54 protein-coding genes are annotated in these 56,469 nt (G+C 73.8%); 27 read left to right on the top strand and 27 right to left on the bottom strand.

The window, feature by feature from the left end; all coding sequences use genetic code 11:
- Positions 1 to 17: 17 nt before the first annotated feature.
- Positions 18 to 245, top strand: coding sequence for a hypothetical protein (locus tag V6U77_RS11055; RefSeq protein WP_334606165.1), 228 nt, complete (start codon positions 18 to 20; stop codon positions 243 to 245).
- A gap of 50 nt (positions 246 to 295) precedes the next feature.
- Positions 296 to 1,216 (top strand): 5'-3' exonuclease, encoded by a 921-nt coding sequence (locus V6U77_RS11050; RefSeq protein ID WP_334606164.1) that lies wholly within the window; start codon positions 296 to 298, stop codon positions 1,214 to 1,216.
- Between the two features lie 51 nt (positions 1,217 to 1,267).
- Here the strand turns inward: V6U77_RS11050 and V6U77_RS11045 are convergent, their stop codons facing one another.
- Complete coding sequence (locus V6U77_RS11045) at positions 1,268 to 2,149, bottom strand: MHYT domain-containing protein (RefSeq protein ID WP_334606163.1); 882 nt, start codon at positions 2,147 to 2,149, stop codon at positions 1,268 to 1,270.
- Positions 2,150 to 2,313: 164 nt separating this feature from the next.
- Entirely contained in the window at positions 2,314 to 5,172 is a 2,859-nt protein-coding gene (locus V6U77_RS11040) for a DEAD/DEAH box helicase (protein WP_334606162.1), read from the bottom strand.
- A gap of 86 nt (positions 5,173 to 5,258) precedes the next feature.
- Between V6U77_RS11040 and V6U77_RS11035 the strand changes: the two genes are divergently transcribed.
- On the top strand, positions 5,259 to 6,032 hold the full coding sequence (locus V6U77_RS11035; RefSeq protein ID WP_442934412.1) for an HAD family hydrolase: 774 nt from the start codon (positions 5,259 to 5,261) through the stop codon (positions 6,030 to 6,032).
- A 60-nt stretch (positions 6,033 to 6,092) separates the two neighbouring features.
- Positions 6,093 to 6,803, top strand: coding sequence for a TetR/AcrR family transcriptional regulator (locus V6U77_RS11030; RefSeq protein ID WP_334606161.1), 711 nt, complete (start codon positions 6,093 to 6,095; stop codon positions 6,801 to 6,803).
- A gap of 108 nt (positions 6,804 to 6,911) precedes the next feature.
- Here the strand turns inward: V6U77_RS11030 and V6U77_RS11025 are convergent, their stop codons facing one another.
- Positions 6,912 to 7,847, bottom strand: a complete 936-nt coding sequence (locus V6U77_RS11025) for a diacylglycerol kinase (protein ID WP_334606217.1) — start codon at positions 7,845 to 7,847, stop codon at positions 6,912 to 6,914.
- Between the two features lie 224 nt (positions 7,848 to 8,071).
- Here V6U77_RS11025 and lanKC point away from each other — a divergent pair, with 224 nt between their 5' ends.
- From lanKC to V6U77_RS11000, 5 genes are all read left to right on the top strand, one after another.
- The gene (gene lanKC, locus V6U77_RS11020; protein ID WP_334606160.1) at positions 8,072 to 10,672 is read left to right on the top strand and encodes a class III lanthionine synthetase LanKC; all 2,601 of its coding nucleotides are present in this window, start codon (positions 8,072 to 8,074) and stop codon (positions 10,670 to 10,672) included.
- 6 nt (positions 10,673 to 10,678) lie between these two features.
- Positions 10,679 to 10,798, top strand: a complete 120-nt coding sequence (locus V6U77_RS11015; protein WP_089003486.1) for a SapB/AmfS family lanthipeptide — start codon at positions 10,679 to 10,681, stop codon at positions 10,796 to 10,798.
- 71 nt (positions 10,799 to 10,869) lie between these two features.
- The gene (locus tag V6U77_RS11010) at positions 10,870 to 10,989 is read left to right on the top strand and encodes a SapB/AmfS family lanthipeptide (protein ID WP_089003486.1); all 120 of its coding nucleotides are present in this window, start codon (positions 10,870 to 10,872) and stop codon (positions 10,987 to 10,989) included.
- Between the two features lie 73 nt (positions 10,990 to 11,062).
- Positions 11,063 to 12,793 carry an ABC transporter ATP-binding protein gene (locus tag V6U77_RS11005; protein ID WP_334606159.1) on the top strand — a complete coding sequence of 577 codons (1,731 nt, stop codon included), beginning with the start codon at positions 11,063 to 11,065 and terminating at the stop codon, positions 12,791 to 12,793.
- Positions 12,790 to 14,631, top strand: a complete 1,842-nt coding sequence (locus V6U77_RS11000; RefSeq protein WP_334606158.1) for an ATP-binding cassette domain-containing protein — start codon at positions 12,790 to 12,792, stop codon at positions 14,629 to 14,631. The genes V6U77_RS11005 and V6U77_RS11000 overlap by 4 nt, the downstream gene beginning before the upstream one ends.
- A gap of 24 nt (positions 14,632 to 14,655) precedes the next feature.
- Here the strand turns inward: V6U77_RS11000 and V6U77_RS10995 are convergent, their stop codons facing one another.
- The 7 genes from V6U77_RS10995 to V6U77_RS10965 all read right to left on the bottom strand — a co-directional run bounded on the left by V6U77_RS10995 (position 14,656) and on the right by V6U77_RS10965 (position 20,501).
- Positions 14,656 to 15,237 carry a response regulator transcription factor gene (locus V6U77_RS10995; RefSeq protein WP_334606157.1) on the bottom strand — a complete coding sequence of 194 codons (582 nt, stop codon included), beginning with the start codon at positions 15,235 to 15,237 and terminating at the stop codon, positions 14,656 to 14,658.
- Positions 15,238 to 15,370: 133 nt separating this feature from the next.
- Positions 15,371 to 15,964: a response regulator transcription factor gene (locus V6U77_RS10990; protein WP_334606156.1), complete on the bottom strand. Its 594-nt coding sequence runs from the start codon at positions 15,962 to 15,964 to the stop codon at positions 15,371 to 15,373.
- A 723-nt stretch (positions 15,965 to 16,687) separates the two neighbouring features.
- A complete protein-coding gene (tatC, locus tag V6U77_RS10985) occupies positions 16,688 to 17,641 on the bottom strand; it encodes a twin-arginine translocase subunit TatC (protein ID WP_334606155.1) in 954 nt (317 codons plus the stop codon).
- An 18-nt stretch (positions 17,642 to 17,659) separates the two neighbouring features.
- On the bottom strand, positions 17,660 to 17,986 hold the full coding sequence (gene tatA, locus V6U77_RS10980) for a Sec-independent protein translocase subunit TatA (protein ID WP_334606154.1): 327 nt from the start codon (positions 17,984 to 17,986) through the stop codon (positions 17,660 to 17,662).
- A gap of 208 nt (positions 17,987 to 18,194) precedes the next feature.
- Positions 18,195 to 18,443 (bottom strand): hypothetical protein, encoded by a 249-nt coding sequence (locus V6U77_RS10975; RefSeq protein WP_334606153.1) that lies wholly within the window; start codon positions 18,441 to 18,443, stop codon positions 18,195 to 18,197.
- A gap of 10 nt (positions 18,444 to 18,453) precedes the next feature.
- Entirely contained in the window at positions 18,454 to 19,506 is a 1,053-nt protein-coding gene (locus tag V6U77_RS10970; RefSeq protein WP_334606152.1) for a helix-turn-helix transcriptional regulator, read from the bottom strand.
- Positions 19,503 to 20,501, bottom strand: a complete 999-nt coding sequence (locus V6U77_RS10965; RefSeq protein ID WP_334606151.1) for a helix-turn-helix transcriptional regulator — start codon at positions 20,499 to 20,501, stop codon at positions 19,503 to 19,505. The genes V6U77_RS10970 and V6U77_RS10965 overlap by 4 nt, the downstream gene beginning before the upstream one ends.
- Before the next feature lie 109 nt (positions 20,502 to 20,610).
- On the opposite strand from V6U77_RS10965, the gene V6U77_RS10960 reads away from it, so the two are divergent.
- Together V6U77_RS10960 and V6U77_RS10955 are read left to right on the top strand one after the other, a co-directional pair.
- Entirely contained in the window at positions 20,611 to 20,799 is a 189-nt protein-coding gene (locus V6U77_RS10960) for a hypothetical protein (RefSeq protein WP_334606150.1), read from the top strand.
- Positions 20,800 to 20,809: 10 nt separating this feature from the next.
- Positions 20,810 to 21,907: a DUF3866 family protein gene (locus V6U77_RS10955; RefSeq protein ID WP_334606149.1), complete on the top strand. Its 1,098-nt coding sequence runs from the start codon at positions 20,810 to 20,812 to the stop codon at positions 21,905 to 21,907.
- A 7-nt stretch (positions 21,908 to 21,914) separates the two neighbouring features.
- Here V6U77_RS10955 and V6U77_RS10950 read toward each other — a convergent pair whose 3' ends face one another.
- From V6U77_RS10950 to arc, 8 genes are all read right to left on the bottom strand, one after another.
- Positions 21,915 to 22,100: a hypothetical protein gene (locus V6U77_RS10950; protein WP_089000436.1), complete on the bottom strand. Its 186-nt coding sequence runs from the start codon at positions 22,098 to 22,100 to the stop codon at positions 21,915 to 21,917.
- Between the two features lie 68 nt (positions 22,101 to 22,168).
- On the bottom strand, positions 22,169 to 23,527 hold the full coding sequence (pafA, locus tag V6U77_RS10945) for a Pup--protein ligase (protein WP_334606148.1): 1,359 nt from the start codon (positions 23,525 to 23,527) through the stop codon (positions 22,169 to 22,171).
- A gap of 383 nt (positions 23,528 to 23,910) precedes the next feature.
- Positions 23,911 to 24,732 (bottom strand): proteasome subunit alpha, encoded by an 822-nt coding sequence (gene prcA / locus V6U77_RS10940; protein ID WP_334606147.1) that lies wholly within the window; start codon positions 24,730 to 24,732, stop codon positions 23,911 to 23,913.
- A gap of 61 nt (positions 24,733 to 24,793) precedes the next feature.
- Positions 24,794 to 25,633, bottom strand: a complete 840-nt coding sequence (gene prcB / locus V6U77_RS10935; protein WP_192581475.1) for a proteasome subunit beta — start codon at positions 25,631 to 25,633, stop codon at positions 24,794 to 24,796.
- The gene (locus V6U77_RS10930) at positions 25,552 to 26,223 is read right to left on the bottom strand and encodes an endonuclease VII domain-containing protein (RefSeq protein ID WP_334606146.1); all 672 of its coding nucleotides are present in this window, start codon (positions 26,221 to 26,223) and stop codon (positions 25,552 to 25,554) included. Before V6U77_RS10930 ends, prcB begins: the two co-directional genes overlap by 82 nt.
- Before the next feature lie 37 nt (positions 26,224 to 26,260).
- The gene (locus V6U77_RS10925) at positions 26,261 to 26,476 is read right to left on the bottom strand and encodes a ubiquitin-like protein Pup (protein WP_067366797.1); all 216 of its coding nucleotides are present in this window, start codon (positions 26,474 to 26,476) and stop codon (positions 26,261 to 26,263) included.
- A gap of 106 nt (positions 26,477 to 26,582) precedes the next feature.
- Positions 26,583 to 28,100: a depupylase/deamidase Dop gene (gene dop / locus V6U77_RS10920; RefSeq protein WP_442934411.1), complete on the bottom strand. Its 1,518-nt coding sequence runs from the start codon at positions 28,098 to 28,100 to the stop codon at positions 26,583 to 26,585.
- Between the two features lie 165 nt (positions 28,101 to 28,265).
- Entirely contained in the window at positions 28,266 to 30,047 is a 1,782-nt protein-coding gene (gene arc, locus V6U77_RS10915) for a proteasome ATPase (protein WP_334606145.1), read from the bottom strand.
- A 177-nt stretch (positions 30,048 to 30,224) separates the two neighbouring features.
- Here arc and V6U77_RS10910 point away from each other — a divergent pair, with 177 nt between their 5' ends.
- Positions 30,225 to 30,521 carry a ferredoxin gene (locus V6U77_RS10910; RefSeq protein WP_334606144.1) on the top strand — a complete coding sequence of 99 codons (297 nt, stop codon included), beginning with the start codon at positions 30,225 to 30,227 and terminating at the stop codon, positions 30,519 to 30,521.
- A gap of 84 nt (positions 30,522 to 30,605) precedes the next feature.
- Here the strand turns inward: V6U77_RS10910 and V6U77_RS10905 are convergent, their stop codons facing one another.
- The 3 genes from V6U77_RS10905 to V6U77_RS10895 form a co-directional block, all read right to left on the bottom strand.
- On the bottom strand, positions 30,606 to 31,178 hold the full coding sequence (locus V6U77_RS10905) for a hypothetical protein (protein WP_334606143.1): 573 nt from the start codon (positions 31,176 to 31,178) through the stop codon (positions 30,606 to 30,608).
- Positions 31,179 to 31,259: 81 nt separating this feature from the next.
- Positions 31,260 to 32,273: a tRNA (adenine-N1)-methyltransferase gene (locus tag V6U77_RS10900; protein ID WP_442934410.1), complete on the bottom strand. Its 1,014-nt coding sequence runs from the start codon at positions 32,271 to 32,273 to the stop codon at positions 31,260 to 31,262.
- Entirely contained in the window at positions 32,270 to 33,367 is a 1,098-nt protein-coding gene (locus tag V6U77_RS10895; RefSeq protein WP_334606214.1) for a site-2 protease family protein, read from the bottom strand. The genes V6U77_RS10900 and V6U77_RS10895 overlap by 4 nt, the downstream gene beginning before the upstream one ends.
- Before the next feature lie 212 nt (positions 33,368 to 33,579).
- Between V6U77_RS10895 and V6U77_RS10890 the strand changes: the two genes are divergently transcribed.
- From V6U77_RS10890 to V6U77_RS10870, 5 genes are all read left to right on the top strand, one after another.
- On the top strand, positions 33,580 to 34,491 hold the full coding sequence (locus V6U77_RS10890; protein WP_334606141.1) for a RecB family exonuclease: 912 nt from the start codon (positions 33,580 to 33,582) through the stop codon (positions 34,489 to 34,491).
- A 134-nt stretch (positions 34,492 to 34,625) separates the two neighbouring features.
- Positions 34,626 to 35,822, top strand: coding sequence for a sensor histidine kinase (locus V6U77_RS10885; RefSeq protein WP_334606140.1), 1,197 nt, complete (start codon positions 34,626 to 34,628; stop codon positions 35,820 to 35,822).
- A 25-nt stretch (positions 35,823 to 35,847) separates the two neighbouring features.
- On the top strand, positions 35,848 to 36,534 hold the full coding sequence (locus tag V6U77_RS10880; RefSeq protein ID WP_334606139.1) for a response regulator transcription factor: 687 nt from the start codon (positions 35,848 to 35,850) through the stop codon (positions 36,532 to 36,534).
- Positions 36,535 to 36,874: 340 nt separating this feature from the next.
- Positions 36,875 to 37,642 carry an ABC transporter ATP-binding protein gene (locus V6U77_RS10875; protein WP_334606138.1) on the top strand — a complete coding sequence of 256 codons (768 nt, stop codon included), beginning with the start codon at positions 36,875 to 36,877 and terminating at the stop codon, positions 37,640 to 37,642.
- Positions 37,642 to 40,191: an ABC transporter permease gene (locus V6U77_RS10870; protein ID WP_334606137.1), complete on the top strand. Its 2,550-nt coding sequence runs from the start codon at positions 37,642 to 37,644 to the stop codon at positions 40,189 to 40,191. Before V6U77_RS10875 ends, V6U77_RS10870 begins: the two co-directional genes overlap by 1 nt.
- Before the next feature lie 50 nt (positions 40,192 to 40,241).
- Here V6U77_RS10870 and V6U77_RS10865 read toward each other — a convergent pair whose 3' ends face one another.
- Complete coding sequence (locus V6U77_RS10865; RefSeq protein WP_334606136.1) at positions 40,242 to 40,895, bottom strand: HAD family hydrolase; 654 nt, start codon at positions 40,893 to 40,895, stop codon at positions 40,242 to 40,244.
- 183 nt (positions 40,896 to 41,078) lie between these two features.
- Between V6U77_RS10865 and V6U77_RS10860 the strand changes: the two genes are divergently transcribed.
- Positions 41,079 to 41,627 (top strand): hypothetical protein, encoded by a 549-nt coding sequence (locus tag V6U77_RS10860; RefSeq protein WP_334606135.1) that lies wholly within the window; start codon positions 41,079 to 41,081, stop codon positions 41,625 to 41,627.
- A gap of 15 nt (positions 41,628 to 41,642) precedes the next feature.
- On the opposite strand, the gene V6U77_RS10855 is transcribed toward V6U77_RS10860, so the two are convergent.
- The 3 genes from V6U77_RS10855 to V6U77_RS10845 all read right to left on the bottom strand — a co-directional run bounded on the left by V6U77_RS10855 (position 41,643) and on the right by V6U77_RS10845 (position 43,943).
- Positions 41,643 to 42,527, bottom strand: a complete 885-nt coding sequence (locus V6U77_RS10855; RefSeq protein ID WP_334606213.1) for a neutral zinc metallopeptidase — start codon at positions 42,525 to 42,527, stop codon at positions 41,643 to 41,645.
- A 62-nt stretch (positions 42,528 to 42,589) separates the two neighbouring features.
- Positions 42,590 to 43,690 carry a calcium:proton antiporter gene (locus tag V6U77_RS10850; protein WP_334606134.1) on the bottom strand — a complete coding sequence of 367 codons (1,101 nt, stop codon included), beginning with the start codon at positions 43,688 to 43,690 and terminating at the stop codon, positions 42,590 to 42,592.
- Between the two features lie 25 nt (positions 43,691 to 43,715).
- Positions 43,716 to 43,943 (bottom strand): hypothetical protein, encoded by a 228-nt coding sequence (locus V6U77_RS10845; RefSeq protein ID WP_334606133.1) that lies wholly within the window; start codon positions 43,941 to 43,943, stop codon positions 43,716 to 43,718.
- 494 nt (positions 43,944 to 44,437) lie between these two features.
- On the opposite strand from V6U77_RS10845, the gene V6U77_RS10840 reads away from it, so the two are divergent.
- The 5 genes from V6U77_RS10840 (at position 44,438) to V6U77_RS10820 (ending at position 50,117) form a co-directional block, all read left to right on the top strand.
- Positions 44,438 to 45,250: a DUF5994 family protein gene (locus V6U77_RS10840; RefSeq protein WP_334606132.1), complete on the top strand. Its 813-nt coding sequence runs from the start codon at positions 44,438 to 44,440 to the stop codon at positions 45,248 to 45,250.
- The gene (locus V6U77_RS10835) at positions 45,247 to 46,260 is read left to right on the top strand and encodes a glycosyltransferase family 4 protein (protein ID WP_334606131.1); all 1,014 of its coding nucleotides are present in this window, start codon (positions 45,247 to 45,249) and stop codon (positions 46,258 to 46,260) included. The genes V6U77_RS10840 and V6U77_RS10835 overlap by 4 nt, the downstream gene beginning before the upstream one ends.
- Before the next feature lie 196 nt (positions 46,261 to 46,456).
- Positions 46,457 to 47,596, top strand: coding sequence for a glycosyltransferase (locus V6U77_RS10830; protein WP_334606130.1), 1,140 nt, complete (start codon positions 46,457 to 46,459; stop codon positions 47,594 to 47,596).
- Positions 47,593 to 48,642: a glycosyltransferase gene (locus V6U77_RS10825; RefSeq protein ID WP_442934409.1), complete on the top strand. Its 1,050-nt coding sequence runs from the start codon at positions 47,593 to 47,595 to the stop codon at positions 48,640 to 48,642. The genes V6U77_RS10830 and V6U77_RS10825 overlap by 4 nt, the downstream gene beginning before the upstream one ends.
- A complete protein-coding gene (locus V6U77_RS10820) occupies positions 48,633 to 50,117 on the top strand; it encodes a glycosylase (RefSeq protein WP_334606129.1) in 1,485 nt (494 codons plus the stop codon). Before V6U77_RS10825 ends, V6U77_RS10820 begins: the two co-directional genes overlap by 10 nt.
- 55 nt (positions 50,118 to 50,172) lie before the next feature.
- On the opposite strand, the gene V6U77_RS10815 is transcribed toward V6U77_RS10820, so the two are convergent.
- Positions 50,173 to 51,264, bottom strand: coding sequence for an ice-binding family protein (locus tag V6U77_RS10815; RefSeq protein WP_334606128.1), 1,092 nt, complete (start codon positions 51,262 to 51,264; stop codon positions 50,173 to 50,175).
- A 292-nt stretch (positions 51,265 to 51,556) separates the two neighbouring features.
- Between V6U77_RS10815 and V6U77_RS10810 the strand changes: the two genes are divergently transcribed.
- The 4 genes from V6U77_RS10810 to V6U77_RS10795 all read left to right on the top strand — a co-directional run bounded on the left by V6U77_RS10810 (position 51,557) and on the right by V6U77_RS10795 (position 55,967).
- Entirely contained in the window at positions 51,557 to 51,805 is a 249-nt protein-coding gene (locus V6U77_RS10810; RefSeq protein ID WP_334606127.1) for a hypothetical protein, read from the top strand.
- A gap of 149 nt (positions 51,806 to 51,954) precedes the next feature.
- A complete protein-coding gene (locus tag V6U77_RS10805) occupies positions 51,955 to 52,998 on the top strand; it encodes a fatty acid desaturase family protein (RefSeq protein WP_334606126.1) in 1,044 nt (347 codons plus the stop codon).
- A gap of 139 nt (positions 52,999 to 53,137) precedes the next feature.
- Complete coding sequence (locus V6U77_RS10800; RefSeq protein ID WP_334606125.1) at positions 53,138 to 54,598, top strand: SDR family NAD(P)-dependent oxidoreductase; 1,461 nt, start codon at positions 53,138 to 53,140, stop codon at positions 54,596 to 54,598.
- A gap of 103 nt (positions 54,599 to 54,701) precedes the next feature.
- A complete protein-coding gene (locus V6U77_RS10795; RefSeq protein WP_334606124.1) occupies positions 54,702 to 55,967 on the top strand; it encodes a glycoside hydrolase domain-containing protein in 1,266 nt (421 codons plus the stop codon).
- Positions 55,968 to 55,982: 15 nt separating this feature from the next.
- Here V6U77_RS10795 and V6U77_RS10790 read toward each other — a convergent pair whose 3' ends face one another.
- Positions 55,983 to 56,261, bottom strand: a complete 279-nt coding sequence (locus tag V6U77_RS10790) for a hypothetical protein (protein ID WP_334606123.1) — start codon at positions 56,259 to 56,261, stop codon at positions 55,983 to 55,985.
- Positions 56,262 to 56,469 lie beyond the last annotated feature (208 nt).

Here is a 56,469-nt window from a genome sequence, read left to right as displayed (position 1 = left end):
GGAGAGGACACACCGCCGTGGCACCGACGGACCGGGAGCGCGCCGCGACCCGACGCCGGCGGCTGCTCTGGGCGGGCGTCCTCGCGGTGGCGGGCCTGGCGCTGCTGGTGGTCGGCCTGACGCTCGCCGACGGCGCGACGGCCTGGATCGAGGTGGCGGTCGCGATCGTGCTGCTGTTCATCAGCTACGGCGTGCAGTACGTGGTGCGGCGTGAGACGTTGCACGCCGACGACGAGCGGCCCTGAGCGCCGCGCCGTACCGCCGATCGTCGGTGGGGTGTGCCAGGCTGTCGGGCGTGGCACAGCGACCCCCCATCCTGCTCATCGACGCGCCCAGCCTCTACTTCCGGGCCTACTTCGGCATCCCCGAGTCGGCCGCCCGGGCCGCCGACGGCAGCCCCGTCAACGCGGTGCGCGGCTTCCTCGACATGCTGGCGAGCCTGATCCGCACCCGCCGGCCCGACCGGATGGTCTGCGCGATGGACCACGACTGGCGGCCCGACTGGCGGGTGGCCCTGCTGCCGTCCTACAAGGCGCACCGGGTGGCCCCCGAGGGCGGCGAGGTGGTGCCCGACACGCTCAGCCCGCAGGTCCCGCTGATCCTGGAGGTGCTCGACGCCGTCGGGATCACCCACGTCGGCGCGACCGGCTACGAGGCCGACGACGTGCTCGGCACCCTCTCGGTGACCCAGCCGGCGCCGGTCGAGGTGGTCTCCGGTGACCGGGACCTGTTCCAGCTCGTCGACGACACCCGCCCCGTGCGCCTGCTCTACGTCGGGCGGGGCGTGGCCAAGCTCGACGACTGCGACGACGCCGCCGTGCGCGCCCGCTACGGCGTGCCGGCGGACCGGTACGCCGACTTCGCCGCCCTGCGGGGCGACCCCAGTGACGGGCTGCCCGGCGTGGCGGGTGTGGGCGAGAAGACGGCCGCCCGGCTGGTCGAGCGCTACGGCGACATCCCCGCCATCCTGGCCGCCCTGGACGAGCCGGGCTCCGGCTTCGCCCCCGGGCTGCGCACCAGGCTCGCCGCCGCGCGGGACTACCTCGCCGTCGCGCCCAAGGTGGTCCGGGTCGCCCTCGACGTGCCGCTGCCCGCGCTGGCCACCGAGCTGCCGAGCGCCCCCGCCGATCCGGACCGGCTGCTGGAACTGGCCGGCGAGTGGAACCTGGCCGGCTCCGCACGTCGCCTGGTCGACGCCCTCGCCCAGCGGTCCTGACACCGTCCGCCGGGCCGGGGTTCGACGGACGGCGCCGACCCGCTGGACGCCTCAGCGCGGCGGGGCGTTCCGGCGGGTCGGGAACGGGGTGCCCGGCCGGCCGAGCGTGGACCGGGCCCGCAGGCCCACCGGGTCCGGCTCCGCCGCAGGCACCGCCGCCGGCTCCTGGTTGCGCAGCGTGTCGACGTACGCCGCAGCGGCCCGGTCCTCGTCGGTGGGGGCGGCGAGCAGCGCGTAGACCAGCCCGACCACCCCGAACACCACCGCGAGGATGATCGGCACCAGCAGGGTGCTGACGCCGGCACCGGTCACCTCGCCCTGCCGGGCGTGCGCGTGCACCGACATGGCGCTCATCCCGGTGAAGTGCATGCCGTTGACCGCGACGCCCATCAGCAGGGCCGCGCCGACGATCGCCAGCCCCCGCCGGACGGTCACCGCGAGCCAGAGCGCCACGGTGGCCGCGACCACCGCGATCACGATCGACAGCACCACGCGGGTCATGTCGTACTCGATGCGGCCGTTGAGCCGCATGGCGGCCATGCCGGTGTAGTGCATCGCGGCGACGCCGGCACCGGTGAACAGGCCCCCGGCGAGCAGTCGCACGGCGGAGAACCGGCCGGTTCCGACGATGGCGAGGCCGATGCCGACCGCGATCACGGCGATCAGCGCGCTGGCCACGGTGATCGGCACGTCGTAGCGGATCCGGGTGCCCTCGACGGCGAAGCCGAGCATCGCCATGAAGTGCATGGTCCAGATGGCGGTGCCGCCGATGGCCCAGGCCGCCAGGGTCCCCCACCAGGCACGCTGGCCCGCGCTACCCGCCGTACGGATGCGGCTGGCGCAGATCAGGCCGAGGGCCGAGCCCAGCACCGACAGCGCGTAGCTGAGCGCGGGGGTGATCCACCCGTACTCAAAGTGATTGATTTCCGCCATGGCGGGCTTCCCCCAGATCGACTACCGGCGCGTAGCGTCGCGCCGCAGCAATGATCAGGGATGCCCTCAGCAGGCACAACGGCACCCCCCGGCCAATTCAGGGGGTGCCGTCGCAGTGACTGTGCGATGCGTCGATCTCGATGCATGACTACGTTCAGTGACGGTCAGGCCGGGGTGTGGTAGGCCAGCACGCCGCGGTTCACGGCGCCGATCGCCTGCCGGGCCGTGGACCTGAGCTCCGTCGACGCGCCGCCGGAGTCGGCGAGCTGGCCGAGCAGGTCGACGACCTGCCGGGCCCACCGGACGAAGTCGCCGGCCGGCATCTCGCCGTCGATCTCGTGGCCGCTGCCGAGGACCTTCGCCAGCGCCTCCCCCCGCGCCCAGCGGTAGACCGGCCAGGCGAAGCCGAGGTCGGGCTCGCGGGTGACGGTGAGGCCGCGGGCCGCCTCGTCGGCCTCGATCTCGCTCCACAGCTTGAGCGTCTCGTCGACGGCGTCCGCCACGGGCCCGCGCGGCAGCGACGCCCGCTCGTCGACGTCGCGGCGGGCCTCGAAGACCACCACGGAAACCGCCGCGGCCAGCTCGGCCGGGGAGAGCCCGTCCCAGACCCCGCGTCGCAGGCACTCGGCGACCAGCAGGTCCGCCTCGGTCCAGATCCGGCCGAGCATCCGGCCGGCGTCGGTCACCGTGCCGTCGGGCGTCAGGTAGCCCCGGCCCGTCAGCAGCGCCACGATCCGGTCGAACGTGCGGGCCAGCGAGCCGGTCCGGCCGGCCACCCGCTGCCGCAGCTCCTCGGTGTCCTTCTCCAGGCGGCGGCGCCGCTCCGCCCAGCGGGCGTGCTCCTCCCGGTCGGGGCAGGCGTGGCAGGGGTGCCGCCGCAGCTCGGTGCGGAGCTGGCTGAGCTGGTGATCGTCGCCCGCCGCCTGCCGGGACCGCCCGCCGCGACGGCCGCCGTGCCGGTCCAGCCCCGTGCCGCTGACCTCGGCGGCCAGGTCGCGCCGGGCCGCCGGGGAGCGGTGGTTGAAGTGCTTCGGCACCCGGATGCGCGCCAGCACCTCGGCCGGGGCAGTGAAGTCGCCGGGGCTGACCCGGCCCGCCCAGCGATCCTGGGTGAGCACCAGCGGTCGGGGCTCGGCGAAGCCGCCGGTGGCCGGGTCGAGCACGACGGCCAGGCCGGCTCGCCGGCCCGACGGCACCCGGATCACGTCGCCGATCCGCAGCCGCTCCAGCGAGGCCACCGCGGCGGCCTTGCGCTGGCTCTGCCCCTGCCGGGCGATGGCCCGCTCCCGGTCGGCGATCGCCACTCGCAGCGCGAAGTACTCCTCGAAGTCGCCGTGGTGGCAGGCCGCCTCCGCGCCGTACGCCTCGATGGTCTCGGTGTTGCGCTGCACCTGGCGCGCGAGGCCGACCACCGAACGGTCCGCCTGGAACTGGGCGAACGAGGACTCCAGCAGCGCGCGGGCCGGCTCCGCACCGACGGTGCCGACCAGGTTGACCGCCATGTTGTACGACGGCCGGAAGCTGGAGCGCAGCGGGTAGGTGCGGGTGGAGGCGAGACCGGCCACGTGCCGGGGGTCGGTCTCCGGGGACCAGACGACGACGGCGTGGCCCTCGACGTCGATGCCGCGCCGGCCGGCGCGGCCGGTGAGCTGGGTGTATTCCCCCGGCGTCAGGTCGACGTGCGCCTCGCCGTTGTACTTGACCAGGCGCTCCAGCACGACGCAACGGGCCGGCATGTTGATGCCCAGGGCGAGCGTCTCGGTGGCGAAGACCGCCTTGACCAGGCCCCGGACGAAGAGCTCCTCGACGACCTCCTTGAACACCGGCAGCATGCCGGCGTGGTGGGCGGCGAGGCCGCGCTCCAGCCCGTCGAGCCACTCCCAGTAGCCGAGGACGGTCAGGTCCTCACCGGGGATGGCGGTGACCCGCGACTCGACGACCCGGCGGATCTCCGCCCGCTCCTCGGCCGAGGTCAGCCGCAGGCCCGCGGCCAGGCACTGCTGCACGGCGGCGGCGCAGCCGGCGCGGCTGAAGATGAAGAGGATGGCCGGCAGCAGCCCCTCCCGGTCGAGCCGGTCGACGATGTCGGGGCGCATCGGGCCACGCCAGCGCGGCCCGCGTCGGCCGGCGCCGGGGCCGGCGCTGCGGCCCTCGCCCAGCTCCAGCCGGCGCATCGTGTCGCGGGTGTAGCGCAGCAGCTCGGGGTGCACGTCGTGCTTGCGGGCGGCGTCGGCGTCGTGGAACAGGTCGAACATCCGCTTGCCGACCAGCATGTGCTGCCACAGCGGCACCGGACGGTGCTCGCTGACCACCACGGTCGTCTCGCCGCGCACGGTGACCAGCCAGTCGGCGAACTCCTCGGCGTTGGACACGGTGGCCGACAGGGAGACCAGGGTGACCGAGGCGGGCAGGTGGATGATCACCTCTTCCCACACCCCGCCGCGGAACCGGTCGGCGAGGTAGTGCACCTCGTCCATCACCACGTACGCCAGGCCGTCGAGGGTGGCCGAGCCGGCGTAGAGCATGTTGCGCAGCACCTCGGTGGTCATCACCACCACCGGTGCGTCTCCGTTGATGGCGTTGTCGCCGGTGAGCAGCCCGACCTGCTCGGCGCCGTAGCGGTCGACCAGGTCGTGGTACTTCTGGTTCGACAGAGCCTTGATCGGGGTGGTGTAGAAGCACTTGCGCCTGCGGGGCGCGGGCTCCGCGTCGCCCGTCGCGGGAGCGTCGCCGGTGGGCGCGTCGCCGCTGACGGTGGCGGTGACGGTGGCGGTGACGGTGGCGGGCGTCGGCGTGCCGCGCAGCGCCAGGTGCACGGCGAACTCGCCGACCACCGTCTTGCCGGCGCCGGTCGGGGCGCAGACCAGCACGCCGCTGCCCCGTTCCAACGCCTGGCAGGCCTCGCGTTGGAAGTCGTCGAGGTCGAACCCCAGATCGAGGGCGAACTCGTTGAGTGCCGGAAACTGTGAGGCCTGCGCGGCCCGGCGGCGGGACGCCGCGTACCGCTCGGCGGGGCTCGACATGCCTCCAAGATTAATGCGTGCCGCCGACAGCCACCGGACAAGACCGACCGGCGAGGGCGTCCCAGGCGGTCGGTAGGGTGCACGACGTGCCGGATCATGCCGAACCGCCCCACGTCTCGCGCGGTGCCGACGACGCCGTCGACCCGGGCCCGTCCCGTCGGCCGGTGGAGGCGGTCCTGCTCGACTTCCACGGCACCCTCGCCCAGGTGGAGGAGCCCCGGGAGTGGGTGCTCGCCGCCGCGGCCGCCTGCGGGGTGTCCCTCGAGCGGATGCGGGCCACCGCGCTGGCCGACCGGCTGCTGACCGCCGGTCGCGCCGGCGGGCCGCTGCCGGCCCGGGTGCCGCCCCGGCTGAGCGAGCTGTGGGCCGACCGGGACCTCTACCCGCACGCCCACCGGGGCGCCTACACGGGGCTCGCCGAGACCGTGGACGCGGGCATCGAGGGCTTCGCCGAGGCGCTCTACGAACGGGTGCTGGTGCCCGAGGGATGGGTGCCCTACCCCGACACCGCCCCGACCCTGGCCGCGCTGCGGGCGGGAGGCGTCCGGGTGGCCGTGGTCAGCAACATCGGCTTCGACATCCGGCCGCACTTCGAGGCCTGGGGGCTGGCCGGCCTGGTCGACGCGTTCGTGCTGTCGTACGAGGTGGGGCGCTGCAAGCCGGACCCGGGGATCTTCCTGCGCGCCTGCGGGATGCTCGGCGTCGACCCGGAGCGGACCCTGATGGTGGGCGACACCCCGGCCGACGCCGGGGCCGTCGCGGCCGGGTGCGCGGTGCTGGTGCTGCCGGCCGCCGAGGCGGGTCGGGCCAACGGTTTGGGTGCCGTGCTGGACCTGGCCGGGGTCGAGAATCAGAGCTAACCACCGCCCGACAGCGCCGTTAACACCACACGCTAACGCGAAGACGTTATCGTCGCTGCCATGATCACCGAGACGTCACCCCGGGACCGTATCGTCCGGGCCGCCGCCGCGCTGCTCGCCGAGGGCGGCCGGGAGGCGGTCTCCACCCGCGCGGTCAGCCGGGCGGCCGGGGTGCAGGCACCCACGATCTACCGCCAGTTCGGCGACATGCGGGGCCTGCTGGACGCGGCCGCCAGCTACGGTTTCGCCGCCTTCCTGCACGGGCAGGCGACGGCCGACCCCGCCGGCGACCCGGTCGACGACCTGCGCCGGGGCTGGGACCTGCACGTCGGCTTCGGCGTGGCCAACCCGGCGTTCCACGCCCTCATGTACGCCGACCCGCATCCCGGCGAGACCCCGACCGCGGCCCGGGTCGCGGCCGACATCCTGCGTCAGCTCGTGCACCGGGTGGCCGAGGCGGGCCGGCTGCGTACGGGCGTCGACGAGGCGACAGAGATGCTGCACGCCAGCTCCTGCGGGGTCACCCTCACCCTGATCCGGACCCCACCGCCGCGACGCGACCCGGCCCTGTCGACCCGCACCCGCGAGGCGATGCTCGCCGCCCTGGTCACCGACTCCGCCGCCGCCCGGGCCACCTCCCGCACCGACCGCCCGGTCCGGCACGCGGTGGCGCTGCGCGCCGCCCTCGACACCCTCGCCACCGACCTCACCACCGCCGAACGCACCCTGCTCGCCGAATGGCTCGACCGCATAACCCGCACCCCCTCCTGACCCACCCCACCCCCGTGGCGTCGATCATGGACTTCTGGTGCCGGTTCTGCCCGCTTACACGACTTGTGCGGGGCACCACAACTGCATGATCGACGCCGAGGGCGGGGGTCAGCGGAGGAGGTGCAGGGCGGCGGGGGCGGCGGTTGCGGTCAGCGGGAGGGGCAGGGAGCGCTCGCCGTCGGCGTACGTGGTGATGCCCTCGGCGCCCAGCTCGACGGTGCGGGCCCGGTAGCTGCGCACCAGCGGGTGGGTCACGTGGGTACCCCGGTAGATGCGCGGCTTGACCCGCATCAGGGTGCGCCGGTCGAACCGGCCGCCCACCACCACGTCGAGCAGGCCGTCGGTCGGGTCCGCGTCCGGGCAGATCCGCATGCCGCCGCCGTAGCTGGCGCAGTTGCCCACCGCCACCAGCACGGCGTCGACCTCGTGCGACACCCCGTCGAGGCGCAGCGTGTAGCGGCGCGGGCGCAGCCGGGCCAGCTCCACCAGGATCGCCAGGTCGTAGCGGCGCGGACCGCTCGGCCAGCGCATCCGGTTGGCACGCTCGTTCACGATCGCGTCGAAGCCGGCGGCGAGCACCGCCCCGTACCAACGCTGTGTGCCGTCGGCCCCCGTCATCCGGGCCAGGTCCACGCGGCGGGTGCGGCCGTCGCGCAGCGCCGCCGCGATGACGTCGGCGGCGGCCAGCGGGTCCACCGGGAAGCCGGTGTCGGCGGCGAAGTCGTTGCCGGTGCCTGCGGGCACCGGGCCGAACGGGACGGAGGTGCCGGCGACTGCCTGCAGCGCGCGGTGCACGGTGCCGTCGCCCCCGACCGCGACCAGGGCCGACGCGCCGTCGTCGACCGCGGCGCGGCAGGCCACCTCGGCCTCGTCGGCGGTACGCGCACGCAACAGCCGTACCGGCCGGCCGGCGGCCGCGAGCCGGTGCAGCACCTGCGGCAGCAGTCCTCGGTGCCGGCCCCGACCGGCGACCGGGTTGGCCAGCACGGCGACGGGCCCGTCACCGGTGACGGAGGGGTGATCGTCTGCGGTCACGGCGAGCACCGTACCGCCCCCGGCCGGGGTGGGCGCACCGCCCGCCCCGCGACGGTGGGGCACACATGGCGCACCGCACACCTCGGGCGCAACTGACTTTTGTCATGGCCGACCGTGCGGCACGCATCCGTCGTCATGACTGAACGCACTGGAACCGCCATGGCCCGAACGGACAGACTCATATCCGTCAGCAGGTCGAAGGCATCGACCGAACAGCGGAGGGAGTGGTCACGGTGGACGAGCGCTACGACAGCTACTGCGCCGCCGACCGGCTCTTCTACGACTCCCTCGGCAGCGCGGTCGAGCAGCCGACGTTCGCGGCGGCGCAGCGACCCGTCCCCGACGGCTGGCGCTCCGAGCCGCTGGACGACTGGCTGATCTACGCCCCCGAGGGCGGCACGCTGCCCCAGCAGGGCTGGAAGATCCACGTGTCGGCGACGCTCGACAACGCGGAGCGGGTGCTGGACACCGTCTGGGACTACTGCGTCCCGCGTGGACTGTCCTTCAAGTTCCTCCGCGGCCCGCGCACCCTGCTGATGCGCAACTCCAAGTACGCCTCCCGGGCGGCCAGCGGCAAGTTCGTCACCGTCTACCCCCGCGACGACGCGGAGCTCGAGCTGGTCTGCAAGGAGCTCGACGAGCTGCTCGCCGGCGAGCCCGGCCCGTACATCCTCAGCGACCTGCGCCACGGCGCCGGCCCGGTGCACGTGCGCTACGGCGGCTTCGCCGCCCGCTACTGCCACTCCCCCGACGGCCAGGTGGTCCCGGCGATCGAGGACGACACGGGCACGCTCGTGCCCGACCGTCGCGACCCGGTGTTCCACGTCCCGTCCTGGGTGACGCTGCCCGACTTCCTCGGCCCGCACCTGGCCGCCCGCAACGCCACCAGCACCGACGAGGTGCCGTACCGCGTCGAGAAGGTCATCCACTTCTCCAACGGCGGCGGCCTCTACGTCGGCCGGGACGTGCGCACCGACACCCAGGTCGTGCTGAAGGAGGCCCGGCCGCACGCCGGCCTCGACGCCGACGGCAACGACGCCGTCGCCCGGCTGGCCCGGGAGGCCGACGCGCTGCGCCGGCTCGCCGACCTGCCGCAGGTGCCCCGGGTGCACGACGAGTTCGCCCTCGGCGAGCACCGGTTCCTCGCGCTGGAGTTCATCGAGGGCCGCTCGCTCAACAAGGTCCTGGTCGACCGGTACCCGCTGATCGACGCCGACGCCACGGACGCCGACCGCGCCGACTACACCCGGTGGGCGCTGGACGTGCACCGGCAGGTCGAGCAGGTCGTCACGGCGATCCACGACCGCGGCCTGGTCTACGGCGACCTGCACCTGTTCAACGTCATGGTCCGCCCGGACGACCGGATCGCGCTGGTCGACTTCGAGGTCGCCGCGCCGATCGACGGCCACCGCCGGCCAGGTCTGCGCAACCAGGGCTTCGCCGCCCCCCGGGACCGCACCGGGCCCGCCGTCGACCGGTACGCCCTGGCCTGCCTGCGGCTGGCGCTGTTCCTGCCGCTGACCCAGCTCGTCCGGCTCGGACCGGACAAGGCCGCGCACCTCGCCGACGTGATCGCCGACCACTTCCCGGTGCCGAGGGAACTGCTCGACGACGCCGTACGGGAGATCACCGGCGCGCCCCCGACCGACGCCGAGCCGGCGCGCGACCTCACCGTCGACGTCGGACCGGCCCACCGCGACCGGCTCGCCCGGGCGATCCTCGCCAGCGCGACACCCGAGCGGGACGACCGGCTCTTCCCCGGCGACATCGAGCAGTTCCGCAGCGGCGGGCTCAACCTCGCCCACGGCGCCGCCGGCGTCCTGTACGCCCTGCACGTCAGCGGCGCCGGGCGGTGGCCGGAACACGAGCAGTGGCTGGTCCGCCATGCCACGACACCCGCCTCCGGCACCCGGTTGGGCTTCTACGACGGCCTGCACGGCGTCGCGTACGCCCTGGAGGCGCTCGGCCGCCGGCAGGACGCCCTCGACGTGCTCGACATCTGCCTGCGCCAGCCGCTGGACGGCCTCGACCACAGCCTCTCGGGCGGCCTGTCCGGCATCGCGCTCAACCTGGCCGAGCTGGCCGGGCGCACCGGCGAGACGGCCCTGCGCGACGCGGCCTGGCGGGCCGCCGAGCGGGTGGTCGACCAGCTCGCCGACGACCCCGGGCCGGACATCAGCGGCGGACGCAACCCGTACGCCGGACTGCTGCGCGGCCGGACCGGACCCGCGCTGCTGATGGTGCGGCTGCACGAGCTGACCGGCGAGCAGGCGCTGCTGGGGCACGCCGCCACGGCCCTGCGTCAGGACCTGCGCCGCTGCGTGGTACGCCCCGACGGCGCGCTGGAGGTCAACGAGGGCTGGCGCACCATGCCCTACCTCGGCCAGGGCAGCGTCGGCATCGGGCTGGTGCTCGACGAGTACCTGCGCCACCGCGCCGACGAGCGGTTCGCCGAGGCCAGCGCCGGCGTACGCCGTGCCGCCCGGTCCCCGTTCTACGCGCAGTCCGGCCTCTTCGCAGGGCGGGCCGGGATCGTGGCCTACCTGGCGGCGTACCCCGACGATCCGCAGCGGTGCCGCGAACGCGACGCCCAGGTGGCCCGGCTGGCCTGGCACGCCCTGCCCTACCGCGACGGCACCGCCTTCCCGGGCGAGCAGCTGCTGCGGCTGTCCATGGACCTCGGCACCGGCACCGCCGGCGTGCTGCTGGTGCTGGCCGCCGCGCGGCCCGACGCCCCGGTGAGCCTGCCGTTCCTCGCGCCCCTGGCGGGCGCCCCCGACTCCCTCGCCTCGGCGAGGGCGACCGATCCGACCGACCAGCACGGAAGGAGGTGACACGACATGGCGCTTCTCGACCTCCAGGGCATGGAGATGGCCCCCGCCGACCGTACCGGCGGTGGCAGCCGGGCGAGCCTGCTGCTCTGCGGCGACAGCTCGCTGTCCGTCACGACCTGCAACTGATCCGTTCGCCTTCACCGGCGACTTCAGGGCAAGACCACCTGACCGACCAGCACAGAAGGAGATGACTCGACATGGCGCTTCTCGACCTCCAGGGCATGGAGATGGCCCCCGCCGACCGTACCGGCGGTGGCAGCCGGGCGAGCCTGCTGCTCTGCGGCGACAGCTCGCTGTCCGTCACGACCTGCAACTGATCGGATCGTCACGCGAGGCCCTGGGCGGATGGACGTGTCCGCCCAGGGCCGCACGTCTTCTGCGGGAGGGCCAATGCGGACGCCGACCGGCTCCGACCAGCTGCTGCGGCGGGTGGTCCGCGACGGCGGCGGCTGGACGGTCCTGCTCGGCACGGTGGCGCTCACCGGCGCCGCCGCCGAACTCGCCCTGCCGGCCGCGCTCGGGCTCGCGGTCGACGCCGCCGTCACCGGCGACGGCGGCACCTGGTGGCCGGCCGCCGCCTGCGGCCTGATCGCCGTTCTCATGGCCACCGACATCCTCGGCGACGTGGCCAGCGGATACGGCGCGGCCCGGGCCACCGCACGGCTGCGCCGGCGCCTGCTGCGTCACCTGTTCGCCTGCGACGTGCGCACCGTCCGCCGCCATCCGGTGGGCGACCTGGTCGGCCGGCTCGTCGGGCAGGCCGCCGACGCCGGGCAGGCCGGCACCGCCGTGGTGCTGGGCGTCGTCGCGCTGCTGCCCCCGGCCGGCAGCGTCGTGGCGCTCACCCTGCTGGAACCGCTGCTCGGCGTCACCCTTCTCGCCGGTCTGGTCCTGCTCACCCTGCTCATGCGCGCCTTCGTCGCCGACGCCTCCGCCGCCGTCGCCGGCTACCAGCGGGTGCTGGGCGACATCGCCGGCCGACTGCTCGAGGCGCTGGGCGGGGCCCGCACCATCGCCGCCGCGGCGACCGCCGACCGGGAACGCGACCGGGTGCTGGCGGCCCTGCCGGAGCTGCGTGGGTACGGCCTGCTGAGCTGGCGGCTGCTGGCCAGGGCCAGCGCCCGCACCGCCGCCGTCGGACCGCTGCTCCAGGTGGCCGTCGTGGCCGTCGGCGGGTACGCGCTGACCGTCGGCTGGCTCACCCCCGGCCAGCTCGTCGCCGCCGTGCAGTACGCGGCCCTCGGCGCCGGGCTCGGCGCGGTGCTGGCCACGCTGAACCGGCTGGTGCGCAGCCGCGCGGCGGCCAGCCGGATCGCCGAACCGCTGGCCCACCCGGTACGCCCCGAGGGCTCCGAGCCGCTGCCGCCCGGTCAGGGCGAACTGCGGCTGCGTGGGGTCGGCGTGCGCGCCGAGGACGGGCGGATGGTCCTCGACGGAATAGACCTGACCGTCCCGGCGGGCGCCACGGTGGCCGTCGTCGGGCGCTCCGGCTCCGGCAAGTCGACCCTCGCCGCGGTGGCCGGCCGGCTGCACGACCCGGACGCCGGCGAGGTGCTGCTGGACGGGGTGCCGCTGCGCCGGCTCGGCCCGCCGGCGCTGCGCCGGGCCGTCGGCCACGCCTTCGACCGGCCCGTCCTGGTCGGCGAGACGGTGCACGACGCGATCGGGCTCGGGCTGCCCGCCGGATCGGCGCGACCGCCCGCCGACGCCGCCCCGGCCACCCCCGCGGTGCTGGCCGCCACGCGGGCCGCGCAGGTCGCCGACGTCGTCGCCCGGCTGCCCGAGGGCTTCCGCACCCCGCTGACGGACGCGCCGTTCTCCGGCGGCGAGACACAGCGCCTCGGGCTGGCCCGCGCGTTCCCCGCCGAGCGGCTGCTCGTCCTCGACGACGCCACCTCCAGCCTGGACACCGCCACCGAACACCGGATCGCCCGGGCGGTCACGGCCGGCGCCGGCGGGCGTACCCGGCTCGTGGTGACCCACCGGGTGACGACGGCGGCCGCGGCGGACCTGGTGGCGTGGCTCGACGACGGGCGGCTGCGGGCCGTGGCGCCGCACCGGCGGCTCTGGGCCGACCCGGCCTACCGGGCGGTCTTCGCGCCCGGCGGGGACGCCCGATGAGCGGCCCGGGCGTACGCCGGACCACCTGGGCGGCGCTGCGGGCCCGCCGTCGGGCGCTGGGCCGGCTGGCCGCCTGGTCGGCGGTCGAGGCCCTGCCGGCGCTGCTCGGCGGGGTGTTCGTGGCGCGTGCCGTGGACCGGGGCTTCCTGGCCGGCCAGTTCGGCACCGGCCTGGCCTGGCTGGCCGGGCTCGCGGCGGCCGTGCTGGTGGGCGCGGCGGCCGCCGGCCAGGTGTACCGCAGCCTGGGGGCCGTGGTGGAGCCGTTCCGCGACGAGCTGGCCACCCGGGTGGTGTGGGGGGCGCTTCGCGACGCCACCCGGGCTGGCGGCCGGGCGGACAGCGCCACCGTCGCCCGGCTGACCCACCAGGTCGAGGTGGTCCGGGACACCTTCGGCGGGCTGGTGCTGGTGGTCCGCGGGTTCCTGTTCACCGCCGGGGCGGCGCTGCTCGGCCTGCTCGCCCTGGCCCCGCCGCTGGCGGGCGCGGTGGCCGCCCCGCTGGTGGTCGGCCTGGTCGTGTTCGGGGCGTCGTTGCCGGCGATGGTGGCGCACCAGCGGGCGCAGGTGACCGCCGGCGAGCGGCTCGGCCGGGCGGCCGCGGCGGCGCTGGCCGGGCATCGCGACGTCGTCGCCTGCGGCGCACAGGAGCGCGTCGTGTCCGACGTGGACCGCCGGGTCACGGCGCAGGCGGACGCGGAGCGGACGCTGGCCCGCATGGCGGCGCTGCGCAGCCTCAGCCTCGGGGTGGGCGGCTGGCTGCCCGTGGCGGTGCTGCTGCTGGCCGCGCCGTGGCTCGTCCGGCAGGGGCTGAGCGCCGGGGCCGTGCTGGGCGCGCTGGTCTACGTCACCACCGGCCTGCAACCCGCCCTGCACGCGGTGGTGCAGGGCGTCGGCGGCGGCGGCCTGCGCTACGCCGTCACCCTGGGCCGGATCCTGCGCACCAGCCCGCCCCCGGCTCCCGGCCCCCGCCCGAGCACCACCGAGGCCGCGGCCTGCGACGTCGCCCCCCTGCCGACCCAGGTCCCCGCCACGCCGCCACGCCGCGCCGCAGCCCCGGCGGGCGGCACCCGCCCGGCGCCGGACGCCGCCGGCCCGCCGGCGGTCGCCCTGCGCGGACTGACCTTCCGGTACGGTCCGCACGCCCGCCCCGTCCTGGCGGACCTCACCCTGACGGTGACGGCCGGCGAACACGTGGCGGTGGTGGGGCCGAGCGGCGCCGGCAAGTCCACCCTGGCCGCGCTTGTCGCCGGGCTGGTACCGCCGGAGTCGGGCACGGTGCACCTGGCCGGCGTGCCGGTCGCCGGCACGGCCCCGGAGGCGCTGGCCCGGCTGCGGGTGCTGGTGCCGCAGGAGGCGTACGTGCGCAGCGGCACCGTCGGCGACAACCTGCGCTACCTGTACCCCGACGTCGACGACGCGACGGTCCTGGCCGCGGTGCGCGCCCTCGGCGCCGATCCCCTGGTGTCCCGCCTCGGCGGCCTCGACGCCGAGGTCGACCCCACCGCCCTCTCCGCCGGGGAGCGCCAGCTCGTCGCCGCGGTCCGGGCCTACCTGGCTCCCGCGCCGCTGGTGATCCTCGACGAGGCGACCTGTCACCTCGACCCGACCCTGGAGGCGACCGTCGAGCACGCCTTCGCCCGCCGACCGGGCACCCTGGTGGTGATCGCGCACCGGATCAGCTCGGCGACCCGGGCGCGCCGGGTGCTGGTGTTCGACGGCGACCGACCGCTCGTGGGCACCCACGACGACCTGCTGACCCGCTCGCCCATCTACCGCGAGCTGGTCGGGCACTGGGAGGACCCGGTGCCCGCGGCCCGCGTGCCGCTCGGTCGGCCCTGACCATCGGCCGCCAATGGGCGGCCGTCAGATCCAGCCGGCCTCGCGGGCGACGCGCACCGCCTCCACCCTGGTGCGCGCGCCCGCCTTGCGGGCGATCCTGCCGAGGTGGTTGCGCACGGTCCCGGGTGCCAGACCGAGCGCCCGGGCGACCTCCACGACCGGCGCGCCGGCCGCGGTCAGGTCGAGGATCTCCGTCTCCCGCGAGGTGAGTGGGCTGTCCCGGCTCAGCGCCGCCATCACCAGGTCGGCGTCGACCACCGACTCGCGCCGCGCCAACCGCCGGATGCCGTCCAGCACCCGGTGCGGGGAGACGTCGCTGCCGAGGATCCCGACGGTGCGCCCCGGCGCGAAGACCCGGTGCAGGCTGCAGGCCCGACGGCGGTCGGCCAGCACCAGCAACGGGCACTGCCCCGGCACGCCCGTGTCGCCGATGAGATCGAGGTCCACGACCGCGACATCGGGACGCCGCGTCCGGACCGCGGGCGGCAGGGCGTCGCCCCGGTCCAGTTCCGCCACCACGCTGATGTCCGCCTCGGCGGCGAGGACGAGCGACAGAGCGCCACGGACCAGGGCACCGTCGAGAGCGAGCAACGTGCGGATCACCATTGACCCTCCGGAGCATCGTCAGGTAGATCACGGACCGTCAGAATTCAAACACGCAGTGATGGATTTCGCTCGGCGAGCGGCCGCCTCCGTCCGGCGTGGACACGCGGGCAGGCGATGGCGGCACCCGGACGCGCTACATCCAGCCGGCGCGGCGGGCGCGCCACACCGCCTCCATCCGGTTGCGAGCGCCGGTCTTGCGCATGATGGCCGACAGGTGGTTGCGCACCGTCCCGTGCGCCAGATAGAGCCGGTGGGCGATCTCCTTGAGCGGCACGCCCTCCGCGGCCACGCGCAGCACCTCCACCTCCCGACGCGTCAACGGGCTCGACGCGGGGCGCAGCGCCGTCACGGCGGCGTCGGCGTCGATGACCTTTCCCCCGGCTGCCACTTCGCGTACGGCGTCGACCAGCGCCTCCAGGGAGGCGTCCTTGCCGACCAGCCCCCGAACGCCGGCTGCCAGCAGGTCCCCGACGATGCTCTGGCTCCACCGCCGGCCCATGGCCAGCACGGCGGTGTCGGGCGCCGCCCTGGTGATCCGGGCGACGGCCTCGACCGGGTGCGGGGCGTCCGGCGCCAGGTCCACCAGCACCACGTCAGGGCGGTGCCGACGCACCAGCGCCGGCAACTCGGACACTCCGGTCACCTCGGCGACGACCTCGATGTCGTCCTCGCTGGACAGGGCCGCGCACAGCGCGGTGCGCAGCAGGCCCATCTCCTCAACAACCACGACGCGGATCAACGCGTAGCTCCGATCTGGGGGGTGGGGGGCGACGACGGGTCCCGTTGACGGGACTGTGCGGGCCGGCCGGACGTGAGGACGGGTACGGCTCGCGACAGGTCGACGACCGACGATCAGGAAAAACGTGTGGCCTGGCTCCGGGCGACCGGCGGAACGGGCCGGACGGTCGCCGTGGACCTACCTGGGACTCAGCCGGGGCGGGCACTCACCCCGGAAGACTCGTCAGCCGAAGCGGGCAGCGGCCCGCCGGCGGCCAGCGGCACGGGCGACGGGTCGGCGGGCTGGCCGGGCGGCGCCGGGGCGCCGGCGGTGGCCACGCACCGGGAACGGCTCGTCGGACACGCCACGCGGGCGACGCCGCCCCCGCCCGGCACGGCGACGCGCGGCCCGCGTCGCCGGGGCGGGCGGGGGGCCTCCGGCGCGGTGACGGGCGGACGACGGAACCTCGGGCGACGCACTGGACAGCGACCTCCCTCGTCGGACACGTCGACACATCGTAAAGATCTGCTTACCCGATCGCAGCTCATGGATGCCTGGTGACGGATTGCCGACTGGGTGCTGACGGCGGGCGCGAGGTGCGCTACGTGCGGTCGTGGCGCCGCCACGCCGGGCGCGCGAGGCGGAGGCGCTGCGGGAGACCACCGTCGACGGCGACGAGCCCTCCGGTGAAGGAGGGCTCGTCCGACGTGTGAGAGGTGGACGACCGGCCGGTCAGGTCATGTCGTCGTAGCGGCGGTCGATCGGCGCGGGCGCGGCGACCGGCTCCGGGGCCGTGACCGGCGCGCTGGCGTCCACCCGCTGCCCGGCCTCCACCGGCTCGGGGTCGAACTCCAGCGGCGACACCTCGTCGTCGCCGATGCCGGCGTAGACCTCCTTGCCGCGTCCCCTGCGCTTGTCGTTGAGGAACGCGACACCGACCGCCGCGAAGTAGAGCGCGCAGAGACAGAGCGCCAGCGCGGTCATCCCGAACGGGTCGGGGGTCGGCGTGACCACGGCGGAGAACGCGAAGAACACGAACACCGCGATCCGCCACCAGCTGAGCAGCCGCTTCGCGCTGGCGATGCCGACGAAGTTCAGCATCAACACCAGCAGCGGAAACTCGAACGCCACTCCGAACAGCAGGATCAGGTTGGTGACGAACGAGATGTAGCGGGTGACCTCGAGGTTCGTGGCGATGTCGTCGCCGGAGATGTTGAGCAGGAACTCCAGGCCCTTGGTCGTGACGAAGAACGCCAGCAGGGCACCCGCCGCGAACAGCGGCGCGGCCAGCGCGGTGAAGACGTACGCGTAGCGCCGCTCTTTCCGGTGCAGGCCGGGCGCGATGAACGCCCAGAGCTGGTAGAGCCAGACCGGGGCCGCGATGATCAAGCCCACCCAGAGCCCGATCTTCAGGTTGAGCAGGAAGACGTCCGCGACACCGAGCTGCACGAACTTGCACTTGCCGCTGGCGATGTCGATCGACGCCGGCAGGTCACAGTACGGCTTCGAGAGCAGGATCCGGACCGGCCCGGCGAGCCAGATGCCGAAGCCGAAGCCGACCAGGATCGCCAGGGACGCCTTGAACAGACGGTTGCGCAGCTCGCGGATGTGCTCGACGAGCGTCATCGAGCCGTCGGCGGCCCGCTCGAAGTTGCTCGGGCCGCGCTTCTTGAGGGCGAAGGCCACGGGTCTCGGGCCCTTCGGTCAGTTGTCGCGGACGCGCTGCGCCGGGTCGTTGACCGGGGGTGCGTACGGCTGCTGCTGCGGGGCGACGTGCGGCTGCGGCCCGGCAGGCGGCGGCGCGTACGCCTGGCCCTGGACGGTCTGCGGCGGGAGCGGCTGGTAGCCGGACTGCGCGTCGGCCTTGTCGGCGAGGTCGCGGTCGTCGTCGTGCAGGCTCTTGGTCTCGGCCTTGATGATCCGCAGCGACCGGCCCAGCGAACGAGCCGCGTCGGGGAGCCGCTTCGCGCCGAAGAGCAGGATCAGCACGACCACGAGTACGGCGATGTGCCACGGCTTGAGGGCACCCATGGGAAGCTCCAGTCGCTCTGTGTCGTCGTGAGGGGTGTACCGCAGCCCATCGTACGTCCGCCGACGGCCGCTGCCACCCGCCGGGTGGTGGTGGTTCGTCCCGGCCGGTGAAGTCTTGACCAACGCGGGACGTCCCGTCAACCGTCTGTCGAAGGATCGTTCCTGCGTACAACGGCACCGGTTCGCGCAGGAACCGGGCACCGATCGCTCAGCCGCCGCGTTTCGCCTTGATCACGGCCATCCGCCGCTGGGTGGTGTCGAGCTGCTCCTGGAGGGCCTCCGCCCGCGCCTGGAGGGTCTCGGCGGTCTCCCGCAGCGCCTCCGCCTCACCCGCCCGGCGCTGCAGCGCCACGGCCGCACGGCGCAGCCGGGGCAGCCGCGCCAGCACCGGCCGCAGGGCCAGGACGAACACGACGAGCGCGAACAGCACCACCGCGAGCACGATCCACTTCACCACGCCGGCCAGCCTACTGGGTGCCCACGCTCAGCGCCGGGTCGGCCGGGGCCGCCGTCCGCGGCGCGTCCGCCGCGCGGGCGACAGCCGGCACCGGTGCGGAGTACGCGTCGAGGGCGGCGACCGCCGCGGCCCCCACCTGCTCGGCCAGCTCGGCCGGGGCGACCACGGTCACGCCCGGGCCCAGCCCCAGCACGAACCGGCGGGCCCAGCCCAGGTCGGTGACGCGCAGCGAGACCAGCCAGTCGTCGCCGTCGCCGGCCTCGACCCGCTCGCACGGGTAGTACTCGGTCAGCCACCGCTCGCCCCGGCCGATCCGCAGGGTGATCAGCGGCAGGTCCGGCGACGGGCGGAAGACGCCCTCGCTGAGGTCGTGCGGGCGGGCCTGCGGCGGCACGACGGCCCGCTCCGCCAGCTCGGTGACGGCGTCGATGCGGTCGGCCCGGAACAGCCGCACCGCCTCGACCCGCCGGCACCACGCCTCCACGTACGCCCGCCCGCCGACCATCAGCATCCGCAGCGGGTCGACGACCCGGTCGGTGGTCTCGTCCCGCGCGGCCGTGTAGTAGGTGATGCGCAGCGCCCGGCCGCTCTCGACGGCCGCCCGCAGCTGCTCCACCTGCCGCGTGTCGGCGGGCAGCCGGACCTCGACCGGCGCCGCCACCAGGTCGCCGGCCGCGTGTTCGATCTTGGCCAGCGCCCGCTCGACGGCCTCCCGGCTGGTCACCCCCGGCGTCTCGGCGAGCATCCGCAGCGCCACCACCAACGCGAGAGCCTCGTCGGGGGTGAGCCGCAGCGGCCGGTCGATGCCGGCGTCGTAGGTGATCGTCACCCGGTCGCCGTCGAAGGCCATGTCGATCAGGTCGCCCGGGCCGTAGCCGGGCAGCCCGCACACCCACAGCAGCTCCAGGTCCTCGCGCAGCTGCCGCTCGGTCACGCCCAGGTCGCCGGCCGCCTCGGCGAGCTCGATGCCGGGCCGGGCCAGCAGGTAGGGCACCAGGTTCAGCAGCCGGGCCAGCCGGTCGGCCGACGCGCGGGAGCCGCCCCGGGCGGCCGGGCGGGTCACCGGACACCCCCGGCGACCGTGAGGTCCTCGTGCCGGGCGGCGATCTCCTTGAGTCGCTGGATCACCGCGTCGCGCACCTCCGGCGGGTCGAGCACCCGCACGTCGGGGCCGTAGCCGACGAGCTGGCCGGCGAGGACGTCCGCGTCGGCGTAGGGCAGGACGAGCCGGTCGCCGTCGGGGCCGGCGGTGACGTCGACCGCCCAGCGGCGCAGCCCGGCGGCACGCCCAGCGGCGACGAGCACGGTGGCCCGCCCGGTGCGCTCCGTCGGCCCCGACCAGCGGGCCACGTGGCTGATGAGGTCGACGCCGGCCGGCGGCTCGTAGCCCCCGGGCTCGCCGGTCGCCCGGACCGCGCCGACCACCCGCGACAGCCGGAAGCAGCGGGTCGCCTCGCGGTCGAGGTCGTGCCCGACCACATACCAGCGGCCCCGCCAGCAGACCACGCCCCACGGCTGCAGACGCCGACGGGTGGGATCGTCGCGGTCGGGCACCCGGTAGTCGAAGCGGACCTCGCGCCGGTCCCGGGCCGCTGCGGTCAGCGGCGCGAACGCCGGGTCCACCGTCACCATCGGCTCCAGGCCCAGGGTGGCCTGCGGGTCCACGTCGACGCCGGCGGCGCGCAGCTTCGCCAACCCGGAGGAGGCGGCGGCGGCCAGGCCGGCGTGCTGCCACAGCCGGGCGGCGATGCCGACCGCGGCGGCCTCGTCCGGCTCCAGGGGGATGTCGGGCAGCGCGTACTCCCGGTGGGCGATCCGGTAGCCCGGCTCGGCGTCGAAGACGCTCGCCGTCCCCGTCTCCAACGGCACGCCCAGCTCACGCAGCTCGGCCTTGTCCCGCTCGAACTTGCGCTGGAAGGCCTCGTGGTCACGCGCGTCGTCCGGATCGTGCTCGTAGCCGGGCACGGTCGCGGCGATCTGCGCGGCGGTCAGGAACCGTCGCGTGGACAGCAGGCAGATAACCAGGTTGACCAGGCGTTCGGTGCGGGTCCGCGACACGCGGTAGACGCTAGCAGCCCACCCGCCGCGTCCGTGCACCCACGCGGGCAGGACGTGCTGCGCGTCGCGACCGCCGGCCCGCCGCTCGCCCGGCGGCCCGCCGACCCGCGTGCTGCTGCCCGTGGTGGCCACCGTCGGGGCCCGCAGCGACATCCCGCTGCCGCTCGGCCGGGCGGTGCCCGAGCGGCCGCGCGACGAACTCGCCGGCCTGCCCGCCGACGGCGGGCCGGACCCCGCGCGACCGACCGCCGACCGGGTACGTCGCCCCGGGCGCGCCCGCCGCGGACGGCGACGCTAGCGTGCCGGGCATGGTGCGATGGCGGTCGGGAACGGTGACGGCGCTGCGGCGGCAGTGGACCGGGGCGATGGAGCTCGACGTCGCCCTGCCCGACGGCGGCACCCTACGCGCCCTCGCCTACCCCGCCCTCGTCGGCCGGCCCGAGCCCGGCGACCGGGTGCTACTCAACGCCGGCGCGCTGCTGATGGGCCTCGGCACCGGCGGGTACGCCCTGGTCGTGGCGGTGCCCGACCGGCTGCCGCCGGACCCGCCGCAGACCCTCGACAGCCGCGACGCCGGCCACCTCGTCAAGGCCCGCTACACCCCGCTGCAGCCGATCCTGCTCGGCGTCGACGAGGAGGCCTCCCCGCACCGGGAGGTCATGGCCGCCGCCGACGACCTGTCGGGCCTGCCCGTCGTCACCGCCGACCTGCACTCCGCGCTGCCGGCGATCCTGGCAGGCATCCACGCCGACGCCCCCGCCGCCCGGGTGGCGTACCTGCTGACCGACGGCGGGGCGCTGCCGGCCTGGTTCTCCCGCACGCTCGCCGGGCTGCGCGACCACCTCGTCGGCACCGTCACCGTCGGCCAGTCCTTCGGCGGGGACCTGGAGGCGGCCACCGTGCACAGCGGGCTGCTCGCCGCCCGGCACGTCCTGCGCGCCGACGTCGCGATCGTCGCCCAGGGGCCGGGCAACCTGGGCACCGGCACCCGCTGGGGCTTCTCCGGGGTGGCCGTCGGCGAGGCCGTCAACGCCGTCGCCACGCTGGGCGGGCGCCCGATCGGATCACTGCGGATCTCCGACGCCGACCCCCGGCCGCGCCACCGCGGCGTGTCGCACCACAGCCTGACCGCGTACGGCCGGGTGGCCCTCGCCCCCGTCGAGCTCGTCGTGCCCGACGGCCTGGCCCCGGAACTGGCCGGCGAGGTGGACGCGGCGCTGGCGCCACTCGCGGCCCGGCACACCCTCGTGCGGGTGCCGACCGGAGGGCTCGACGCCGCGCTGCGGGCCGCGCCCGTGCCGCTGTCCACCATGGGCCGCGGTCTCGACGCCGACCACGCCTACTTCCTGGCCGCCGCCGCGGCCGGCCGGCATGCCGCGCGCCTGCTGAGCAGCCGACCGGCGTGAGCAGCGGCTACACCAGGAAGATCAGGGCCAGCCAGGCGCCCACGATCAGCACCAGCGCGAGCGCGAGGACCCACGTGGGCACCGTGTATTCGCCGCGCCGGTTGCGCTCGATCTCGGCGCGGATCTTCTCGCGGCGGCGCTCGGCCCAGTTCTGTCGCTGGCGGCCGCTCTCGGGAGGTTCGGAAGTCGTCATGGCGCGGTCAGCCTACCGGCCCCACCGGCCCGGACGGCGCTGGGCACCGCACCGGGCCGGCGGCGCCGTCACATGCTGGCGATCAGCCGCTCCACCCGCTCGTCGTACGCCCGGAACGGGTCCTTGCAGAGCACGGTGCGCTGCGCCTGGTCGTTGAGCTTCAGGTGCACCCAGTCGACGGTGAAGTCGCGCCGCTTCTCCTGGGCGTGCCGGATGAACTCCCCACGCAACCGGGCCCGGGTCGTCTGCGGCGGCGTCTCCTTGGCCTCGAAGATCTCCGGATCGGTCGCCACCCGGTCCACCTCGCCGCGCCGCTCCAGCAGCCCGTAGAGGCCCCGCCCCCGACGCAGGTCGTGGTAGGCCAGGTCCATCTGGGCCACCCGCGGATGCGACAGCGGCAGGTCGTGCTTGCGCTGGTAGCGCTCGATGAGCCGCAGCTTGGTCACCCAGTCGATCTCCCGCGACACCGGCTCCAGGTCACCGGTCTCCACCGCGTGCAGCACCCGGCCCCACAGCTCCACCACCCGCTTGGCGGTCTGGTCGCCGCCACGCCGCTCCACGAACTCGGTCGCCTTGGCCAGGTATTCCTGCTGGATCTCCAGCGCGCTGACCTCCTTGCCGGAGGACAGTCGCACCTTGCGCCGGCCGGTGATGTCGTGCGAGACCTCGCGGATGGCCCGGATCGGGTTCTCCAGCGTCAGGTCCCGCATCACCACCCCGGCCTCGATCATCCGCAGCACGATGTCGGCGGTGCCGACCTTGAGCAGCGTGGTGACCTCGTTCATGTTGGAGTCGCCGACGATGACGTGCAGCCGGCGGTAGCGCTCCGCGTCCGCGTGTGGCTCGTCGCGGGTGTTGATGATCGGCCGGCTCCGGGTCGTCGCCGACGAGACGCCCTCCCAGATGTGCTCGGCACGCTGCGAGAGGCAGTAGACCGCCCCGCGCGGCGTCTGCAGCACCTTGCCCGCCCCGCAGATCAACTGCCGGGTGACCAGGAACGGGATCAACACGTCGGCCAGCCGGCCGAACTCCCCGTGCCGCGACACCAGGTAGTTCTCGTGGCAGCCGTAGGAGTTGCCGGCCGAGTCGGTGTTGTTCTTGAACAGGTAGATGTCGCCCGCGATGCCCTCGTCGTGCAGCCGCTTCTCCGCGTCGACGAGCAGACCCTCCAGGATCCGCTCGCCGGCCCGGTCGTGCGCGACCAGGTCCACCACCGAGTCGCACTCCGGCGTGGCGTACTCCGGATGCGAGCCGACGTCCAGGTAGAGCCGGGCGCCGTTGCGCAGGAACACGTTGCTCGACCGGCCCCACGACACGACGCGGCGGAAGAGGTATCGGGCGACCTCGTCGGGGGACAGCCGCCGCTGCCCACGGTAGGTGCAGGTGACGCCGTACTCGGTCTCGAGGCCGAAGATTCGCCGCTCCATGATGAGACATTAGCCGCCCGAGGCCCCAGATGGGCACCGCACACCGTGCCGGTCTCACACGGGATCGGTGACGATCGGCTCCGAGGGCACCGCAGCGACGGTCCCGGCGGCACGGCGGCGACGAGGCGCACCCGTACGTGTGCGACGTCCCGGTTGGACGCTGGGCGCCGCGGAGCCGCGACGGACGGTGTCCGGGTCGGGCGGCGGGGTGGCGGAGCCGCAGCCGGCCCACGTCGGCGGCCGAAGGTCGCGGGACCGACGGACGTGGACGGGCGCACCGACGGCCGGGCCGATGGCGTACGCGACGGCGGGCCCGACCCGACACCCCCGGGAGGGCGCTCGGGCGTGTAGACACTCCGAGCCACCCTCCCGGTGGTGCTCCGCTACGCCTCGGGGGTCTCCTGCCCCTCCAGGTCCGCCGAGCCGGCCGACGTGGTGGGCTTCTTCGCCTCCTCGCTCGGCGACGTCGGCGTCTCCGGGCGCGCCGACACCGGCTCCTCGGCCTTGTCGCCGTCGAGCAACGAGGTCAACGCCGCCCCGGTGATGCGCCGGAACGTCCGCCCCACCCGGCGCCGGTCCAGGACCGCCACCTCCAGCTGGTTGGCGGCGATGGTCCGGGCGGCGCCGCCCTCTCCCCCGACGCTGCTCAGCGCCTGCATCGCGACCTTGACCGCCTCGCCCAGCGACATGTCCGGACGGTGGTGGGACTTCAGCACGCCGGTGATCGCCTCGGCCTGCCCACCCATCGCCATCCGGCCCGGCTCGTCGTTGACGGAGCCGTCGTAGGTGAGCCGGTAGAGCTCGTCGTCCTCGGCGGTGGTGCCGACCTCGGCCACGCAGATCTCCACCTCGAACGGCTTCGACTGCTCGGTGAAGATGGCACCCAGGGTCTGCGCGAACGCGTTCGCCAGGGCCCGGCCGGTGACGTCACGCCGGTCGTAGCTCAGGCCGTTGAGGTCGGCCATCCGCACCCCGGCGCGGCGCAGGTTCTCGAACTCGTTGTAGCGGCCGACGGCGGCGAAGCCGATCCGGTCGTAGATCTCACTGACCTTGTGCAGGGCGCTGGAGAGGTTCTCGGCGACGAAGAGCACCCCGCCCTCGTAACTCAGGACCACCGCGCTGCGGCCCCGGGCGATGCCCTTGCGGGCCAGCTCGGAGCGGTCGCGCATGATCTGCTCGGGCGAGGCGTAGAACTGCATGGCCACGGCGGCGGTTCTCCTTAGGGCGCTGTGCTGACGGCTGCTGACTGGTGCGGGCGGGAGCGGATCAACCGCCCGGGTTCTCCATCCGGCCGGAGACCACGCTCTCGGCGATCGCCGACATCTCCTCGTCGGTGAGCCGGTGGGTGCCCTCCGCCGTCGCCGTCATCACCACCGGGTAGATCCGCCGGATCAGGTCCGGACCGCCGGTCGCGGTGTCGTCGTCGGCCGCGTCGTAGAGCGCCTCGACCGCGAGCCGGACCGCCTCGTCGATGGAGAGCCCCGGCTGGAAGCGCTTCTTCAGCGCCGACCGGGCGAAGAGCGAGCCGGAACCGATCGCGTCGTAGCCGGTCTCCTCGTAGGGGCCGCCGGTGACGTCGAAGCTGAAGATGCGCCCGGCCCGCGCGGGGTCCTTCGCGGCCAGGTCGTAGCCGGCGAAGAGCGGGATCACCGCGAGACCCTGCATCGCGGCGCCCAGGTTGCCGCGGATCATCGAGGCGAGGCGGTTGGCCTTGCCGTCGAGCGAGAGCATCGCGCCCTCGATCTTCTCGTAGTGCTCCAGCTCCACCTGGAACAGTCGCATCAGCTCGATGCCGATCCCCGCCGTGCCGGCGATGCCGACCAGGGAGTAGGCGTCGGCCGGGTGCACCTTCTCGATGTCGCGCTGGGCGATCAGGTTGCCCATGGTGGCCCGCCGGTCGCCGGCCATCACGACACCGCCGGCGGCCGAGATGGCCACGATGGTCGTCGCGTGCGGCGCCATGTCGGCGGCCATACCCGGCGGCAGGGGCCGGCGGCCGGGCAGCATCTCGGGGGCCACCTTGCTCAGGAACGAGGTGAAGGAGGACGTCCCCGCGTTGGTGAACACATCTGGTAGACGCCCGGATGGATCAAAACCCGCTGCCACGTGGTTCCTCTCAGATATGTGATCGCCTCCGCCAGCCGCGACTGATCGTCACGGAACTGGCCGAGACCACCGTTGCAGTTGAAGCACAATATCCCGCGCACCCATCCGGTGCGATGATCGTGGTCCAGATGTTGGGGGTCCGGGGTGCCACAGATCGCGCAGACCCCGCCCTGCTCGGCCAGGAGCTCCTGGAACTCCTTCTCGCCGACGCCATAGCGCCGCCGCAGGTGGTATTCGCCACTGCCGCCGTAGAGCCGCTGCTTGGTCTCACGAGTCCGGAGGTTGTGGCACGGCTTGCAATAGGAGGCGTAGCCCGAGCTGTCGGAACCGTTACGAGGAAAGTCGGCCACGGGCTTGACGGTTCCACAGTCGGCGCAGAAGCGATGGCCGTCCGGAACCGTCCGGGGTGGTTTCACCTCACGGTCATACCGCTCCTTCACTCGCTTCGCATAGCTCGCCTTGGAGCGAGCGTTGAAGCACGGCTTGCAGTAGCTGCCGCGACCGCTGGGACGCTTGCTGCTCGCGCAGAACTCATCGAGCGGCTTCCAGTCTCTGCAGTCGCGGCAAACGGCGTCGGCCATTCTGATCATCAAGCGGAACCGACATGTCTGTTTCAACCCGATATGATCACTGGCCTCCTTTTTGTACGTATCCTCTCACGAACTCTTCGGCGTTCTCCTCGAGGACCGAGTCGATCTCGTCGAGCAGGTCGTCGACGTCCTCGGTGATCTCGGCGTGCCGCTCCGCCACCTCCGGGTTCGCCTCGGTGGTGACGTCCTCGATCTCCTCGCCCTGACGCGACTTGCCCGACTGCGACTGCCCGCCGCTGTCACGAGTGGCCATTGCTGCCTCCTCCACGATCGCCCTGCGATCAACTTACCTCGCGCAGGCGACGAAAAGCCCGCCGCGCGCCGGCTTCGGCACACGGCGGGCAATCGGCGACGACGCCTCAGCCGCCGGTGAGGGTCTCCAGCAGGTCCTTCGCGCTGGGGCAGCGGTCGAAGAGCGCGCCCACGTGCTTGCGGGTGCCGCGCTCCGGCTCCATCATCGGCACCCGCACCAGCGACTCCCGGCCGACGTCGAAGATCACCGAGTCCCAGCTCGCCGCGACGACCTCCGAGGCGTACTGGGCCAGGCAGCGGCCACGGAAGTAGGCCCGGGTGTCCTCCGGCGGCTCGGTCATCGCCGTACGGGTCTGCTCGTCGTCGAGCAGCGTCTTCATCGCGCCCCGAGAGACCAGCCGGTGGTAGAGGCCCTTCTCCGGCCGGACGTCGGAGTACTGCAGGTCGACCAGTTGCAGCTTGTGCGAGCCCCAGCCGAGCTGCTCACGCTCCCGGTAGCCCTCCAGCAGCCGCAGCTTGGCCACCCAGTCCAGCTCGTCGGCGCAGAGCATGACGTCGCGGCCCAACCGGTCCAGCACGCCCTCCCAGCGGTCGAGCACATCGAGGGTCTGGGCGTCGGCGTCGGTGCCGTAGCGCTCGTCCACGAAGGACCGGACCCGCTCGTAGTAGGCCCACTGGAGGTCCAGGGCGGTCAGCCGCCGCCCGTCCCGCAGGCGCATCAGGTGCGACAGGGACGGGTCGTGGCTGACGGCACGCAGCTCGTTGACCGGGTCGGCGATGCCGAGGTCGGCCCCGAGGGCCTTCTCCTCGATCATCGTGAGGATCAGCGCCGTGGTGCCGACCTTGAGGTACGTGGAGATCTCCGACAGGTTCGCGTCGCCGATGATGACGTGCAGCCGGCGGTACTTGTCGGCGTCGGCGTGCGGCTCGTCGCGGGTGTTGATGATCGGTCGCTTCAGGGTGGTCTCCAGGCCGACCTCGACCTCGAAGAAGTCCGCACGCTGGGAGATCTGGAAGCCGCTGCGCCCGCCGTCCTGGCCGATGCCGACCCGGCCCGCGCCGCAGACGATCTGCCGGGTCACGAAGAACGGCGTCAGGTACGCGACGATGTCGGCGAACGGGGTCTGGCGGCGCATCAGGTAGTTCTCGTGGGCACCGTAGCTGGCGCCCTTGTTGTCGGTGTTGTTCTTGTAGAGGTTGATCGGTTGGGTGCCCGGGATGGTGGCGGCGCGACGGGCCGCCTCGGCCATCACCCGCTCCCCCGCCTTGTCCCAGCGCACCACGTCCAGGGGGTTCGTCACCTCGGGTGTGGAGTATTCCGGGTGAGCGTGGTCGACGTAGAGCCGCGCCCCGTTGGTCAGTATCACGTTGGCCAGCCCGAGGTCCTCGTCGGCGAGTGCCTCGGCCGGGTCGTACGCGGCCCCGGAGTACGTGAAGCCCCGCGCGTCGCGCAGCGGCGACTCCTCCTCGTAGTCCCAGCGGGCGCGGCCGCCCCGGTTGAGTTCCGGGCGCGCCCCGTAGGCGTTGACCACCTGGGAGGAGGTGACCATGGGGTTGGCCCCGGCCTGGCCGGGAACGGAGATGCCGTACTCGACCTCGGTGCCCATGATCCGTCTTACGCTCATCGACCTACCCGCTTCGCTCGCCCGACCCGGTCCCCCGTCACCTTCGAGGGTAGTCCGCCGCGCGACGGAAGGGGGTGCGCCGGCCCGGGGCGGCGGGGCGAGGGACGGGCACGGACGGGACGGGGCCCGCGACGCGTCGCGTCGCGGGCCCCGTGCGGGTGTCCGTCAGAGGTACTGGCCGGTGTTGCTGGCGGTCTCGATGGACCGACCGGCCTCCGCGCCCTTGCCGCCGGAGACGAGCGTGCGGATGTAGACGATCCGCTCGCCCTTCTTGCCGGAGATGCGGGCCCAGTCGTCGGGGTTGGTGGTGTTGGGCAGGTCCTCGTTCTCCCGGAACTCGTCGACGCAGGCGTCGAGGAGGTGCTGCAGGCGCAGGCCCTTGCGTCCGGAGGTGAGGAACTCCTTGATGGCCATCTTCTTGCCCCGGTCGACGATGTTCTGGATCATCGCGCCGGAGTTGAAGTCCTTGAAGTAGAGGACTTCCTTGTCGCCGTTGGCGTAGGTGACCTCGAGGAAGCGGTTCTCCTCGGTCTCCGAGTACATCCGCAGCACGACCGCGTCGATCATCGCCGCGACGGTGGCCTGGGGGTCGCCGCCGTGCTCGGCCAGGTCGTCCGGGTGCAGCGGCAGCCCGGAGAGGATGTACTTGGAGAAGATGTCCTTGGCCGCCTCGGCGTCCGGTCGCTCGATCTTGATCTTCACGTCGAGTCGGCCGGGCCGCAGGATCGCCGGGTCGATCATGTCTTCCCGGTTGGAGGCGCCGATGACGATGACGTTCTCCAGCCCCTCGACACCGTCGATCTCGCTGAGCAGCTGCGGGACGATGGTGTTCTCGACGTCGGAGGAGACGCCGGAGCCGCGGGTGCGGAAGATCGAGTCCATCTCGTCGAAGAACACGATGACGGGGGTGCCCTCGCCGGCCTTCTCGCGGGCCCGTTGGAAGATCAGCCGGATGTGCCGCTCGGTCTCGCCGACGTACTTGTTGAGCAGCTCCGGGCCCTTGATGTTGAGGAAGAAGCTGGTGTGCTTCTCCTTGCCCTCCCGCTCGGCGATCTTCTTCGCCAGCGAGTTGGCCACCGCCTTGGCGATCAGCGTCTTGCCACAGCCCGGCGGACCGTAGAGCAGGATGCCCTTCGGCGGCCGGAGCTGGTGCTCGCGGAACAGGTCGGCGTGCAGGAAGGGCAGTTCCACCGCGTCGCGGATCTGCTCGATCTGCGAGTGGAGGCCACCGATGTCGGTGTAGTCGACGTCGGGCACCTCCTCCAGGACCAGTTCCTCGACCTCGCTCTTCGGGATCCGCTCGTACGCGTACGCCGAGCGGGGCTCGATCATGAGCGAGTCGCCGGCCCGGATCGACGAGCCGATCAGCGTGTCGGCGAGGTGCACGATGCGCTCCTCGTCGGAGTGCGAGACCACCAGGGCCCGGTCACCCGGACCGCCGTCGGGACCCGCCAGGATCTCCTTGAGCATCGCCACCTCGCCGACCCGCTCGAAACCGAACGCGTCGACGATGTTGAGCGCGTCGTTGAGCAGGACCTCCTGGCCGCGCCGCAGCTCGGCGACGTCCAGTGAGGGCGAGACGGCGACGCGGAGCTTGCGTCCGCCGGTGAAGACGTCCACCGTGCCGTCGTCGTGCCGCGCGAGGAAGACGCCGTAACCACTCGGCGGTTGCGCGAGGCGGTCGATCTCCTCCTTGAGCGTCACGATCTGCGTGCGAGCCTCCTTGAGGGTGCTCACGAGCCGGTCGTTGTTCTCGGTCAGCCGCGCCAACTGTGCCTGGGTGGCCGCCAGCCGCTCTTCGAGCTGCCGGACGTGTCGGGGGCTTTCGGTCAACTTGCGCCGCACCAGTGCGAGTTCCTCTTGAAGGAACGCGACCTGCGTGGAGAGATCGTGGGCCTCCTTCTCCCACCGTGCGGCGCGCGAGTCCGCGTCGTCGCTGCGTGCCACGTCCCACCTCCCCGGGGGGCTTGAACGTTCTGCCCTAACACTAGCCGCTATGAGGCCGATTCGGTCCCACGCAACGCGCTCGTCACCGAACCTTGATCGCGAAGGGTGGCCCGGAGGGCCCGTCCGGGCGTTCGGGTACCGTCGGTGCGTGGGACGGGAGAACATGGGGGGTGCGCCGTGGCGGAGGTCGTGACGGATCAGCTGCAGGTCTGGGTTGACCAGGATCTCTGCACGGGTGACGGGCTGTGCGTCCAGTACGCGCCCGAGGTCTTCGAGTTCGACGTCGACGGGCTCGCCTACGTCAAGGGCTCCGACGGTGAGCTGCGGTTGGCGCCGGGCAGCCGGGTCGACGTGCCGGAGCACCTGCGCCTCGAGGTGATCGACTCGGCGAAGGAGTGCCCGGGCGAGTGCATCCACGTGGTGCGCGGCAGCGACGGCGTCGAGGTGGCCGGCCCGGAGGCCGAGCAGGACTGACGGCCCCGTCCTGCCACGCCCGACGGCGCGGCAGGACACGACCGGGCGGCCTCGCCCGACATCCGGTGCGACCGGACGTACGGCTCAGAGCATCGGGCGGCCGACCACCGAGGCGACCAGGCGGGCGAACTCCTCCAGCCGGGCGATCTGCCCGGCGCCGCCGTCGTCGAGGGTCTTGCCGAAACGCAGCGCGTCGTGCCGGGGCGCGCCCACCGCCTCGTCGCTGGGCGGTGCCTCGTCCAGCGAGGTGAGCAGCAGGTAGACGTCGATGCTGTCGACCCGGATCCCACCGTCGTCGTCGCGGGTCAGCCGGCGCCGGCAGCCGACCTCGGTCACCGTGGAGACCGGCACCACCCGCAGCGACGAGGTCATCGACCCCGCCGGCCCCTCCCCCGGCGGCACGTCCTCGCCGTGCCACAGCACGAGGCGGCTGCCGTCGCACACCACGACCTCCTGCCACACCCCGTTGACCTCGTTGACGAAGCGCTCCAGGGTGAAGCCGAGCACCGACGCGCCGCGCAGCACCCCGCCGAGCGCCTCCAGCGCGACGTCGGGGTCGCGCAGGTACGCCCTGGCGGCCGATTCGAGGTCCTGGTAGGGCGACCAGTCCGGAAACACCGCCGGCAGGTCACCCCCTCCGAAGCCGGGCCGGCTCATGCCACCTCCCCGTGCCCGGCCCGCCGGCGCGCGCCGGCGGGCGGGATCCGTCCGTTCACTCCTCGTCGCCCCGCCACGCCGTCACGGCCGTGCCGTGTCCCCGGTCGCCGTCTGCTGCGCCGCGGCGGCGACCGCCGCCTGCTTGGCGGCCTCCGCCTCGCGCAGCGCCTGGCGGCGTTCGGCGTACGCCTCGGCGCCCTTGCTGGGCTTGCGACGCCGCGGCGGTGCGGTGACGCCGGGAGCGAGCTTACGCGCGGACACCAGGAAGGCGGTGTGCGCGATCATGCGGTGGTCCGGTCGCACGGCCAGGCCCTCGGCGTGCCAGTCGCGCACCAGCGACTCCCAGGCCCGCGGCTCGGTCCAGCCGCCACGCTCGCGCAACGCCTCGACCAGCTCGGACAGCTGGGGGGTGGTGGCGACATAGCCGATGAACACGCCGCCGGGCACCAGCGCCCGCTCGACCATGTCGAGGGTCTCCCACGGGGTGAGCATGTCGAGGATGATCCGGTCGAAGCCGGTCTCGGCGCAGCCGGCGACGTCGCCGACGTGCAGGTGCCACGCCGGGTGCGGCCCGTTGAAGAACGCCTCGACGTTGCGCCGGGCGATCTGGGCGAAGTCGTCGCGGACCTCGAACGAGTGCAGCTCGCCCTCGGTGCCGACCGCGCGCAGCAGCGAGCAGGACAGCGCGCCGGAGCCGGCGCCGGCCTCCAGGACCTTGGCGCCGGGGAAGATGTCGCCCATGGCGACGATCTGTGCGGAGTCCTTCGGGTAGATCACCTGGGCGCCGCGCGGCATGGAGAGCACGTAGTCCGACAGCAGCGGCCGCAGGGCCAGGAACGCCGTGCCGCCGCCGGTGGTGGTGACCACGCTGCCGTCGGGCAGGCCGATCAGCGCGTCGTGCTCCAGGATGCCGCGGTGGGTGTGGAACGCCTTGCCCGGCTCCAGGGTGACCGTGTGCATCCGCCCCTTGGGGTCGGTCAGCTGCACCCGGTCGCCGGGCCGGAACGGGCCGCGGTGCACGGGGGGCAGCGCCGGGGTGTCGGCGGGCACCGGGGTGCCCGGGTCGGCCGGGGCGGCGGTGGGAGTCGCGGTCACGTGTTCATCTTCCGTTGAGGTTCGAGGAGCCGAGCCAGATCCGTGATGTGCAGGATGCCGACGACATCTTCGCCTGAGGTCACCACGTACTGTGCGCCCGGGTGGGTCTGCACGGTCTGCATCACGCGTTCCCCGTCGAGCCCCACCGGCATGGTGGGCAGGTCGGGCAGGGATCGGGCGACCGCGTCGACGGCCAACCAGGGGCGGCGTTCCGCGGGTACGGCCTCGGCCTCGGCCGGATCGACCAGGGCGACCGGCCGTCCGGCGCTGTCGGTGACCACGAGGGCGGCGCCCGGGGTGTCGCCGTCGGCGCGTCGACGCTGCGCCTCGGCCAGCGGGGTGCCGGTGGGCACGGCGAACACGGGTCGGGCGAGCCGGGACAGGTCGATCAGTGGGAAGCGGCGGCTGATCCGGGCCATCCGGATCGACTGCCCGGCGCCGCGCCACAGGGTGAACGCCACGAGCAGCGTCAGTGGCAGCGCCAGTGGCGCCAGGTCGCGGGTGAGGGTGAGGGTGAGCAGGACGACCAGCGCGGCGGTGCCGACGGCCACGGCACGGCCCACCCAGCCGGCGACCTCGGTGCCGCGGTGCCGGTCGCGGGTGAGCGCCCAGACCGCCGCCCGCAGCGCCCGGCCGCCGTCGAGCGGCAGGCCGGGCAGCATGTTGAACAGCGCGATGATGACGTTGCTCACGGCGAGCTGGAACGCGAGCTGGTTGGCCAGGGTGCCGTCGGGCAGGGCGAGGGTGGCGGCCACCGCGAGCACGCCGAGCACGGCGGAGACGGCCGGTCCGGCGAGCGACACCAGCAGGTCGATCCGGGGTGTCGGGGCGTCGCGGTCCATCTCGGTGTAGCCGCCGAGCAGTTCCAGGGTGATCCCGCGCACACCGATGCCGTAGCGGCGGGCGGTGAGGGCGTGGCCGAGCTCGTGCAGGAGCACCGAGCCGAGCAGGGACACCACGAAGCCGAAGCCGATCAGGTACCCGGCGAGCTGGGACAGGTCGAGCTCGCGGCGGGCGAACTCGGCGTAGAGCACGGTCACCAGCAGGGTGAGCAGCACCATCGAGCCGTTGAGGTGCAGCGGCACCCCGAACACCCGGCCCGCCCTCAGGCCGCCCCGCGGGCCGGCCGGTCGGCGCGGTCGCCTCGTCTGCTCCACCGGATCGATGCTACGCGGCGGAGATCATGCGCCGGCGCGGCGACGGGACCCTGCGACGGCGCCGCGGGGGTCATGCGTCCACGCCGCGACGCGATCGTGCGCGGTGCGGCGACGGCGGCGTGTCACACCGGTGTCCTAACCTTCCGGACATGACGGCGCAACCGGTGACCACGCAGCAGTCCACGCCCCCGGCCGAGGTCCCGGCGACGGTGCGGGCCTCGCTGTCGCCGTCGCGGGCGGCCGATTTCAAGACCTGCCCGCTGCTCTACCGGTTCCGCAGCATCGACCGGCTGCCCGAGCGGCCCACGATGGAGCAGGCCCGGGGCACCCTGGTGCACGCGGTGCTGGAACGGCTGTTCGACCTGCCGGCCGTCGGGCGCACCCCGTCGGCCGCGGGCGATCTGGTGGCCCCGCAGTGGGACCGGCTGGTCACCGAGCAGCCGGAGCTGGCGGCGCTGTTCGCCGACGGCGACTCCGCGGCGGCGGCCGAGTTCCTCCGCTCCGCCGCCGGGCTGCTCGAGGGCTACTTCGCGGTGGAGGACCCGCGCCGGCTGGAGCCGGCCGAGCGGGAGAGTCTGATCTCGGCGGTGGTCGACGAGGAGCTGTTGATCCGGGGCTACGTCGACCGGCTCGACGTGGCCCCCGACGGGGCACTGCGGGTGGTCGACTACAAGACCGGCGGCGCGCCGCGGGAGGCGTTCGAGGCCCGGGCGTTGTTCCAGCTCAAGTTCTACGCGCTGGTGCTCTGGCGCACCCGGGGCGTGGTCCCCCGGGTGCTGCGGCTGCTCTACCTCAAGGACGCGGAGGTCTGCGACTACGCCCCGGACGCCGACGAGCTGCTGCGCTTCGAGCGCACGGTGGTGGCGTTGTGGCGGGCGATCGAGCAGGCGACCGCCCAGCAGGACTTCCGCCCCCGGCCGAGCCGGCTCTGCGACTGGTGCAGCCACCAGGCGCTCTGCCCGACCTTCGGGGGCACGCCGCCGCCCTTTCCGGTCGTGGCGGCGCCGGACCCGCTGCGCGACGCCCGGTCGCACCCGACGCCGCCGGGCACCGACGAGTGACCCGCGTGACCCCGCCCGGCCGGCGTCAGGGTGCCCGGCGTCGGCGGGGATGAGCGGGCCTCCTCCTGAGGAAGGAGGCCCGGCTCACCGCCGGCGACGATCAGACGGGCGCGACGGCGGCTAGCGTCGACGGCATGACTTCGGCCCCCCGGGCGTGGCTGCGCCGGCACCCTCTCGCCGCGGACGCGCTGCTCGCCTGCGGGCTCGTGCTGGTGGAGGTGCTGCTCACGGCGCTGGCTCCGCGCGAGTACTGGCCGGGGCGCCTGCTGGCGGCGCTGGGCTGGAGTGTGGTGTGCGCCGCGCCGGTGGCGTGGCGACGGGTGGCCCCGTGGGCGGCGGTCGGGATGGCGGTGGCGACGCTGGCGGTGCCCCTCCTGCTCGGCCCGGCGCCGACCACGCAGGGCATGACCTTCATGGTGCTCACCTACACGATGGCCGTCGCCGGGCCGCTGCGCACGGGGGTCGTGGCGGCGCTGACGCTGTGGATCCCGGTCGGCGTCACCAGCGTCCTCACCCCGCCGCCCGACGAACTGCTGGCCAACGTCAGTCCCGCCTATCTGGTGCTGAACAACCTGCTGGTCGGGGCGGTGTCGTACTCGGTGGGACGCGTCGTGCACGCCCGTCGTACCTCCACGGAGGCGCTGCGGGAGCGGGCCCGGGCGGCTGAGGAGAACCAGCGCTCGCTGGCCGAGCGGGCGGTCGCCGACGAGCGCCGGCGCATCGCCCGGGAGCTGCACGACGTGGTCGCCCACCATGTCAGCGTGATGGGGGTGCTGGCCACGGGCGCCCGTCGGGTGCTGCCCAAGGATCCGGGCGCGGCCGACGGGGCGATCGCCACCATCGAGGAGACCAGCCGGGCGACGCTGCGGGAGATGCGCCGGCTGCTCGACGTGCTGCGTACCGACGCCGAGCCGGCCGCCGACCTGGCCCCGCAGCCGGGTCTCGCCGGCATCGAGGTGTTGGTGGAGCAGGTGCGGGAGGCCGGCCTGCCGGTGACCCTGCGGGTCGAGGGCGACCCGGGGCCGCTGGAGGAGGGGGTGGCGCTGACGCTCTACCGGATCACCCAGGAGGCGCTGACCAACACGCTCAAGCACGCCGGGACGGCCACCGCCGAGGTGCTGTTGGGCTTCGACGGGGACACGGTCGACGTGGAGATCGTCGACACCGGGCGCGGCCCCGGGCCGGACGGCGACCGCATCGGACACGGCCTGGTCGGCATGCGGGAGCGGGTCGCCCTCTACGGTGGTGTCCTGCGCACCGGGGCCCGCCCGGGCGGAGGCTTCCGGGTGTCGGCGCGGATCCCGGTGGAACCCCGGGGCGCGGCGGCGTGAGCGAGAATCGGGACGGGGGAACCAGGTGACCGACGCGACGGTGCCGGCGCGACCGGTACGCATCCTGCTCGCCGACGACCAGCCGCTGCTGCGTACCGGCTTCCGGATGGTGCTGGGCACGGAGGACGACCTGGACATCGTGGCCGAGGCCGCCGACGGTCTGGAGGCGGTGGAGTTGTCCCGTCGGCTGCTGCCCGACGTGGTGCTGATGGACATCCGGATGCCGCGGATGGACGGGGTCGCGGCGACCCGGGCGATCGTCGACGCCCGGCTGCCCGTGCGGGTGCTGATCCTGACCACCTTCGACCTCGACGAGTACGTGGTGGGCGCACTGCGGGCCGGGGCGAGCGGCTTCCTGGCCAAGGACGTGCCGGCCGACGACCTGGTGGCCGCGATCCGCACGGTGGCCGCCGGGGACGCGGTGGTGGCGCCACGGATCCTGCGGCGCCTGTTGGACCGCTTCGCCGACGCGCTGCCCGATCCCGCGGCCATCCCGCCCCGGACGCTGAACGCGCTGACCGAGCGGGAGCGCGAGGTCCTCGTGCAGGTGGCCCGCGGGCTGTCCAACGCCGAGATCGCGCGGGCGTTGTCGGTCAGCGAGACCACCATCAAGACGCATGTCGGACACGTGCTGACGAAGCTGGGGCTGCGCGACCGGGTGCAGGCGGTGGTGCTGGCGTACGAGTCGGGCCTGGTGCGCCCGCGGGCGTAGCACCTCGTCGCCGACGGCGCGGGCGGCGTACCCGGGGATGCGCCGCGACACGGCGGCGCGGTTGCCGCCGTCACCTACCGTGACCGCAGACGTCGTCGCGTGGTTGACCCTGACGCGGCGTCACTGTGCAGGATCGGTCGAGGCCGGCGCGAGGCGTCCTCGGGCGGTCGCCCACTCAGGGGCAACCCTGAGGGGGCACTGGGGGGCACCCGCAGCGCGAAATCCGCCACGGCTCCGACCGGAGTCGGACGGATCGGCGCCGGCGGGCACGGATGATGGGACTGCCGCGCCGGACCAGCGGGGGCGGCGCGGACGAAGACAGACGGAAGAGGTAGATGACGTGACCGCGACGGTAGGCCGGCATGAGCAGGCCGCGGCCCGGGCGAGCGACGTGTGGAAGGTGTACGGCAGCGGCGAGGCGCAGGTCGTCGCGCTGCGGGGGGTCAGCGCGGAGTTCGAACGGGGCCGGTTCACGGCGATCATGGGGCCTTCGGGCTCGGGCAAGTCGACGCTGATGCACTGCCTCGCGGGCCTGGACTCGGTGACCCGGGGCACGGTGTCGATCGGTGACACGCAGGTCACCGGCCTCGGTGACGCGGGCCTGACGAAGCTGCGCCGCGACAAGGTCGGCTTCATCTTCCAGCAGTTCAACCTGCTGCCGACGTTGACGGCGAAGGAGAACATCCTGCTGCCGCTGTCGATCGCCGGGCGCAAGGCGGACCCGGCCTGGTACGACACCGTCATCGCCACGGTCGGGCTGCGCGACCGGCTGGACCACCGGCCGGCGCAGCTCTCCGGCGGCCAGCAGCAGCGGGTGGCGTGTGCCCGGGCACTGGTGGCCCGGCCCGAGGTGATCTTCGCCGACGAGCCGACCGGCAACCTGGACTCGCGGGCCGGCGCGGAGGTGCTCAACTTCCTGCGCAACTCGGTACGCGAGCACGGGCAGACCATCGTGATGGTCACCCACGACCCGACCGCCGCCGCGTACGCCGACCGGGTGGTCTTCCTCGCCGACGGGCAGATCGTCTCGGAGCTGATCGAGCCGACCGCCGACACGGTGCTGGACACCATGAAGAAGCTGGACGCTCCGGTCGAGGTGGCACCCTGATGTTCCGCGCGACCCTGAAGAGCCTGCTGGCGCGCAAGGTCCGGCTGATCCTCTCCGGCCTGGCCGTGGTGCTGGGCGTCATGTTCGTCTCCGGCGCGTTCGTGCTGACCGACACCCTCGGCCGCTCGTTCGACGCGATCTTCGCCGACGCGTACGAGGGCGTGGACGTCAACGTCGCCGCCAAGCCGAAGATCGACGTCGGCGAGGCGGAGGGCATGCCGGTGGCCGCGCCCGTGCCGGCGGCGACCCTCGACAAGGTCCGGGCGGTGCCCGGCGTGGCCGAGGCCACCGGTGTGGTCGGCGTCGACGGGGCGCGGCTGATCGGTGCCAACGGCAAGGTGGTCGCCTCGTTCGGGCCGCCCCAGCTGGGTGAGAACTGGACCGGCGAGAGCGACCTGGTGCAGCTGCGCGAGGGGCGGGCCCCGCAGGCCGACGACGAGATCGTCGTCAACAGGGCGCTCGCGACCGCCGGCAAGGTGAAGGTCGGCGACCGGGTCGGCGTGCTGACCCTGCAGCCCAAGCAGGAGTTCACCATCGTCGGCGTGTTCGGCTACAGCGGCGGCCGGGACTCGATCGGTGGCGCCAACGAGATCATGTTCACCACGCCGGTCGCGCAGAAGCTGATGCTCGGCGCACCGAACACCTTCAGCAACATCTCCGTCACCGCCGCCAGCGGGACGTCGGACGAGGCGCTGCGCGACGCCGTGGCCGCCGCGGTGGGCGCCGACTTCGAGGTCAAGACCGGTGCGCAACTGTCCGAGGACGCGGCGGCCGGCATGAAGGAGGCGCTGTCCTTCTTCAACCGGATCCTGCTGGGCTTCGCCGCGGTGGCGCTGCTGGTGGGCACCTTCCTGATCCTCAACACCTTCTCGATCATCGTGGCGCAGCGCACCCGGGAACTGGCGCTGATGCGCGCCGTCGGGGCCAGCGGCCGGCAGATCATCGGGTCGGTGGTGCTGGAGGCCGTCGCGGTGGGGCTGGTCGCCTCGGTGCTGGGCCTCGGCGCGGGCATCGGCATCGGCGCGCTGCTGGCGTACCTGTTCAGCACGTTCGCCGGCGGGCTGACCCTGGCGGGGATCGGCGTGCCGCTGTCCGCCGTCATCGGCGCGTTCGCCGTCGGCCTCGTGATCACCGTGGTGGCGGCGCTGCTGCCGGCGCTGCGGGCGTCGCGGATCCCGCCGATCGCGGCGATGCAGGACGTGGCCACCCCCGACCGCCCGCTGACCAGGATCACCGTGGCCGGGGCGATCGTCACGGCCGTGGGCGGCGCGCTGCTGGCCCTGGGGCTCACCGGCAACGCCGGGGGCAACACGCTGGCCACCATCCTCGGCGGGGTGCTGTTCGCCTTCATCGGCGTGGCCCTGCTGACGCCGCTGATCAGCCGGCCGGTGGTGAGCCTGCTCGGCGCGCTCTTCGCCTGGTCGGTGCCGGGCAAGCTGGGCCGGCTCAACTCCGGGCGCAACCCGCGTCGCACCGCCATCACCGCCGCCGCGCTGATGGTCGGCATCGCCCTGGTCACCGGGGTGACGGTGATCCTGGACTCGGCGAAGAGCAGCATCGGCGGCCTCGCCCAGGACAACCTCAAGGCGGAGCTGGTGATCGCCGGGGCGCAGAGCGGCCCCCGGCCGCCGAGCTTCGACCCGGCCGTGCTGGAGAAGGCGGCCGCGATCCCCGGGGTGCGCCTGGCCGACGGCGAGTACGGCGACCTGGCGCTGGTCGGCGGCCGACGCACCTGGGTCGCGGCGAGCAGTGACGTCGCCGCGCTGCGGCAGATCTTCGGGGCCGAACCCACCGCCGGGAACATCGACCGGCTGGCGCCGGACGAGATGCTGGTCAGCTCCGACACCGCGACGGCGCGCGGCCTCACGGTGGGTTCGAAGGTGCCGGTGCAGACGTCGCGGGGCGAGGCACGGACGTACACCGTGACCGGCATCTACGCCAGCTCCCAGCTGACCAACCCGGTGGTGCTGCCGGCCGAGGCGGCGCGCGACTTCGCCATCCCGCAGCCGATCCAGGGCTTCGTCCAGCTGGCGCCGGGCACCCGGGTGGCCGACGTGCAGCCGCAGATCGAGGCGCTGCTGGCCGACTCCCCCGAGGTGTCGGTGGCCGACCGGGAGGCGTTCGTCGAGCAGCAGACCGGTCAGCTCGACGGACTGCTCACGATGATCCAGATCCTGCTGGCGCTGGCCATCGTGATCGCCGTGCTCGGCATCATCAACACCCTGGCGCTGTCGGTGCTGGAGCGCACCCGGGAGCTGGGGCTGCTGCGGGCCATCGGTCTGCGCCGGTCGCAGACCATGCGGATGATCACCGTGGAGGCGGTGGTGATCTCCGTGTTCGGCGCGCTGCTCGGCGTCGTCGTCGGCGCCGGTCTCGGCGCGGCCGTGGTCGAGGCGCTGCGGGACGAGGGGATCACCGACCTGGTGCTGCCCTGGACCCAGATGGGGATCTTCCTCGGCCTCGCCGCGATCGTCGGGGTGGTCGCCGCGGCGCTCCCGGCGGTGCGGGCCGCCCGGATCAACGTGCTCGGCGCCATCGCCCACGACTGATCCGACGCGCGATGAGGGGCTCCGCCGGTCCGGCGGGGCCCCTCGTCGCGTCAGGCGTCGGTCGGCGGCGCGCCGAGCAGGGCCGCCAGCAGTTCCAGGTCCGCGCCGGTCAGGCTCTCCATCTGGTGTACGCCGTCCAGCGGCCCGATCGGCACCTCCGCCGGTACGGCCAGCACCGCCGCGCCGGCGGCGAGCGCGCTGGCCACCCCCGTCGGCGAATCCTCGATCGCCACGCAGCGGGAGATCGGCACCCCGAGCAGCCGGGCGGCGGTCAGGTACGGCTCCGGATGCGGCTTTGCGGCGTCGACCTCGTCGCCGCAGACGATGGCGTCGAAGCTGTCGCGCCCGAGGGTGTCCAGCGCCACCTCGACCAGCGGCCGGCCGCTGGACGTCACCAACGCCGTCGGGATGCCCGCCGCCCGCACGGCCCGCAGCAGGTTCAGTGCGCCGGGGCGCCAGCGCAGCCCGGTGCGGAACAGCTCCAGGATCCGGGCGTTGATCCACGCCGCGCTGTCCTCGGGATCGCGGCCCGGCTGGCCGAGGTCGTCGTGCAGGATCCGCATCGACGCGGCCATGCTGGTGCCGACCATCGCCCTGCGGGCGGGGCCGGACAGGGTGCCGCCGTACTCCGCCGCCAACTCGCGCAGCGCGACGTCCCACAGCTTCTCGCTGTCGACCAGGGTGCCGTCCATGTCGAAGAGCACGGCGGCCAGGTGGTGGCTGTTCAGCGGGTCCTCCCTCGGGTGCGTACCCGGGGATCCTCTCAGCCGCCGCGGCGGCGGCGCGCGCCCCGGTGCCGCGGGGTGAGCTGGCCGACGGGTTGCGCCCGCGCGCGAGACTCGGGGGCAACCGGCCGCCGGCACGGCGGTCCTCGCACGGAGGTCGCCATGCGCGTCCGATCCCTGGTCTCCCGCTGCACCGTGGTCCTGCTCGCCGCCGTCGTCGCGATCTGGCCGGCGGGGCCGGCCGCCGCGGCGAGCCTGCCGCTCGATCGGTGCTACGACCTGGAGACCCCCCAGCACGAGGATGAGCGGGACTGGTTCGCGCCGGGCAACGTGCACACCACGTGGCCCTCGCCGGTGGGCATGGTCGACCGGGACGTGTTCCGGGTGTCGGCCATGGGCAAGGTCCGCATCGACCACTGGGGCACCCAGAAGTCGATCGCCGGCGAGCCGCCGCTGGCCGGCAGCGGCTGGCCCGCGCCGGACGCCCCCCGGTACGCGCTGATCGCCAAGGTGACGTCGGGGTCCATGCTGGTGCTGAGCACCGGGCTGTTCTACGGCTCGGGCCGGTGGTTCCCGGTCGGCGCCGGGAGCGGCTGCATGCTCTACTACAACGCCGGTGAACCGTCGCGGCTGGTCTTCTCCTTCAACGACCCGAACCTCGGCGACAACGGCGGCGGCGCGGCGGTGTGGGTGCGGCAGTGGTGGAACTAGCGTTGCCCGGCGGGCTCAGGTGAGGTCGCAGGCGCCGAGGGAGCGCTCGTAGCCGCGGAAGAACGACTCGGTGCGCTGCTCGGCGGTGCCGTGCGCGCCCTCGGCGAACCACGGCTGGTCGGGGGCGTCGCCGACGGCCAGCAGCCCCTCGCGGAACTCCTCCAGGTCGCCGTCGTCGAGCTTGAGCGCCTTCGAGCGCACCGAGTCGCCGAGGTACGCCCCGGCCATGCAGTCGGCCTGCAACTCCTGCTGGATGGTGTACGAGTAGCGGATGCCGAGCCGGGCCTGGATGCCGTGCGCGTACTCGTGGCCGAGCAGGTAGAACACGAACGCGTCGCCGACCTGACGGAAGGCGCCCACCGACCAGTTCACGTCGTAGGCGATGAAGTCGCCGGCCGAGCAGTAGACGGCGTTGTTGCGCGGTAGCGGCTGCCGGCCGCACGACACCTCGCCGGCCCGCCGGTAGGGGATGATCCGGCGGATCGGCCGGAACCGCTCACCGGAGGCCCGGAACTGCTCGGCCCAGTACCGCTCGGCGATGGTCCTCGCGTCGTTGACGTCCTGCTGGAACTCCTCGACGCTGGTGGTGCCGTCGGCCCGGGTCTGCGAAGCGCCCGGCGAGGTCGGGGCGTCGGGCCGCGGCGGGGCGGGCTCCCCTGCCTCTGGTTCGGACACTCCACCGACCACACACCCGGCCGAAGCGACGAGGGCCACCAGCAGGCCGGCAAGCAGGCGTCGCGGCCGGCGTTCCCCACGCGTCGTCACAGTGCCCTCCCCGGCGTCGGCGTTGCGGTCCTGTACCCCGGCCCCGACCCGCTCATGCCACGGGCGGTGGGGCCTGCCTGACGGCGGCCAGAAGCGGGCGGCGGCGGGCGGTGGCCAGCGGCTCGCGGTGGTCAGCGGCTCGCGGTGGTCAGCGGCTCGCGGTGGTCAGCGGCTCGCGGTGCGGGAACCGACGGCGGTCAGGGGCTGGCGGCGAGGAAGACGAAGGCGGCGAGCAGCACCAGGTGCACGCCGCCCTGGAGCACGGTGGCCCGCCCTGGCACCACGGTCAGCACGCTGGTGACGACGGTGAGGGCGAGCAGGGTGACCTGGGTGCCGCCGAGGCCGAGCAGCAGCGGCCCCTCCAGCCAGATCGAGGCGAGCGCGATCGCCGGGATGGTCAGCCCGATGCTGGCCATGGCCGAGCCCAGGGCCAGGTTCAGGCTGATCTGCACGCGGTCGCGGCGGGCGGCCCGGGCGGCGGCGATCGTCTCGGGCAGCAGCACCAGCAACGCGATGACCACACCGACGAACGACGGAGGCAGGTTCACCGCGGCGACGGCCGACTCGATCGCCGGGGACACCGACTTGGCGTCGCCGACCACGGCGACCAGCGCCACCAGCAACAGACCGAGGCTGAGCAGGGCGGCCCGGTCCGACGGCGGCTCGGCGTGCCCGCCGGTCTCGAGCACCCGCCCCTGGCTGTTGACGGGCAGGAAGTAGTCGCGGTGGCGGCCGGTCTGCACCATGACGAACAGGCCGTAGAGGGCGAGCGAGACCACGGCGGCGAAGGCGAGCTGCGCCGGGGTGAACTGCGGGCCCGGCCGGCTGGTGGTGAAGGTCGGCACCACGAGGCTCAGCGCGGCGAGGGTCGTCACGGTGGCCAACGCCCCGCCGGTGCCCGCGGAATTGAACACCACGACCCTGCGGCGCAGTGCCCCGATCAGCAGCGACAGCCCGAGGATGCCGTTGCAGGTGATCATGACGGCGGCGAAGACCGTGTCACGCGCGAGGGACTGCGTCTTCTCGCCACCGCTGATCATGAGCGTGACGATCAGGGCGACCTCGATGACGGTGACGGCCACCGCCAGCACGAGCGACCCGTACGGCTCCCCCACCCTGTGGGCCACCACCTCGGCGTGGTGCACGGCGGCCAGCACCGCGCCCGCCAGCAACACGGCCACCACCACCACGATGGGACCGGACAGCGCACGCCCCCAGGTCAGGATCAACACCAGGATCGCCAGCAGCGGGACGACGACGGTCCAGTCGGTCAAGCGCGGACGGAACGGCACGGCCATTCCTCAACCCTGTCAGAACGGACGATCACCCGAGCGCGGACCGGCGGGACCGGGTACGCGACGAGGGACGACAGGTCGCGTACGGCAACCAGGGCCCGAGCGCCGGCCGGTAGGCGGCCTCCGCGTACTCCGCGCGGCTGGCCTCGCCGCCGTACGCGAGGCGCGCGTGGGCGCGGATCCGCGCGGCGGGGGTCGCCTGGTCGAACGGCACGTCGAGGGCGGCGGGCATCGCGTCCTCGACCCGGCCGGCCACGTGGTCGACGATCGCCAGCAGGAGGGCGTCGCGGGTCGGAAGGTGCGGCCCGGCCGGAAAGCCGATCGGGCGCGCCGCGGTCCCCGGGAGGGCGGTGCCGCGCGGACCGGCCCGGACAGGCGTAGGCTGGGGTCATCCCGGAAACGACGACATCCCACTCCTGAGGTGCCCGCCACGCCGGCTCCGCCCGCGGGCATGCGACGTCCGATCCGCCGCAATCGATTCGCGGCGGCACGACCCACCGTCCGGGACAGACCTTCCACCTTTCGACGGCCCCGGTGCCGTCGGCGCCCGCGCTCGACCCACGGCGGCGACGTTCACGCAGGCGTACGGCCGCACGGCCCCCGCCCGCACCCTTGCGGTGACGCCGGCGGTTGAGCGGGGCATCCACGTTGCGACCGGACGGATCGGCGCACCGGGCGCCTGCCCGGCGCAGGACGCGACCTGACGCACGACCCCACCGTTACGCCGCGGTCACGGCGATGAGGACCGACATGACGCCACCGACCCACGCTCTCGCTCCCCCATCGCCGCCGTCGACGCCGCGCCTGCGGATCGAACCGACCCGTGCCACGCGTACGCTGCTCGACGGCGGCTGGTGGCCCCGCTCGACCGACCCGATCGCCGAGCTGCCCGGCCTCGTCCTCGCCATCGACCTGCTGCACGGGCCGATCGTCCGCCTGGTCCTCAACGCCGACGTCTGGGACGGCAACCCCCGACGCCTCGCCGTGGACGGCAGGGTGGTGCGGGTGGGCTACTTCGCCAGCCAGCCCGCCAGCCTGCTGACCGCGATCTGCCGCAACGACGACCGGGTCGACCTGCTGGTCGTCCCGCCGGAGACTCCGGTCGGCCTGGCCGAGGCGGCGATGGCGCTCGCCGTCACCGCCGGCAACCTGGTCCGTTCCCCGCACCTGCTCGCCGCCGCGGGCACCGCACCCGACGCGCGTACCGGCAGCGCCGACAGGCACACCTGGGAGGGCGAGGGCGGCCGTCTCCGCACCGACCCGGGCGCCCCTGCCCTCGTCGCTTCCCACCCGGCCGACGCCGGACCCTCCGGTGTGCCGGCGCCGACAGCGCCCCCTGGGCAGCGGCGCACCGGCAGCCTTGCGACCATCACCACCGAGGAGCAGGTCATGACGATCCCCCGGCACACGATCGTGGCCGCGCTGCGTCGACGCGGCCAGCACACCAGGGCGGACTGGGTCGAGCGGGAGCTGCCGCCGCAGGTCGACACCAACCGGCATGCCGGGCTGCTCGCGACCCTGCGTCTCGACATCACCGGACTGGACGGGTCGACGGTGCGGTGAGAGTGGCCCTGCTGGGTCCGGTGGCCTGGCGGACACCGCCGCGCCACTACGGTCCGTGGGAACAGGTGACCGGCCTGCTGGCCGAAGGCCTCGTCGCGCGCGGCGTCGAGGTGACGCTCTTCGCCACGTTGGACTCGATCACCTCCGCCGCTCTCGACGGTGTCTGCCCACGCGGCTACGCCGAGGACCACGGCATGGACGGGCGGATCTGGGAGGCCATGCACGTCTCCCACGCGCTGACCCGCTCCGCCGAGTTCGACCTCGTGCACAGCCATCTCGACTGGCTGCCGCTGGCCTTCGCCGAGCACTGCGCCGCCCCGCTGCTGACCACCGTGCACGGCTTCTCCGGGGCGGGGATCCTGCCGGCGTACGAGAAGGGCCGCTCGGCCTACGTCTCCATCTCCGACGCCGACCGGGTCCGCGGGCTCGACTACCTCGCCACCGTCTACCACGGCGTCGACCTGGACGGGCTGCCGTTCACCCCGGATCCCGGCCGCGGCCTGGTGGCCTTCGGCCGGATCCATCCCGACAAGGGCACCCACACCGCCATCGAGATCGCCCGGCGCGCCGGCCGACCGCTGACCATCTGCGGCATCGTGCAGGACGAGCGGTACTTCAGCGAGCAGGTCGCGCCGCACGTCGACGGCGAGCGCGTCACCTTCCTCGGCCCCGTGGGCCCGCACCGTCGCGGCGAGGTCCTGGGCGCCGCCGCCGCGCTGCTGCACCCCGTCGCCTTCGAGGAGCCGTTCGGCCTGTCCGTGGTGGAGTCGATGGTCTGCGGTACGCCGGTCGTGGCGTACGCCCGCGGGTCGATGCCCGAGGTGGTCGACGAGGGGGTGACGGGGCTGCTCGTGCGAAGCGTCGAGCAGGCCGTCGAGGCGGTCGGGCGGGTGACGTCGATCGACCGGGCCGCCTGCCGGGCACGGGCCCGGCACCGCTTCGGCGCCGACCGGATGGTCGACGACTACCTGGCCGTCTACGACGAGCTCACCGGTCGACCCGACCGCTGACATCCTCCAGGCGCCCACGATCCGCCACGAATCCGGCTCCCACCCGATCCGGGTTCGCCGCCGGCCCCACCGTCGCTGACGCGGCGGTCGCCGGTGAACCCGTTCCGTCGGCCGTCCACGCCGCCGACGCGCCGTTACCCCGCCAGGCCCGCCCCGTACCTCGGTGGCGGCCGACAACCGGAAGGCACGGCACCTGATGTCCACCCGTTACGGCTTCCTGAGCACCCACCCGCCAACCCGATGTGGGCTGGCCACCTTCAACTCGGCCCTCGCTGCCCATCTCACCGCCGGCGGACCGCCCGGCGGCGTCGTACGGGTCACCGCCCCCGGTGACGACCCGCGCCCGGAACCCTCCGTCGTGCACACCTGGTCGACGCGGAACGCGGCCGGTTGGCGGGGCGCCGCCGCGGCGCTAAACGCCTTCGACGTGGCGGTCGTGCAGCACGAGTACGGCATCTACCCGGGCACCGACGGTGAGGACGTCCTGCCGTTGCTGCGCCGGCTCACCGTGCCGAGCATCGTGGTCCTGCACACCGTGCTGCGTCAGCCCTCGGCCCGGCAGAAGACGCTGCTGGAGCAGATCGTGGCCACCGCCGGCGCGGTCGTCACGATGACCGGCACCGCCCACGACCGGCTGATCGTCGGCTACGCCGTGGACCCGGCGAAGGTGTCGGTGATCCCGCACGGCGCCGCCGAACCGGTGGGGGCACCCACCCTGCGGCGGACCCGCCCGCACCTGCTCACCTGGGGGCTGCTCGGGCCCGGCAAGGGCGTCGAGTGGGCGTTGCGGGCACTGGCCCGGTTGCAGGACCTGGACCCGACCCCCACGTACACCATCGCCGGCCGGACGCACCCGAAGGTGATCGCGCACCAGGGTGAGGCGTACCGGGCCGGCCTGCACCGTCTCGGCGCCGAACTCGGCGTCGCGCACGCGGTGGACTACCAGGCCGCGTACCACGACCACGCCACCCTCGGGGCGCTCGTGCGCTCCGCCGACGTGGTGGTGCTGCCCTACGACTCGACCGAACAGGTGACCTCCGGCGTGCTGACCGAAGCGGTGGCCGCCGGCGTCCCCGTCGTCGCCACGCCCTTCCCGCACGCCGTAGAGCTGCTCACCGGCGGACCCGGGCTGGTCGTACCCCATCGGGACCCGGCGGCGCTGGCGGCCGCGATCCGGCGGATCCTCACCGAACCCGGCCTGGCCGCGAATCTCGCCGGCCGCTCCCGGCCGATCGCTGCGGACCTGCGCTGGCCGGCGGTGGCGGCGCGGTACGAGACCCTGGCCGGGCGGCTCATCGCCGGTCGGTCGCCCACGGCCACCCCGGCAGCGGCGTGACCACGTCGCTCGACCGGGCCGGCGGCGGCCGGGGCGCCGGGATGCCGGTGCCCGCGCCGAGCTTCACCCACCTGGCCCGGCTCAGTGACGACACCGGGCTCTTCGAGCACGCCCGGCACGCCATCGTCCGTCGGGAACACGGCTACTGCACCGACGACGTTGCCCGGGGTCTGCTGGTGGCCAGCCGGGAGCCGGAGCCGTCCGCGCAGGTGCTCCGGCTTGCGGAGTGCTACCTGGCCTTCCTGACCCACGCCCAGGACGGTCGCGGCGCCTTCCACAACCGCCTCGGCCACGACCGTCGCTGGACCGACCAGCCCGGTCTCGGCGACTGGTGGGGGCGTGCGCTGTGGGGCCTGGGGACCGCTGCCGCCCGCCATCCCGCCGACTGGATCCGCACCGAGGCGCTCGTGGCCTTCAGCCGCGGCGCGGCCCGACGCTCGGCCGCGCCGCACGCCATGGCCTTCGCCGGGCTGGGCGCGGCCGAGGTGCTGCGCCGCCATCCCGGGCACGCCGTGGCGGGGGCATTGCTCGACGACGCCGCCGGGGCCGTCGGTCCGGGCGACCCCGATCCGCGCTGGCCGTGGCCGCACCAGCAGCTCCGCTACGCCAGTGCCGCCCTCGCGGAGGTCGTCATCGCCGCCGGCCACGCGCGGGACGACGCCGCGTTGCTCGCCGACGGGCTGCGGATGCTGGCCTGGTTGTGCGATGTGCAGGTGCGCGACGGTCGGCTCTCGGTGGTACCCGTCGGTGGCTGGCGACGCGACGGTGCTCGTGCGCGCCACGACCAGCAACCCATCGAGGTCGCCGCCCTCGCCGACGCGTGCGCGACCGCCGCCGCGATCACCGGCGACCCGGCCTGGAGGGTACGGCTCGGGCGGGCCGTCGGCTGGTTCCTGGGAGACAACGACCTCGGCATGGCCATGTGGGACCCGGCGACCGGCGGCGGCTACGACGGGCTCACCGCGCACGGCCCCAACTTCAACCAGGGCGCCGAGTCGACCCTGGCGCTGATCTCCACCCTGCAGCACGCCCGGCGGTGGTCGTGACCGAGGACCTCGCCACCCGCCAGGGCCTCACCCTCGCCCCCGATCCCCGGCGGGTCGTCGTCAAGCTCTTCGTCCCGGGAGAGGACGCCGCGCTGGCACGCACCCGCGCGCACGGCCTCGTCGACCGGATCGCCGGCCTCGACGCGGACGAGACGCGACTCCTTCTCCGACGGACCCTGCGCGACTTCGGCGACCGGCACCGCGACCTGGAGGGCACCTTCCGGCACCACTACGAACTCGTCCGGCACCGGGTCGCCCGCAGCCGACAGCTCTCCCCCACCGCGCGGCTGCTGGTCGGCGCCTACTTCAGCCACGAGTACGCCGTGGAGGCCGCCGCGCTGTGCAACCCGTCCATGGTGGCCCACCCCGACCAGTCCGCGCTGCGAGCGGGGCAACTGCGGGTGGCGGTCAGCCTGCGCCAGATCGGTGAGGGCCACCTCTCCTCGATCGGGTTCGCCAGCGCCGTGCTGGGGCCCGGGAGTCGCCTCGACGTGCAGCACCGGTCGGGACCGCTGGTCAGCGGCCGGCGTAGCCACGTCCGACACCGGCGGGACCTGCTCGCCGCCGGGCTACGCGAGGAGGGCTGGGACAACGAGGTCTGCGCCACCGTGCTGGCCGCCCTGCCGGAGCAGTACGACGAGGCGGGCTTCGAACGGGCACTCGCCGCGCTGCCCCCCGACCTGCTGTACCGCCACACCACGACCGACACCCTGGAACAGTTGCGCCGGCTCTCCGCGGCCAGCTACGCCGTCGCCTTCCCGACCGACACCCTCCTGCACGAGCGGGTGCTCTGGCCGGCCACCGCGACGGAGAGCAACGGCATGGAGGACGCCCGGTTCGTCCGGTTCGTCGACGACGCCGGCGTCCCGACGTACCAGGCGACGTACACCGCGTACGACGGCCGCCGGATCGCCGCCCGGAGGTTGGCCAGCGACGATCTGAGCCAGTTCCGGATCGACCCGATGCGCGGACCGGGTGCCCGGAACAAGGGGATGGCGCTCTTCCCCCGCACCGTCGACGGCCGGCAGTTGGCGCTCTGCCGCTCCGACGGCGAGACCATCGGCCTGACCGTCCTGGCCGACGACGGGACCTGGCAGGCCCCGGTGCCACTGCACGGCCCGCGCCGCAGCTGGGAGCTGATCCAGGTCGGCAACTGCGGGTCGCCCGTCGAGACGACGGCGGGCTGGTTGGTGTTCACCCACGGCGTCGGCCCGATGCGCCGCTACGCCATCGGGGCTCTGGTGCTCGATCCGCACCGTCCGGAGCGGGTGATCGCGGAGCTGCCCGGACCGCTGCTGGCCCCCGACGACACCGAACGCGAAGGGTACGTGCCCAACGTCGTCTACTCCTGCGGCGGCCTGCTCCACGACGGCCTGCTCTGGCTGCCGTACGGCGCCAGCGACGCCCGGGTCGGCTTCGCCACCGTACCCCTCGACGCGCTCGTGGAGGCCATGGTCGGGTACGCGTCCGGCTGAGCCGTACGGGCCCCGGCGGCCGGTGACCGGCCGCCGGGACCCACCCCCGTCAGGACTAGTTGGTCCTGCGGCGGTAGAGGAAGAGCAGGCTCGCGCCGGTGGCGACGGCGAGGCTGCCGAGGCCCGTCAGAACGGGCACCAGCGCACCCCCGCCGCTAGCACCGGTCACGGGCAACTGGGTGCGGCTCGGAGAGGGGGACCGGGTCGGCGTACCCGTGGGCTGTCCGGTCGGCGTGCCCGTCGGGGTGCCGGTCGGCGTGCCCGTGGGAGTGCCGGTCGGCGTGCCGGTGGGCGTCCCTGTCGGCGTCCCCGTCGGGGTGCCCGTCGGGGTGCCGGTCGGCGTGCCGGTCGGCGTGCCCGTGGGTTGGCCGGTCGGCGTGCCCGTGGGGGTGGTGGTCGGGCTTCCTGTCGGCTGGAGGCAGACGGGAGCGTTGATGGTGTTGGTGTCGAGGGTGACCGCACCGGTCCGGGCCAGGGCCCGGCCCTGCAGGGTCGCGCCGGTGTTCATGCTGATCGAGGCCTGGGCCAGGATGTTGCCGACGAATCGGGTGCCGGTGCCGAGCGTCGCCGAGCTGCCCACCTGCCAGTAGACGTTGCAGGGTGAGGCGCCGTTGATGAACACGACGCTGCTGTTGGCGGCGGTGACGAGGGTGGAGGCGATCTGGAAGATGAACACCGCCGCCGGGTCGCCCTGGCTGTTGAGCGTCAGCTGACCGGTCAGCTGCGCGGCGCCGATGCGGTACACCCCCGGGGTGAGCGTGGCGCCACCGAGTTCGGCCGGCAGGTTGGTGAACGGAGTCCGACCGGCGGCGTCGTTGTAGGCGGTCGTCAGGTCGTCCTTGGCCTGCAGAGCCACGGCGTCGCCGAGGTGGATCTCGCCGGCGACGATGCCCGGCGGGAAGCCAGGCGCGGTGTTGCCGGGGTAGACGCCCAGGCTCTGTGCCAGGAAGCTGGGACCGGTGTTGGTCACGGTGGAGCCGGCCAGCACGGAGAAGTTCGCCGCTGTGCCCAGGCCGACCGGCGCCTCGGCCGCGCGGGCACCGGTGCCACTGACGATCAGCACAGCGACGGCCGCAGTGACCGCGGCGACGGCCGCGAGCGCCGGCATCGCCGCGCGCCGGAGATGACGGATTCGGGTGACTGTCACGATGTAGCCCTCTCATGGCGCGTCTCCCGCCGCCGCGACAGCGGCAGGAGTCACACACCTGCAAATGGATGTATCGGACTTTCGCACAGATATGCCCTTAAAGGATTAAAACCACATAATCCTCGAACCGGCGGCCGCGGGCGGCACCCCGCCGCCGCCCGGCACACTCCCCACACGCCACGCGGTCGGCTGCCCCAACCGGGTCTAATGCGCCGAAACGCCCCCGCTGCCGTCGCGCTGTCCCCACGATGAGGACAGGAACGGACTCGGACTTGGAAAGGAGCAGTGCGGCATGAGGCGTCGACGTAGCAGGAGGGTGCCGCTGACGCAGGCGGCAGCGATGTCCCTGGCAGCGGTGGTGGCGGCGGCCGTCGTCGTACGAGCCCGGCGTCGCCGCGGCACGGGTGACGCGGCGAACGGTGCTCTCCCCGCCCCGCAGGAAGCGGTGTTCGCCGACGCGGGCACGGGCGGGGTGCCGGTCACCGACGGCATGCCCGGCCAGGACAGACGAACGGCGTCGCCGGCAGCCGCGACGCGGTGAGCTCGGGCGGCGCCTCCCAGCGACGGGCCGCGCGCCGCCACCGCCGTCGATCCTGACGCGCGCTGGCTGTCGCCGTCGTTCCTCCCGAAGGACCGCCTGCTCGACGACGTCGGCAGGCCGAGAACCCCACGTGCACGGAGCCGCGACCCATGAGCGATGCGACCCTCGACACCCATCGTCACGGCGGCAGTCAGTACGCGGAACTGTCGCGCCTCATCCGGCAGGCCGGCCTCCTCGATCGACGGCGCGCCTACTACGCGCTGCGCATGGGGGCGCTCGGCGCGTGCTACGTCGGCGCGTGGGCGCTGTTCGGGTGGCTCGGCGAGTCCTGGTGGCAGCTCGGCGTCGCGGCCGCCCTCGCGGTCGTCTTCGCCCAGGCCGGGTTCATCGGCCACGACGCCGGGCACCGCCAGATCTTCCGCACCCGCCGCGCCAACGACCTGGTCGGCCTGGTGCACGGCAACCTCCTGATCGGCCTCAGCTACGACTGGTGGGTCACCAAGCACAACCGTCATCACGCGCACCCGAACACCGAGGGCCACGACCCGGACATCGTCGTCCGGCCGCTGTCGTTCACCCCGGAGCAGGCGCGGCGGCAGCGGGGGCCGGGGGCGGTCGTGGCCCGCTACCAGGCGTATCTGTTCTTCCCGCTGCTGCTGCTGGAGGGCCTGCACCTGCACGTCGCCAGCGTCAGGGCCGTCGTCGGCCCGGGCCGCGTGAGGCGGCGTCCGGTGGAGGCGGCACTGCTGGCCCTGCACACCGTCGGCTATCTCGGGGCCGTGGTCCTCGTCCTGAGCCCGGCGCAGGCCGTCGCGTTCGTCCTCGTCAACCAGGGCCTGCTCGGCCTCTACCTCGGCAGCGCCTTCGCCCCCAACCACAAGGGCATGCCGATCCTCGCCGCCGACGACCGGGTCGACTACCTCCGACGCCAGGTGCTCACCTCCCGCAACGTACGCGGCAGCTGGTTCCTCGACGGCCTGCTCGGTGGCCTGAACTATCAGATCGAGCACCACCTCTTCCCCAACATGCCACGGCCCCACCTGCGGCGCGCCCGGCCGCTGGTCCGGCAGTTCTGCGCCGAGCACGCCATTCCCTACCACGAGACCAGCCTGACGGGTTCGTGGGCACAGGTGCTGAGGCACCTGCACGCCGTCGGGTCGGGTCGGGCGGTCGACGACGCCGCAGCGGGCTGAGGCACGGCCGGGAGGTGGGTGGCGGGCGGGTCGACGGGCGCGGGATGCGCCGGTGCCCGCGCGGTGCGTACAGTTCCGGGTCGGACTTGGCGTGGGCCGGGACGATCCGGCGCGGGAAACGGGACGAGACAGCGACGGCATGACGGCGGACAAAACTACGGACACCGGCCACGACGGCATCGACCGGAGCCAGCTGGAGACCTGTCTCAGTGTCTTCGAGGCGCTGGAGGACCTGCCTCCCGACCACCCCGACGTGGTGCGCGTGCAGCGGGCCACGGCGCGGCTCTACAAGGTGATCAAGCAGCGCCGGCGCGAGGAGCGTCGGGACGCCATCGCGGCGGCGGACCGCGCGGTGACGGCGGCCACCGCCACCGGCGCCCCGGGACGCATCGACGACGAGACCCAGGGGATACCACTCGCCTCCCCCACCGAGGGCACCACGGCGGGCTTCCTGCACAACCCACGCGGCTGCTACGTCTGCAAGCAGCGCTACCGCGAGGTGGACGCCTTCTACCACCAGCTCTGCCCCTCCTGCGCCGCGCTCAACCGCGAGCGCCGCGACGCGCGCACCGACCTGACCGGCCGGCGCGCGCTGCTCACCGGCGGCCGGGCGAAGATCGGCATGTACATCGCGCTGCGGCTGCTGCGCGACGGCGCGCACACCACGGTGACCACGCGGTTCCCGCACGACGCCGTACGCCGGTTCGCGGCGATGCCCGACAGCGGGGACTGGCTGCACCGCCTGCGGATCGTCGGGATCGACCTACGCGACCCCGCCCAGGTGATCGCGCTCGCCGACTCGGTCAGCGAGCAGGGCCCCCTCGACATCCTGATCAACAACGCGGCGCAGACCGTGCGGCGCAGCCCCGACGCGTACGCGCAGCTCGTCGCCGCGGAGACGGCGGCGCTGCCGGAGGGCCCCCTGCCGGAGATCGTCACGTTCGCCAAGCCGGCCGGCCGGGACGAGACGGCGGGCAGCCTGACCGCCTCGCCCCGGTCGACCCCGCTCACCCCGCACGCGCTCACCGCGCTCGCGCTGACCAGCGGCTCCGCCTCGCCGGAGCGGATCGCGGCGGCCACCGCCATCGACGCCGGCGGTCTGGTGCCGGACCTCGACCCGGTCAACAGCTGGGTCCAGCGGGTGCACGAGGTCGATCCGGTGGAGCTGCTGGAAGTGCAGCTGTGCAACGTGACGGCGCCGTTCGTGCTGGTCAGCCGGTTGCGTCCGGCGATGGCCGCGGCGCCGGCCCGTCGCAAGTACGTGGTGAACGTCTCGGCGATGGAGGGTCAGTTCGGGCGCGGGTACAAAGGGCCGGGACACCCGCACACCAACATGGCCAAGGCCGCGCTGAACATGCTGACCCGCACCAGCGCCGAGGAGATGCTGACCGACGGCATCCTGATGACCAGCGTCGACACCGGTTGGATCACCGACGAGCGGCCCCACCCGACGAAGATGCGGCTGGCGGACGCCGGTTTCCACGCCCCGCTGGACCTGGTCGACGGCGCTGCCCGGGTGTACGACCCGATCGTCCGCGGCGAGCAGGGCGAGGACCTCTACGGGTGCTTCCTCAAGGACTACGCGCCCTGCGCCTGGTAACCGGCACGTCACCAATCCGACACTATTGCCAACCCTCGATGCGTGTGTAAAAGTTCTTCACTGACTTCAACCTCGTGCAAGAAATCCTTCGAGGGGGACCGGGATGAGAAGGACCACCACCTGGCTGATGGGCCTCGCCACCGCGGCGGGGCTCACCGTCACGCTCGGCTCGGCGGCCGTCGCGGAACCGGCGCCGGCCGCACAGCCGCAGTCCGTGGTGGCGTCGGCGGTCGGTCCGCAGCCCGGCACCTTCGTCGGTAAGGGCTTCGACACCTGCGCCGCCCCGTCGCAGTCGGCGATGAACGCGTGGCGCGCCAGCTCGCCGTACCGCGCGGTGGGCATCTACATCAGCGGGGCCAGCCGCACCTGTGCGCAGCCCAACCTGACGGCGACCTGGGTCAGCAACCAGACCGCCAACGGTTGGCGACTCATCCCCATCGAGCTCGGCTACCAGGCGCCCTGCGGCACCCGCGCGCCGAAGATGTCCGGCGATCCCGGCACGGCGCGCTCGCAGGGCCGCACCGCCGCCGACAGCGCCGCCAACGCCGCGCGGGCGCTGGGCATCGGCGCCGGCAGCACCATCTACAACGACATCGAGCACTACCCCACGACCACGGCGTGCCGCGCGGCGGTGCTGTCGTTCCTGTCCGGGTGGGTCGAGCGGTTGCACACCCACGGCTACCTGGCCGGCATGTACTCCAGCGGCTCCTCCGGCATCAGGGACGTCTGCCTGGAATACCACAACACGAGCTACACCAGGCTGGACCAGATCTGGATCGCCTGGTGGAACGGCGTGGCCGACACCGACGCCGGCTCCTACTGCTCCGACGCCTACTACGCGAACCACCAGCGGCTGCACCAGTACGCCGGTGACGTGACGGAGACCTGGGGCGGCGTGACGATGAAGATCGACCGCAACTACCTGGACGTGAGCGCGTCCCCGCAGTCGCCGCCGCAGCAGTGGAGCACCACCGTCGACAACACCACGGCCGGCCGGTTCACGGCGAGCACCAACTGGAGCACCTCGGCGTACTCCGGCAGCCGGTACGGCACGGACTACCGGTACGCGAACCCGACCTCGGCCAGCGACGTCGCCTGGTACCGGGCGAACATCCCGGCGACGGGGAGCTACGAGATCTCGGTCTGGTACCCCGCCGACCCCGGATACAACAGCCAGACGCCGTACCTCGTCGCCACCGCCTCGGGCAACCAGTCGGTGACGGTCGACCAGCGCGTCAACGGCGGCCGGTGGGTGTCGATCGGCGTGTTCACGCTCGCGGCCGGCGACGGCAACAAGGTCGGGGTGAGCCGCTGGACCAGCGGCAGCGGCTACGTGGTCGCCGACGCGGTGCGGATCACCCGCGCCTGACCCGACGCCGCCGGGTCAACGCCGGTGGTCCGGGTAGTTCTCGCCCAGCTCGATCTCGGCCCGTACGGCGAACTCGCGCAGTCTGGTCATCGCCTCGGCCGGCCCGCCGGTGGCCTGCACCATGGCCGACTGGGCCAGGATGATCAGCGCCTCGACCGCCTCCTGCGGGCGGGGGTTGACCAGGGCCGCGACCTGGCCCATGTCGTCGTCGAAGTAGGCGAGCAGGATCCGGCTCGCCAGCCCGATGGTCCGGGCGGTGTCCCGCGACAGGTCGTCCGCACCGCCTGACGTCACGTTCCGCCCTCCCCCACGCCGCCGCGCACCCACGACAGCAACCCGGCCCCACCGCTGCGGGACGTCCACGCCCGTGCGGACACCCCCACTCTGCACGGTCCGCGCCACCTGCCCGGCCCCGCGCGCGTCGTGGGATCCGGCTGCCGCGCGACGCGGGCGGCCGGCCGCCTCGCCCGCGCGGCATGCGGCGCGACGCGTCCGCCGCGCG

Origin of the sequence: Micromonospora sp. CPCC 205546, assembly GCF_036902715.1 — a bacterium.
Classification (GTDB): Bacteria; Actinomycetota; Actinomycetes; order Mycobacteriales; family Micromonosporaceae; genus Micromonospora.
Note: the sequence above shows the minus strand (reverse complement) of the source record. Positions and strands in the feature narration are given on the sequence as shown.

What these genes read in the sequence shown, in the direction of transcription:
- V6U77_RS11045 (WP_334606163.1), bottom strand. Translation starts at nt 2,149, where the DNA reads ATGGCGGAAATCAATCACTTTGAGTACGGGTGGATCACCCCCGCGCTC.
- V6U77_RS11040 (WP_334606162.1), bottom strand. Translation starts at nt 5,172, where the DNA reads ATGTCGAGCCCCGCCGAGCGGTACGCGGCGTCCCGCCGCCGGGCCGCG.
- V6U77_RS11030 (WP_334606161.1), top strand. Translation starts at nt 6,093, where the DNA reads ATGATCACCGAGACGTCACCCCGGGACCGTATCGTCCGGGCCGCCGCC.
- V6U77_RS11015 (WP_089003486.1), top strand. Translation starts at nt 10,679, where the DNA reads ATGGCGCTTCTCGACCTCCAGGGCATGGAGATGGCCCCCGCCGACCGT.
- V6U77_RS11010 (WP_089003486.1), top strand. Translation starts at nt 10,870, where the DNA reads ATGGCGCTTCTCGACCTCCAGGGCATGGAGATGGCCCCCGCCGACCGT.
- V6U77_RS11005 (WP_334606159.1), top strand. Translation starts at nt 11,063, where the DNA reads ATGCGGACGCCGACCGGCTCCGACCAGCTGCTGCGGCGGGTGGTCCGC.
- V6U77_RS11000 (WP_334606158.1), top strand. Translation starts at nt 12,790, where the DNA reads ATGAGCGGCCCGGGCGTACGCCGGACCACCTGGGCGGCGCTGCGGGCC.
- V6U77_RS10995 (WP_334606157.1), bottom strand. Translation starts at nt 15,237, where the DNA reads ATGGTGATCCGCACGTTGCTCGCTCTCGACGGTGCCCTGGTCCGTGGC.
- tatA (WP_334606154.1), bottom strand. Translation starts at nt 17,986, where the DNA reads ATGGGTGCCCTCAAGCCGTGGCACATCGCCGTACTCGTGGTCGTGCTG.
- V6U77_RS10955 (WP_334606149.1), top strand. Translation starts at nt 20,810, where the DNA reads ATGGTGCGATGGCGGTCGGGAACGGTGACGGCGCTGCGGCGGCAGTGG.
- V6U77_RS10950 (WP_089000436.1), bottom strand. Translation starts at nt 22,100, where the DNA reads ATGACGACTTCCGAACCTCCCGAGAGCGGCCGCCAGCGACAGAACTGG.
- pafA (WP_334606148.1), bottom strand. Translation starts at nt 23,527, where the DNA reads ATGGAGCGGCGAATCTTCGGCCTCGAGACCGAGTACGGCGTCACCTGC.
- V6U77_RS10930 (WP_334606146.1), bottom strand. Translation starts at nt 26,223, where the DNA reads ATGATCAGAATGGCCGACGCCGTTTGCCGCGACTGCAGAGACTGGAAG.
- V6U77_RS10925 (WP_067366797.1), bottom strand. Translation starts at nt 26,476, where the DNA reads ATGGCCACTCGTGACAGCGGCGGGCAGTCGCAGTCGGGCAAGTCGCGT.
- dop (WP_442934411.1), bottom strand. Translation starts at nt 28,100, where the DNA reads ATGAGCGTAAGACGGATCATGGGCACCGAGGTCGAGTACGGCATCTCC.
- V6U77_RS10905 (WP_334606143.1), bottom strand. Translation starts at nt 31,178, where the DNA reads ATGAGCCGGCCCGGCTTCGGAGGGGGTGACCTGCCGGCGGTGTTTCCG.
- V6U77_RS10890 (WP_334606141.1), top strand. Translation starts at nt 33,580, where the DNA reads ATGACGGCGCAACCGGTGACCACGCAGCAGTCCACGCCCCCGGCCGAG.
- V6U77_RS10885 (WP_334606140.1), top strand. Translation starts at nt 34,626, where the DNA reads ATGACTTCGGCCCCCCGGGCGTGGCTGCGCCGGCACCCTCTCGCCGCG.
- V6U77_RS10870 (WP_334606137.1), top strand. Translation starts at nt 37,642, where the DNA reads ATGTTCCGCGCGACCCTGAAGAGCCTGCTGGCGCGCAAGGTCCGGCTG.
- V6U77_RS10860 (WP_334606135.1), top strand. Translation starts at nt 41,079, where the DNA reads ATGCGCGTCCGATCCCTGGTCTCCCGCTGCACCGTGGTCCTGCTCGCC.
- V6U77_RS10850 (WP_334606134.1), bottom strand. Translation starts at nt 43,690, where the DNA reads ATGGCCGTGCCGTTCCGTCCGCGCTTGACCGACTGGACCGTCGTCGTC.
- V6U77_RS10840 (WP_334606132.1), top strand. Translation starts at nt 44,438, where the DNA reads ATGACGCCACCGACCCACGCTCTCGCTCCCCCATCGCCGCCGTCGACG.
- V6U77_RS10830 (WP_334606130.1), top strand. Translation starts at nt 46,457, where the DNA reads ATGTCCACCCGTTACGGCTTCCTGAGCACCCACCCGCCAACCCGATGT.
- V6U77_RS10810 (WP_334606127.1), top strand. Translation starts at nt 51,557, where the DNA reads ATGAGGCGTCGACGTAGCAGGAGGGTGCCGCTGACGCAGGCGGCAGCG.
- V6U77_RS10805 (WP_334606126.1), top strand. Translation starts at nt 51,955, where the DNA reads ATGAGCGATGCGACCCTCGACACCCATCGTCACGGCGGCAGTCAGTAC.
- V6U77_RS10800 (WP_334606125.1), top strand. Translation starts at nt 53,138, where the DNA reads ATGACGGCGGACAAAACTACGGACACCGGCCACGACGGCATCGACCGG.
- V6U77_RS10795 (WP_334606124.1), top strand. Translation starts at nt 54,702, where the DNA reads ATGAGAAGGACCACCACCTGGCTGATGGGCCTCGCCACCGCGGCGGGG.